The 57,671-nt window shown below is 28.4% G+C and carries 38 protein-coding genes, 1 pseudogene and 1 other annotated feature (1 of these 40 running past the window's edge); of the genes and pseudogenes, 17 read left to right on the forward strand and 22 right to left on the reverse strand.

What is annotated here, in order from left to right; all coding sequences use genetic code 4:
• Nucleotides 1–180 precede the first annotated feature (180 nt).
• The 7 genes from greA to def all read right to left on the reverse strand — a co-directional run bounded on the left by greA (nucleotide 181) and on the right by def (nucleotide 8,816).
• Nucleotides 181–648, reverse strand: a complete 468-nt coding sequence (greA, locus tag JM47_RS02320; RefSeq protein WP_038101888.1) for a transcription elongation factor GreA — start codon at nucleotides 646–648, stop codon at nucleotides 181–183.
• A 147-nt stretch (nucleotides 649–795) separates the two neighbouring features.
• Nucleotides 796–1,518 carry a 5'-methylthioadenosine/S-adenosylhomocysteine nucleosidase gene (gene mtnN / locus JM47_RS02325; RefSeq protein WP_208894812.1) on the reverse strand — a complete coding sequence of 241 codons (723 nt, stop codon included), beginning with the start codon at nucleotides 1,516–1,518 and terminating at the stop codon, nucleotides 796–798.
• Nucleotides 1,519–1,520: 2 nt separating this feature from the next.
• Entirely contained in the window at nucleotides 1,521–2,672 is a 1,152-nt protein-coding gene (yqeK, locus tag JM47_RS02330) for a bis(5'-nucleosyl)-tetraphosphatase (symmetrical) YqeK (RefSeq protein WP_208894813.1), read from the reverse strand.
• Nucleotide 2,673: 1 nt separating this feature from the next.
• Nucleotides 2,674–3,753: a ribosome biogenesis GTPase YqeH gene (yqeH, locus tag JM47_RS02335; RefSeq protein ID WP_208894814.1), complete on the reverse strand. Its 1,080-nt coding sequence runs from the start codon at nucleotides 3,751–3,753 to the stop codon at nucleotides 2,674–2,676.
• Nucleotides 3,743–6,292: a DNA topoisomerase IV subunit A gene (parC, locus tag JM47_RS02340; protein WP_244870372.1), complete on the reverse strand. Its 2,550-nt coding sequence runs from the start codon at nucleotides 6,290–6,292 to the stop codon at nucleotides 3,743–3,745. Before parC ends, yqeH begins: the two co-directional genes overlap by 11 nt.
• Nucleotides 6,292–8,217 carry a DNA topoisomerase IV subunit B gene (gene parE, locus JM47_RS02345; RefSeq protein WP_038101897.1) on the reverse strand — a complete coding sequence of 642 codons (1,926 nt, stop codon included), beginning with the start codon at nucleotides 8,215–8,217 and terminating at the stop codon, nucleotides 6,292–6,294. Before parE ends, parC begins: the two co-directional genes overlap by 1 nt.
• Before the next feature lie 2 nt (nucleotides 8,218–8,219).
• The gene (gene def / locus JM47_RS02350) at nucleotides 8,220–8,816 is read right to left on the reverse strand and encodes a peptide deformylase (protein WP_208894815.1); all 597 of its coding nucleotides are present in this window, start codon (nucleotides 8,814–8,816) and stop codon (nucleotides 8,220–8,222) included.
• Between the two features lie 279 nt (nucleotides 8,817–9,095).
• Here def and JM47_RS02355 point away from each other — a divergent pair, with 279 nt between their 5' ends.
• Nucleotides 9,096–11,450 carry an APC family permease gene (locus JM47_RS02355; RefSeq protein ID WP_208894816.1) on the forward strand — a complete coding sequence of 785 codons (2,355 nt, stop codon included), beginning with the start codon at nucleotides 9,096–9,098 and terminating at the stop codon, nucleotides 11,448–11,450.
• Nucleotides 11,451–11,678: 228 nt separating this feature from the next.
• Here JM47_RS02355 and JM47_RS02360 read toward each other — a convergent pair whose 3' ends face one another.
• Genes JM47_RS02360 through JM47_RS02370 form a run of 3 tightly spaced genes read right to left on the reverse strand, consistent with a single transcriptional unit; the run spans nucleotide 11,679 to nucleotide 15,552 of the window.
• Nucleotides 11,679–12,635, reverse strand: a complete 957-nt coding sequence (locus JM47_RS02360) for a hypothetical protein (protein ID WP_208894817.1) — start codon at nucleotides 12,633–12,635, stop codon at nucleotides 11,679–11,681.
• Between the two features lie 23 nt (nucleotides 12,636–12,658).
• The gene (locus JM47_RS02365) at nucleotides 12,659–13,435 is read right to left on the reverse strand and encodes a hypothetical protein (protein WP_208894818.1); all 777 of its coding nucleotides are present in this window, start codon (nucleotides 13,433–13,435) and stop codon (nucleotides 12,659–12,661) included.
• Nucleotides 13,435–15,552, reverse strand: a complete 2,118-nt coding sequence (locus tag JM47_RS02370) for a Tex-like N-terminal domain-containing protein (RefSeq protein ID WP_208894819.1) — start codon at nucleotides 15,550–15,552, stop codon at nucleotides 13,435–13,437. Before JM47_RS02370 ends, JM47_RS02365 begins: the two co-directional genes overlap by 1 nt.
• A 109-nt stretch (nucleotides 15,553–15,661) precedes the next feature.
• Here JM47_RS02370 and JM47_RS02375 point away from each other — a divergent pair, with 109 nt between their 5' ends.
• Together JM47_RS02375 and JM47_RS02380 are read left to right on the forward strand one after the other, a co-directional pair.
• Nucleotides 15,662–17,953: an MAG2960 family serine endopeptidase lipoprotein gene (locus JM47_RS02375; RefSeq protein ID WP_208894820.1), complete on the forward strand. Its 2,292-nt coding sequence runs from the start codon at nucleotides 15,662–15,664 to the stop codon at nucleotides 17,951–17,953.
• Between the two features lie 173 nt (nucleotides 17,954–18,126).
• Nucleotides 18,127–19,139: pseudogene (locus JM47_RS02380) on the forward strand (IS30 family transposase).
• A gap of 226 nt (nucleotides 19,140–19,365) precedes the next feature.
• Here the strand turns inward: JM47_RS02380 and JM47_RS02385 are convergent.
• Both JM47_RS02385 and JM47_RS02390 read right to left on the reverse strand, forming a co-directional pair.
• Complete coding sequence (locus JM47_RS02385; RefSeq protein WP_208894821.1) at nucleotides 19,366–20,733, reverse strand: putative sodium/potassium/calcium exchanger; 1,368 nt, start codon at nucleotides 20,731–20,733, stop codon at nucleotides 19,366–19,368.
• A gap of 20 nt (nucleotides 20,734–20,753) precedes the next feature.
• Nucleotides 20,754–21,371 (reverse strand): hypothetical protein, encoded by a 618-nt coding sequence (locus JM47_RS02390; RefSeq protein ID WP_208894822.1) that lies wholly within the window; start codon nucleotides 21,369–21,371, stop codon nucleotides 20,754–20,756.
• A gap of 264 nt (nucleotides 21,372–21,635) precedes the next feature.
• Here JM47_RS02390 and JM47_RS04035 point away from each other — a divergent pair, with 264 nt between their 5' ends.
• Entirely contained in the window at nucleotides 21,636–21,785 is a 150-nt protein-coding gene (locus JM47_RS04035; protein WP_408645522.1) for a DUF6088 family protein, read from the forward strand.
• 146 nt (nucleotides 21,786–21,931) lie between these two features.
• Here the strand turns inward: JM47_RS04035 and rpmA are convergent, their stop codons facing one another.
• Genes rpmA through rplU form a run of 3 tightly spaced genes read right to left on the reverse strand, consistent with a single transcriptional unit; the run spans nucleotide 21,932 to nucleotide 22,858 of the window.
• Nucleotides 21,932–22,231, reverse strand: a complete 300-nt coding sequence (gene rpmA / locus JM47_RS02395; protein WP_038102798.1) for a 50S ribosomal protein L27 — start codon at nucleotides 22,229–22,231, stop codon at nucleotides 21,932–21,934.
• A 5-nt stretch (nucleotides 22,232–22,236) separates the two neighbouring features.
• Entirely contained in the window at nucleotides 22,237–22,545 is a 309-nt protein-coding gene (locus JM47_RS02400; protein WP_208894823.1) for a ribosomal-processing cysteine protease Prp, read from the reverse strand.
• Nucleotides 22,546–22,555: 10 nt separating this feature from the next.
• Complete coding sequence (gene rplU, locus JM47_RS02405) at nucleotides 22,556–22,858, reverse strand: 50S ribosomal protein L21 (RefSeq protein WP_038102801.1); 303 nt, start codon at nucleotides 22,856–22,858, stop codon at nucleotides 22,556–22,558.
• 21 nt (nucleotides 22,859–22,879) lie between these two features.
• Nucleotides 22,880–22,954: a sequence feature (ribosomal protein L21 leader region), on the reverse strand.
• 246 nt (nucleotides 22,955–23,200) lie between these two features.
• Here rplU and gmk point away from each other — a divergent pair.
• The 13 genes from gmk (at nucleotide 23,201) to JM47_RS02470 (ending at nucleotide 41,798) form a co-directional block, all read left to right on the forward strand.
• A complete protein-coding gene (gene gmk / locus JM47_RS02410; protein ID WP_038102804.1) occupies nucleotides 23,201–23,773 on the forward strand; it encodes a guanylate kinase in 573 nt (190 codons plus the stop codon).
• Complete coding sequence (gene rlmN / locus JM47_RS02415; RefSeq protein WP_038102807.1) at nucleotides 23,757–24,809, forward strand: 23S rRNA (adenine(2503)-C(2))-methyltransferase RlmN; 1,053 nt, start codon at nucleotides 23,757–23,759, stop codon at nucleotides 24,807–24,809. Before gmk ends, rlmN begins: the two co-directional genes overlap by 17 nt.
• Nucleotides 24,809–25,558, forward strand: a complete 750-nt coding sequence (locus JM47_RS02420) for a PP2C family protein-serine/threonine phosphatase (RefSeq protein ID WP_208894824.1) — start codon at nucleotides 24,809–24,811, stop codon at nucleotides 25,556–25,558. Before rlmN ends, JM47_RS02420 begins: the two co-directional genes overlap by 1 nt.
• Nucleotides 25,559–25,568: 10 nt before the next feature.
• The gene (locus JM47_RS02425) at nucleotides 25,569–26,753 is read left to right on the forward strand and encodes a serine/threonine-protein kinase (RefSeq protein ID WP_038102813.1); all 1,185 of its coding nucleotides are present in this window, start codon (nucleotides 25,569–25,571) and stop codon (nucleotides 26,751–26,753) included.
• A gap of 4 nt (nucleotides 26,754–26,757) precedes the next feature.
• Nucleotides 26,758–27,669 carry a ribosome small subunit-dependent GTPase A gene (rsgA, locus tag JM47_RS02430; protein WP_208894825.1) on the forward strand — a complete coding sequence of 304 codons (912 nt, stop codon included), beginning with the start codon at nucleotides 26,758–26,760 and terminating at the stop codon, nucleotides 27,667–27,669.
• Nucleotides 27,670–27,925: 256 nt separating this feature from the next.
• Nucleotides 27,926–29,488, forward strand: a complete 1,563-nt coding sequence (locus JM47_RS02435) for an ammonium transporter (RefSeq protein WP_038102816.1) — start codon at nucleotides 27,926–27,928, stop codon at nucleotides 29,486–29,488.
• A gap of 20 nt (nucleotides 29,489–29,508) precedes the next feature.
• Nucleotides 29,509–31,077, forward strand: coding sequence for an ammonium transporter (locus JM47_RS02440; RefSeq protein ID WP_208894826.1), 1,569 nt, complete (start codon nucleotides 29,509–29,511; stop codon nucleotides 31,075–31,077).
• A gap of 127 nt (nucleotides 31,078–31,204) precedes the next feature.
• Entirely contained in the window at nucleotides 31,205–32,635 is a 1,431-nt protein-coding gene (locus JM47_RS02445; protein ID WP_208894827.1) for an MSC_0882 family membrane protein, read from the forward strand.
• Between the two features lie 11 nt (nucleotides 32,636–32,646).
• Nucleotides 32,647–34,209, forward strand: a complete 1,563-nt coding sequence (locus JM47_RS02450; protein ID WP_208894828.1) for a formate--tetrahydrofolate ligase — start codon at nucleotides 32,647–32,649, stop codon at nucleotides 34,207–34,209.
• Nucleotides 34,210–34,288: 79 nt separating this feature from the next.
• The gene (locus JM47_RS02455; RefSeq protein ID WP_208894829.1) at nucleotides 34,289–34,936 is read left to right on the forward strand and encodes a hypothetical protein; all 648 of its coding nucleotides are present in this window, start codon (nucleotides 34,289–34,291) and stop codon (nucleotides 34,934–34,936) included.
• A gap of 22 nt (nucleotides 34,937–34,958) precedes the next feature.
• Entirely contained in the window at nucleotides 34,959–35,198 is a 240-nt protein-coding gene (locus JM47_RS02460; RefSeq protein WP_038102822.1) for a 4Fe-4S dicluster-binding protein, read from the forward strand.
• A gap of 739 nt (nucleotides 35,199–35,937) precedes the next feature.
• Nucleotides 35,938–37,098, forward strand: coding sequence for a coiled-coil domain-containing protein (locus JM47_RS02465; RefSeq protein ID WP_208894830.1), 1,161 nt, complete (start codon nucleotides 35,938–35,940; stop codon nucleotides 37,096–37,098).
• Nucleotides 37,099–37,118: 20 nt separating this feature from the next.
• Nucleotides 37,119–41,798, forward strand: coding sequence for a hypothetical protein (locus JM47_RS02470; RefSeq protein WP_280451482.1), 4,680 nt, complete (start codon nucleotides 37,119–37,121; stop codon nucleotides 41,796–41,798).
• Between the two features lie 328 nt (nucleotides 41,799–42,126).
• On the opposite strand, the gene JM47_RS02475 is transcribed toward JM47_RS02470, so the two are convergent.
• From JM47_RS02475 to JM47_RS02505, 7 genes are all read right to left on the reverse strand, one after another.
• Nucleotides 42,127–45,201 (reverse strand): GA module-containing protein, encoded by a 3,075-nt coding sequence (locus tag JM47_RS02475; RefSeq protein ID WP_208894832.1) that lies wholly within the window; start codon nucleotides 45,199–45,201, stop codon nucleotides 42,127–42,129.
• A gap of 110 nt (nucleotides 45,202–45,311) precedes the next feature.
• Nucleotides 45,312–47,771: a coiled-coil domain-containing protein gene (locus tag JM47_RS02480; protein WP_208894833.1), complete on the reverse strand. Its 2,460-nt coding sequence runs from the start codon at nucleotides 47,769–47,771 to the stop codon at nucleotides 45,312–45,314.
• Between the two features lie 783 nt (nucleotides 47,772–48,554).
• Nucleotides 48,555–48,875 (reverse strand): thioredoxin, encoded by a 321-nt coding sequence (gene trxA / locus JM47_RS02485; protein ID WP_038102484.1) that lies wholly within the window; start codon nucleotides 48,873–48,875, stop codon nucleotides 48,555–48,557.
• Nucleotides 48,876–48,884: 9 nt separating this feature from the next.
• Complete coding sequence (gene topA / locus JM47_RS02490; protein WP_208894834.1) at nucleotides 48,885–50,909, reverse strand: type I DNA topoisomerase; 2,025 nt, start codon at nucleotides 50,907–50,909, stop codon at nucleotides 48,885–48,887.
• Nucleotides 50,910–51,059: 150 nt separating this feature from the next.
• Complete coding sequence (locus JM47_RS02495) at nucleotides 51,060–52,718, reverse strand: IS1634 family transposase (RefSeq protein ID WP_208894774.1); 1,659 nt, start codon at nucleotides 52,716–52,718, stop codon at nucleotides 51,060–51,062.
• 216 nt (nucleotides 52,719–52,934) lie between these two features.
• Nucleotides 52,935–54,008, reverse strand: coding sequence for a hypothetical protein (locus JM47_RS02500; RefSeq protein WP_208894835.1), 1,074 nt, complete (start codon nucleotides 54,006–54,008; stop codon nucleotides 52,935–52,937).
• Nucleotides 54,009–54,182: 174 nt separating this feature from the next.
• Nucleotides 54,183–57,671, reverse strand: partial view of an ABC transporter permease gene (locus JM47_RS02505; RefSeq protein ID WP_208894836.1) — the 3' portion only. The gene runs 3,309 nt beyond the window's last position; only the last 3,489 of its 6,798 coding nucleotides appear in the window; its start codon lies beyond the right edge, outside the window — the gene reads right to left on this strand; its stop codon occupies nucleotides 54,183–54,185.

The raw sequence follows: 57,671 nt of genomic DNA on the forward strand, positions 1-57,671 counted from the left end.
AAAAAAAAAAAAAAAAGGACTTTGTAGATAAATGTTCCAGTTTTAACTACTTTTAGGATATATAAAAATTGTTAGCACTTTTCTTAACTACCTAACACCAACAAATCATCTTAGTCATCTCTAAAACAAAAAACAACTAGCCTATTTAAAGCTAGTTGTTCTTCTTTTTTATAATTATCTTTAATCGTTTAAAATTCGAATAATCTTAACTCGATAAGGAGCAACAGCATGAACTGTTACAGTTTCATTAACCTTGCTTCCTAATAAAGCTTTACCAAGTGGAGTTTCATTTGAAACCTTACCTTCAAAAGGATTAGAATCCATTGAACCAACAATTGTAACTACTTCTTTTTTATCACTTCGTAAATTAATGATTTCAACAGATGAACCTAGTGTAATTTGTCCATCAATTCGTTCAATATCTTCAATTAATTCATAGTTTTCTAGAATTGCATCAATTTCTTCTTTACGCTTACTTAGTGCAGCTTGTTCATTTTTAGCAGCATCATAATCAGCATTTTCAGATAAGTCCCCTTGTTCACGAGCATCTTGTAGTTGCTTTGTAATTTCAGGTCATTTAACTTCTAAAATGTCACGTAATTCTTCTTTTAATTCTTTTAATGCTTGACGAGATATTGTATATTTCATTATGCTTCCTTTATTAGTAAACCTTATTTACATTATTTTATTATATCATTTATGATAATAAAAAATAGTGCTTAATTAGTTTAAGATAGTTAACTTTACTATTATTAACTAGATAGATTAGTTATTAGTATGATGATAAATAACTAATTATTTTAGATCTTTAGTAGCTACTAATAGTTTAATAACATCATTAAGATGTTGATTAAACCATTGATCAATTAATGATAGATTCTTTTTAAAAGTATCATTGTTATTAGGATAATAGATTTGATCTGAAATCAATTTAATACTTACTAGATCACACTTAAAGATTTCACATACATGAGCAATTGCTGCTAATTCCATATCAATAGCATCAATCTCTTTTTCTTTTAGTTGATCAATGTTATTAACATTAATAAATTGATCACAAGATCCAACTCTTGCAATCACTGTTTGTTTATCTTGTTCAGCTAATAGCTGAGTTAGTGAGTTAATATAATGATCTTTAATATTAAATAGTTTAGAACGTCTTGGAATCTGGTTTTGTTCATAATTAAAAGCAACTAGATCAACATCTAAGTATTGAGTTTGTTTAACTAGTAATAAATCAAGTGGTTTTAAATTAGGATTAACTGCTCCACAACTTCCAACATTTAAAATTAATTCTACCCCAAAACACTCAGCTACTAAACTACTACAAATAGCTGCATTGACTTTTCCTACATCACAAAAAGCTAATACACAATTTATTTTTTGATCATTTCAATCTAATGTAAATAAATAAAAATCATTGTTTTTTACATTAACAACTTTTTTATTAGTTAGTTTTTTAAAATAGGTTTTGATTTCATCCTTAAGAGCAACTACTATTCCGATATCAAACTTCATCTTTATTTAACCTCTTTATTTTGTAATTGCTCATAGATTTCAATAAAAGCTTGATCAATATTTTCTAAAACTAGATTTCGGTAATGATCGATATTGTATAAATCAATTCCTTCCATACGTGCTGGTTCAAGTTTATCAGCACAATATAATACCTTATCTAATAAACTAATTTCATTAGCATTATTATAATCAAATGGTCTAGTGTGTCTTGCTATTGCATTAATTAACTCTTGGTTTTTAAAATGGTATTTAGTTTGTAGTAAGTGTGCACCATTATTAGCATGTAAAACTCTTCAAGATACAAAATCATTGATTTTAAGTTCTTTTTGATGTTGTTTAAAATAAGCTAATGTTTTAGGTTCAGAACAATTTTTTAAAATATCATGATAAACCCCAGCACTATAAGCTAATCGAGCTTTTGATTGATCATAATGTAACATAATAAAATGAGCATATTCACCAACCCGATAACAGTGCTTAATCCGGTTGATATTTTTAGATTGATCATCTAAATCACTTTCATTAATTAAATATTTCTCAAGTAAATAAATAGCATATAGTCCATTATCATTAATAAAATCAAATACTTCATCAACTAGATGATCTGGTTGGTGGACTTGTTTAATAACTGTTGATGATATATCAACATCAAAATCAATAATAGAATAATTACATTTAAGTTGATCAAGTTTAGATGCAATAGTTTCTTTATCATCCTTATTTCTTAAAAAACATAAAAAAGTAACTTTACAAACAATTGATTCAATGTCTTTTCAATCTTTAAGATTAGCTACTTGATCACTTCCAATAATAAAGTAGTAATCATTATTATTTCCATATGTACTGTAATAATAGTTAATAGTATCAATACTATAAGCTTTACTTACTTGATTAAGTTCATAATCACAAATTTGAATAGGATAAGCTAGATCTTTAATACTAGCTTTGATCATATGAACTCGATCTTCTTTAATACTTAATAATTGTTTTTTCTTAGCTACAAAATCTAGATTATAATCATCTAAGAAAAACTTAGTATTACTTGGAGTAATAATAATTTGATCATAATGATCTAAACTCATTGCTTTTTTAAGGATTGCTAAATGTCCATTATGAAACATATCAAAAGTGCCATGGAACAGTAAGTATTTCATTTTAAATAATCGCAGCAGACGCTAGTTTCACTCCTACTTTTTCATAAACTCTAATTTTGATCTTAGATGCTTTAGCATTGATTACTAATAAACCAAGTCCAGCAATATTAATATTATTCTTTTTGTTTGGATCTAAATTAAATTCATAATCTTTGAAATTAGTACAATCATCTAAATATTGGTATTTAGCTAGATTTGATCGGTTAGCTCAGTTTTTTTCAAAGTTTTCTAATTTTGATCGTCTTATATCAAGTTCATTAGAAAGATATAAAGTAATAGTTGTTCTCTCTCCTTCTAAATACATAATCCCAACAAGTCCTGATACTAAAAGACTTTGCTTAGGTTCTAGTTGATAGTTAACAAATTTACTATCATAACTAACCATTACATACTTATTATCTTTAGGATTAATATAGTTAAGAATGTTTGAAATAAAACTAATCCCAGGTGAATCTAAAATTGTATTCTTATTAATCATTACTTTGTTTAAATGTAATGTAGTGTTTGTAAAACTACTAACAGTTAGTGTTGGATCTTGTTTGTTTAAAGTTAATAAAGCATTAATTAAACTAGATTTACCAACATTTGATTTACCAAAGAAAATGCTTTTTTGTTTATGTTTAGTGGCATTTTCAATTTCATCATAAATTCGTTTTAAACTTGTTTTGTTCTTTGTTGAACAATATAGAATTTCAGAATGTTTAAAACCATGATTAGCTAAAATCGTTTTAACATTAGCATGAATTAAATCAGCATTATATTTTGCTGGTAATAAATCAATTTTATTGATTAAGAAAACAATTTGCTGCTCATAAGCTAATAATTCATCAATAATGGTATGTTCTAAATCTAAGATATCTAATACCATAAAGATTTTAAGATTACTAAAATCAATGTTTTCTATGACTTTAGTAACACTATGATCTAGATCAATATGAGCTAGATTATCGACTTGATTATAATTTTTTAATTTAAAACAACGAGCACAGTATTTAGTATCTTCTAATAGTTTTGGAGTATATCCTAAACTATTAGGATCATTAACTAAATAAGCTCCACACCCAATACATTTACGATACATACTCTTTATCTCCAATCGTACTTAATAGATCAATTGTACTTTCAGTTTCTTCTTCTAAATTAACTATTTCAATTTGTGATGCAACTATAGTTGCTTTATTAATAGCTTTAGAATCAGCTAACTCACTTATAAAATAATCATAACTAACTTGTTTAAGATCATTAAGTTCATTATTATTAATTGGTTTAGTATCAAAACTAGAAGCTTTAGGTTCAACTAATGCAAAAACATTAACTGATCCATCATTTTTAAGTAAATAAAATCCGTTCCCTTTTGTTAATAAAAATGATGCTAAAACTGGTTTGATTTTTTTATTTGATAAAAATAAATTAGATGGGGTTAAAAACCGGTGTGATAGTTTTAGATCATTTAAATTAACTATTTTAAGAGCCCCATCTAAAAATAAAGCTAGATTATGATTACTATGTTCTAGTGCATAAGCACTTATTAAATAATCATTTAATTTTAGCTTACAAGCTTTAATTCCTTTAGCAGTTCGACTTAGTAAACTAACTTCATGACTACTAAAGATCATTCCAAGTCCATTAGATGTAGTTATAAATACTAAGTAGTTTAAATTAGCTTTTAGTAATTGAGCACTTATTAGCTGATCATGATCAGCTAGTTTCATTACACTAATACTTTTAATTGGTTTATTAAGTTCACACTCAGCTAAATTAATCTTTTTAATAATATTATGTTTAGTAGTTAATAAAAGTTGATAACTATTAAAATCAAAGTTTTCATCTGAAATAAAAGCATAGATAACAGATTCATTACCTTCACACTTAACAAAGTTATTTAAGTGTTCTCCAATATCTTTTCATTTTAAAATTGGTAATTTATGTGCAACTATACTGATTAATTTACCAAGTGATGTAACTATATTAATCTTATGGTGTGAATTAATATGATTAATATAAACTAATAAATCATTAGTTTTAATGCCTGCTTCATTATATTTAGAACTTTCAAAAGATTTTTTACGAACTGTTTTAATATAACCTTGAGAAGAGATTGTAATCATTAAATCTTGTTTTTCGATCATATCATCTTCATTGATTTCAATTTTACTTAATTGATCAACTAATAAGGTTTTACGAGCATACCCAAATTCTTTTTTAATGTTTTTAATTAATTCTTTTAAATATTGTTTTCTTATATTAATATCATCAATTCGTGCTTGAATAATTAAAGCATCAGCTACTAGTTGTTCATACTCAGCTTTTAGATCGTTTATATCAGTTTTAGTTAAACGATATAAACGCATCATTACAATTGCTTCTGCTTGATTAATAGTAAAATCAAAAGTAGCTACTAATTTCTCTTTAGCTTCTTGTTTACTAGAAGAGCTTCTAATTAAAGCAATGATTTGATCAATGATATCAATTGCTTTAATTAATGCTAAAACTACTTCTTTTCTTAAATTGATTTTATTTAAGTCATAGATATCAGTTTTATTGATGATATCTAATGAGTGTTTAATTTGAGCATCTAAATATTGATCTAAAGTTAATAAAACTGGTGCTCGATCAACGATTGCTATAAATCTAGTACTATAGTTGATTTGTAATAAAGTTTTTTTGTATAAATAGTTTTTGATGTTTTCTAAATTACTATCTTTTCTTATATCAATAACAACACAAACCCCTTTAGCATCTGATTCATCTCTTACTTCTAAAAGACCAGCTACTTCTTTGTTGTAGATGATTTCATCGATTTGTTTAACAATTTGTGATTTGTTAGTATCATATGGAATTGATGTAATAATTAATTGATCAATTTTAGCTAAATCAGTTTTAGTTGTAATTGATGCTCTGATCACAAATTTCCCTGTACCAGTTTTAGCTGCATTATAACATCCATCTAAACCATGGATCTCTCCCCCTGTTGGAAAATCAGGAGCTGGACAGATTTTGATTAAATCATCAATACTACAATTAGGATGAGAAATCTTATAAACTAAAGCATCACAAACTTCGTTTGGGTTATGGGGTGGAATATTAGTTGTATATCCACTTGCAATTCCAGTTGCTCCATTAATTAATAGATTAGGAAAAATAGATGGTAGAACACTTGGTTCTTTTTCACTATCATCAAAGTTGGGCATAAACTTAACAGTGTTCTTGTCAAGGTTTTGTAACATTAAATTAGCTACTTTTGAAAGACGTGCTTCTGTATAACGCATAGCAGCAGCAGCATCCCCATCAATTGATCCTTTGTTTCCGTGCATATCTAATAAACAAAGGTTGTTTTTTCAATCTTGACTCATTCGCACCATTGCTTCATAGATCGAAGAATCACCATGGGGGTGGTATTTACCAATTACCTCACCCACACTACGAGCAGATTTTTTATATGGTTTATCATAATGGATATTTAGATCATTCATTGCATATAAGATCCGTCGTTGCACTGGTTTAAGTCCATCACGCACATCTGGTAATGCTCGATCTTGGATAATGTATTTTGCATACTTACCATAACTTTCACTAACCACTAAGTCTAGTGGGGTTTTTATTACTCTTTGTTTTTCCATTATGATTTATCCTCTTGTTGTAGCATTTGATCAATAACACTAAAATCAATGTTGTTATTGATTCATTCCCTTCGACTTTCTACATCCTCACCCATTAGTAAACTAATTTGTTTTTCTGCTTGTAAAATATCATCAATATTAACTTGCAATAATAAACGGTTATCTGGATCCATTGTTGTTGTATATAATTGATCCGCATTCATTTCTCCAAGCCCTTTGTATCGTTGGATCTCATAGTTTTTATGATTTGCTTTAAGTTCTTCTAATTGATCATCATCTCAAGCATAATAATGTTGTTTAGTTTGTTTATTAGTTAATTTATATAATGGGGGTAAAGCAATATAGATGTTGCCATTTTCAATTAATGGTCGCATAAAACGATAGAATAAAGTTAATAATAAAACTTGAATGTGACTACCATCAGTATCAGCATCGGTCATAATAATAACCTTATGGTATTTAAGTTTACTTAAATCAAATTCTTTACCAATTCCCGTTCCAAGGCAAGTGAAAATAGAAGCAATTTCTTCGTTTTTAAGTACATCAACAAGTCTTGTTTTTTCAACATTAATCACTTTTCCACGAAGGGGTAAAATTGCTTGGTATTTTTTATTTCGTCCTAATTTAGCAGATCCACCCGCAGAATCCCCTTCAACTAAGAATAGTTCATTTGCTTTTGGATCTTTAGATTGAGCTGGAGTAAGTTTTCCACCCATTCCCCGCTCTTCTTTAATTTTTTTAGTTTTCTTAGTAGCTTCTTTAGCTTGCTTAGCAGCTAATCGAGCATCCCGACTTCTTATTGCTTTATTAACGATTTCAACTGTTTGGTTTTTGTTTTCAACAAACCAAAAACTTAAAGCTTCTTCAGAACATTTTCTTACTGCTTCATAAGCTTCAGGAGTAAATAATTTGTTTTTAGTTTGCCCTTCATAACTAATTAAACTTTCAGGGATTTTAACTGAAACAATAGCTACTAATCCCTCTCTTATATCTTCACCTTCAAGATTTTTCTCTTTTTCTTTTAATAAGTTAAATTTTCGAGCAATATTATTAAGTGCAGCACTTAGTGCATTTTTAAAAGCACTTTCATGGACTCCACCTTCAATCGTTTTAACAGCATTTGCAAATGAAACAATGATTTCATTTTCTTCTTGAGTATATTTAAGAGCTATTTCAACTTCAATTCGTTGATAGTTTTGTTTAAAATAGATAACATCACAAATTGTTTTTTTATCTTTTGTGATGAAGTTAGCAAAATCAACAAGCCCATTTGGATTGTTGAATTCATATGTTTGGTTGTTAATTTTATCTTCAAAAACAATATTAAGTTCTTTAATTAAAAAAGTCGATTCTTGTAAACGATCACGAATCGTTGTTGGTGAGAAATGTAAATTTTTAAAGATTAAAGGATCAGGTAGAAAATGGATTAAAGTTCCTGTTTTTCTTGTATTCCCAATCACTTTTAAACTTTGATCAATTTTTCCCCCATTAATGAATTTAGCTTGATGGATTTGATTGTTACGATATACTTCACAAACTAATCAACTACTTAGTGCATTAACAACAGATGAACCAACCCCATGTAATCCACCTGCACTTTTATAAGTATTCTCATCAAACTTTCCACCAGCATGTAAAATAGTTAATACTGTCTCTACTCCTGATAAATTAGTAGATGGATGTTTTTCAACCGGTATCCCTCTACCATTATCTAGTATACTAACACTATAATCCTTATGTAAGGTTACTACTATATTATTTGCATACCCATTTAATACTTCATCAATTGAGTTATCTAAAATTTCTCATACTAAATGGTGTAGTCCATTACTATTAGTAGAACCAATATACATCCCAGGACGTTTACGAACAGCTTCAAGCCCTTCAAGAACTTTAATATTTGTTGCTTGATAATTATTACTCACAACTAACGTCCAATCTTGATCCAAGCTTTATCACTATATTGTGGATCATCCTTATTGATATGATCATAGTAAACTTTACCATCTAAGTGGTCTAGTTCATGTTGTAAACACATTGCAGCAAAACCACTGAATTCTTCTTCAATTTCTTTTTCTCTAATTAAATCATAAGCTTTAACTCTAACTACACTATGACGTGGTACATTCCCAGCTTTATCTGACTCAACAGATAAGCATCCTTCACCGCAAATAATGTATGCAATCTGTTCTGATTTATAAACAATTTCTGGATTAATTAATAAGTATTGATAAACTTTATCATCATTCTCAAAATGAATATAAGTAGCACGCTTAGATCAGCCAACTTGTGGAGCAGCAATAGCAACTCCTGCTCTGATCTTAAATTTCTTAGCTTTATTAAAAAAACTTGCTTCAATATAGTTAACCATTCGTTTTAAATAATAAATGTCTTCATTACTAAATTCATAAGAATCAATTGGTTTTGCAACTGCTCTAATAACTGGGTTAGTATCCATATAGATTCAAGCTTTATTTGGCTTAGCATTTGGTTTAATTAAGTCTTTAAATTTAACGTTATACATGTGCTTTTCTTTTCTTCATCTATTTTTTAATTAATTGTCTTAGTAAATTATATAAAAGAAATGATTTAAGCAAAATAATAAAGTTATTAAACAAGCTAATTAATTAAAAATTAAAGATTTTTTAATTCGATTTAATAATTATTAAAAAGTTAATGAAAATGAGCTAAAAATTGTTGCTTATTACTTATTAAATAATCAACCTTTTATAAAAGTATCCTTTTTTTGTTTATTTTTTAATAAAAGTGTTCCAGATAGTATAAAATAAAAAAGGTGATTAAATTGATAGATAATAAGAAAGGATTGGCAAAAATCCACAAGAAACTTGCTAAAAATAAAAAAGTTTCTCTGATGGGCTTTGTATTGTTAACTGCATCAGCTATTATTGCGTTCTATACATTCCCATCTTTGTCAACAGCAGGTTGGATTGCAATTATTTTTGCGTTCATCACAGCGATGTGTTGATTTATCCCAATCGGGATTGCAGCTGCAGAGTTGGCAACAATGAAGGGTTGGACCGAGGGTGGTATTTTCACCTGAGTACGAAATTTAATAGGTCCGCGAGCAGGGTTTTTAGTTACATGATTACAGTTTAACGTAACCTTTGGTTTTGTGGCGATGATTTTGTTTGTCCTATCATCATTCTCTTTTGCGTTTGGAGGAGCTGAGGGGTATAACTACATTAACACTCTAAAGCTAGGAACAACGCTTAACCAAGCTTCTTCAATTAACTTATCAACAGATTATCAACCTGGAGCAGTATATGGTATTGCTGTTGTGTTGATTGCTGGGTTAATTGGATTAAGTTTATGAGGGCAAAAACGTTGTCACCAATTAGGACAATTTGCTCTGATTATTGGAATTTTACTTCCATTCGCAGTTGTAGTTGGTTTCTCAATTTATACAGTTGCAACACTTGATAATCCATTGTACTTTATTGGTGAGCGTTTCCAAAAAGAAGCACACCTTGATCCAAGTGCAACCGGAACATCATACGAACTAAATAAGACATTTATGAGTTCAACAGTTATGGCTTCATTTATGGCATTTAGTTTTAGTTTACACGGGGTTGAGGTATCTGCGATTGCAGCTAACCGTATGGAAAACCCATCAAAACTTTACCCACGAGCAATGATGATTGTTGTTATTGCAGCTCTAACTTGCATCGTGATCGGTTCAGTTACAATTTCTATGACTGTGCCTACGCCAACATTATCATTTAATGGTGGTTTAGTGCAAACTGTAATGTTTAACTTAACTGTTGGTGGAATCGATGTTAAGTTACCAAATAATGAAGTTCAACATTACAAAACACTTGCTCATGCATATGAAATGATTGAGCAAAACTATGGAACAGCAGCTGCTAACCAAGTAATGCACCAATTTGTTTATGGTACTCCAATCGGGGGCGAAAACGCAGTTGCAACTCTTGCAACAGCTGATCCATGAGTTAAAGTTGCGGATTTAAATAATCCAAAAATTAACCCATCACAATTCATTAGCGTTGTAAACCATGATACAAATAGAGTAGCAATGCAAGGTCTACAAGCAATTTCATTCTTCATCACACTTGGTGTGTTTGTTGAAGTATCTGTGTGAATGTCAAACCTATCAACAGGTTTAAATTATGCAATGCGTAAATCACACTTCCCAAATTGAGCAACATATAGACTTAAGAATGGTTCACCATTAACTATTGCTTTAATTTGGATTGGATTGTTAAGTGGTATCTTTGCTGTATATATCTTCGGATACACTGGTTTATTCGCTTATAGTGGACGAACTATTACAGACGTTTTATCTAATGAAGTAGCTGAAGATGGTATATTAAAACCAATCGATGATGCTAAATTAAATGAAATTAAAGATAAGTTATTTACATACTACGATCCACACGCTCACCATGGTACACATCCACACACTGATGTCTTCCACCATGACTTTAAGAAGTGAGAAACAGCTCAAATTAATGAATTCTTTAAATTTGTAGAAAACAGAATTGGATTTGAACCTGTAGCTTCAGGTACTCCAGCATCTGTTACAAACGTATCATTCATTTCAAACGTTGTATCTCAAATCTCAATGTATTACATCGGATATAACATTTTCTTAATTGGATACTTATCATATGTATTCAAGTCAAACTACATCCGACGTGAATTCAAGATTAAGCACAAGTGAGTACAAGTAACATTAGCATTATTAGCAATGGGTGTTAACACATTCGCTGTTGTTGCTACATACTTACCAGCTGCTCCTGAATTATACCCAGGTAAAGAAGTATTCTATGTGTTCATTTCAATCGCATTACCAATGTTTATTGGAACACTATTATTAGGATTATTCTTCTACTTAATCAATTACTGATGAAACAAGAAACGTGGAGTTTGCCTTGTTGAACGTCCAAACCACACAAACGTTGATCAAAATGTACTTGATGTGGTTCGAAACTGACACTTATACAAGGATAAAGAAGAGTTCAAGAAATTTGGACGTCACGTTCAATTATTACAAGAAAAAGATATCTTGATTAATAAAACAAAAGACTACAATAAACGTAAACTACTAGCTTCTGAGATGGAATACTTAGCTGTAGAAATTTCTACAAGATTTGCACCAGAACTAGATGACCATTAGAAAACTTAAAAACTAGGATTTTGCCTAGTTTTTAAGTTTTATTTGTAATTCTTGACAAATTTGGTATAATATATGTAGCATAATTATGCTATTTAGTAAGTCAAATTACTAAATTAAAATAATTATAAATTTTGATTAGTTTATAGTTATTTTTACGAAAATTCCTTTTATAAAGAAAAAGCACAGGAGCGTTTGCTTCTGTGCTTTTTCTTTCTGTTAAATTAAATATTATGCTTTTTTAAATCCATCAATTGTTCTTGTATATGTGTGGCTTGCTTTTTCAAGGTTTGAACCAACACTAAGATTAATTGTTAGATCAACTGCATTTGGATTATCTTTATTAATAGTGATTTTATCAATAGTATATTCATAGTTTGTAGCATCGAATTTAAATCATTCTTTGTGTTCAGTTGCTTCTTTTGCTGTATGAGCTTTTTTAAGTTCATCAGAGATAGTTGGAGCAACATGGTATTGCGTATTTGTAGCTATTGATAAATTATTAGTTTTAGCTTTCTTTTGATCAACAGTTAATAGATTGTTGATTTTTTTAGTGTATGTTACACTTGCTAGCTGATCATTAACGCCCTTAGTAATTTTCATAGTAACTATTACTGAATTAGGATTAGAAGTATCTTTAGTTATATTTACTAAACTATAATTTAATTCTTTATTATCGTTTTGAACTCTAATCTTATCACTACTTAATTTTAAAGCATCATCAACTGTTAAATCTTCTACTTTAGTATTAACTAGTTCTATGTCTTTAAATAATGTTGTTTGGTTTTTAGGATCGTTTAAATAAGTTTGATTTGCTTTTTGGATTCTATCATCTTTAGCATCTTTAAAACCACCATAGATCTTAGTATATGTTCTAGTATGTTCACTATTACTTACTTCTAGTTTAACGATTACACTATTTTCATTTTTAGGATCAACAGTAGCTGATTTGATTGTATATGTTAAATCTTGATGGGTTGGAAGATTAACATATTGATTAATGTTTTTAATAAAATCAGCTGCTAGAATTCTGTTTAATTGAACTTTTTCTTTTAAGGTTGGAATTTGTTCATATTTACTTAATTGATCATAGTTTAAATGACAAGCAGCTAATAAACTAGTTAAACCAAAGGTTGTTATTAAACTAGTGCTAATTAGAATTTGTTTATGTAACTTTTTTAATTTCATATTTCTAGCCTTATCTTAAGTTCTTAATTTCTATTATTTTTATTTAGTTTAATAACAACTGATTTGTTATAAATTACTTTACTTTCATTCTCTCCCTTAGAAACTTCTAAGTTAAAAATTAAAGTATCAGGGTCGTTTTGATTAAAGTCTTCGTATTTAATAATATCAACTAATTTAATATTAATTCCACTATAAGCTGGATTGTTTTTATGTAAATAGTCTGGATCATCTTTACTAAAAGTTATTAACTGATCCCCTTTAGCTTTCATTTGATCAATTGTTAGATCTTTATATTCAGGTTTGATTTTGATTCCTAAAAAATTATGTTTTTCTTTTTCGTTTAATTCAAGTGCTTTCATTAAACTTTCATTATTAGCTTTTTTAGCTTCAAAAATATCTTTTTGAGCAGAAGTTAAATAAGGTCCATGATATGTAACATATTCATATTTAAGTTTGTATTCAGCTAGTTCAATAACATAATTGATCTCTAAGTGTAAACCATTTTTATTAATCTTAGTAATCTTATAAACAGCTTCTGGTTTTTGATCATTTAAGCTAACGAAATTAGATGTTCCATCACTATTAATAGTAATTAATCCAGCAGCTTCATCAGCTGTCATTTCGTTTGGTTTAAATATTTCATTATTATAAACTAATGATGGTTTAAAGAACTCTTTAGTATAGTTTTCTGGAGCGGTTTTATTACAAGCAACAGCAATTAAACTAATTGCTGATCCAACAATAGGAACAATTATTAAACTACTATATTTTTTAAATTTATTGTTTTTAATTAATTTCATTATTCAACCAGCCCTAGTTTAATTTGTTCTTTTTGCTTATTAATTTCTAAAATAACTACATTTAAATGTTTGTTGATTTTAATATCTTGATTTTTGAATTGTGATTGGTGTAATAGTGCTGTGTTTTTAACACCAATATCAACAAATGCTCCAAATTGGGTTAAGTTTCTAACAACTCCAATTATTTCCATTCCTACACTTAAATCATCAAAACTTATCACTTTATTTCTTAATAAAGGAAAATCATATTGATCACGTATATCAAGTAATGGATTCTTTAAGTTATTAATAATTAATTCTAAAGTATAAACATCTGTATTAAGATCATTTGCAATCTTATTAGGATCTAAATTATTTAATAAATCAAGATTATTAACTACTTGTTCATAAGGTTTGTTTAAATAAGTTAATAATTGATTAGCTAAATTATAAGATTCAGGGTGTACACTAGTTTTATCTAATCAATTATCTGAACAATTAACTCTTAAAAATCCCGAAGCTAGTTCAAATACTTTATCTGAAATAAATTTAATTGATTTTAATTCAGCTCGACTTTTAATTTGTTTATTCTCAGCTACATAATCAAAGATTGATTGTGCACTTCTTTTATTTAAACCAGAGATTCTACTTAATAAAGGAACTGATGCAGTATTTACATCAACACCAATTTGGTTAACACAATAAGCAACACTAAAATCTACTTTTTCAGTTAATGTTTTTTGGTTAATATCATGTTGATATTGACCAACCCCAATTGATTTAGGATCAATTTTAATTAATTCAGCTAATGGATCGATTACTCTTCGAGCAATACTAATTGCTGATCTTCTTTCAACTGGTAGTTTAGGGAATTCAGCTGCAGCTATTTCAGAAGCTGAATAAATCGATGCTCCATCTTCAGATACTACACAATAGTTAACATCTAAATTGTGTTTATTAATTACATTACTAACAAAAACACAACTCTCATTTGCTGCTGTTCCATTTCCAATTGCAATTATATTTACATTATATTTTTTAATTAGATCAACTAAAATTTGCTCTGCTTGATCTGTTTTGTTTTGGGGTGGATGTGGATAGATAATATTTGTTGTTAATAATTCATTATTTTCTTTTACTACAGCTAATTTACACCCATGAGCATACCCTGGATCAAACCCTAAAACTGTTTTGTTTTTAATTGGTTGTTGTAATAATAATTGTTGTAAATTAGATGCAAAAATATTAGCTGATTTAATATGTGCATTTTGAACTAATTCTGTATGAACAGCATTTGTAACTGAAGGAACTAATAGCCTTTCAAACCCATCAATCACTGCTCTTTTTATATATTCATAACTATCTGATTCAACTTTTTTAGTGTATTTATTAATTGCAAAATCAATAATAAATGGTTTGCTAAATTCATATTTAACACTAATAACTTTTTGATCAACAGCTCGATCAATTGCCATTATTTGATAAGCTTCTAAATATTGAACTGGTTTATTAAAAGCATAATAAATTTCATAATTTTTATTAGGATCTAAATCTAATTTATTTGCTTTTGTAATTAGTTTCCCATATTTAATGATCGATGTGTATACCATATCTCTGATCTTTAAATCATTAGCTAATTTTTCAGCAATAATATCACAAGCACCATTAATTGCATCTTCAACTGTTAATACAGTTTCACATAAATATTTAACTGCTTCTTTTTGAACTATTATATCTTTTCTGTTTTTAAGAATAGTTTCAGCAAATGGTAATAAATTATTAGCAATTGCAACTGAAGCTCTTGTTTTTTTATTAGTTGCATAAGGATGATAAATGTTTTCAAGCTCAATTAATTTACTACACTCTTCTATTGCCCTTTTAAGATCTTCAGTTAATACTTGTTTTTGTTCTAAATTAGCTAAGATTGCTTCTTTACGCTTATTAAGCTTAACTAAGTAGTTATATTCATCAGCAATCTTAGCAATTGCAAACTCATCCATATTTTTAGTTAAATGTTTACGATATCGTGCAATAAAAGCAATTGTATTATCATCAGCTAATAAGTCTAAAACATTACTAACTGCTTCTTGATCTAAATTTAGCTTATTAGCTAAAACACTAATTAAATTATTTTCCATCATAAATTCCTTATAGATAACCTTTAAATTATAAATATATTTATGAAATTAACATAACCTTATTGTTTTATTATATATAATAATATATTAAGCTAATTGTGTCTAGTATATGAAAAAGAAGATTTTAAGAAATAGTAAATTTTTATCATTAGGTTTATTAACAATAACAACAAGCACTTTAGTGCTATCTAGTTGTTATTCTTTTAATTCATATATAAATAGTCAAAAAAGAGATGCTAATCTAACTATTACATATAGTAATGTAGATAAAGAACAAACAAATAACAGAATACCATCAAGTATTAGTAAACAAGAATTTAAGAAATTCTTTATTTTAGGTTATAGTATTAAAGATAAGAATGATAAATCAAATAGAAGAGTAACTAATGGACCTGTTCATTTAATTGATCAAAGTGATTATGAAATAGTTGAGTTGATTCCAGATGATAAGTATGGTAAGCTTGAAGCTAAGATACGGATCAAACAGTTCAATGGCATTTTTAATGTTGTAATTCAATACAATTTATTAAATCAACAAACAGTTAACTTAAATCAAAAACTTAAAAACAAAACAGAAGCAACCTATACATTAGAGCAAGCAAGAACGCTTGCACTTAATGATCCTGATGCTTATATTAGAAACAATAAATATTATCAAGAACTAAAAGCTCATGCTATTAACTATTTTAACTCTAATCAAGTTAATCAGTATTGATCACAAACTTATACTAATCGAATTGGATATGGATCTGATTTAGCTCAATCTAATAATCAAAGAGTTAATGATTTTAATAAAGTAGCTTATGATGAACAAAATGTTTTTCATATCCAAAATCCTAAGATTTTAGATAAAGAAATTAAAACAGTTAAAGAATATGTCCCTAAGGGTTCAAATAATACATATTGAATTGATCGAGCATTAATTCATGAATTAATTAAAATTAATCCTTATGGATATTTACCAACAGCTTTTGCTCAATTTATTAATACTATTAAAAAAGAAGAATATTATAAATTTATAAATATTACAAATGATAAGAAAACAATCATTAATAATAGTAAAGATAAACTAAATGAAATTGAAATAGTAGAAATTTTATACAGAATGACTGATCGCCATGGTGAATTAGAATTCATCATTAAAATCAAAGACTTAAAAACAAATCAATTTGTACATTTAAGTGAAGAATTTAATACTACTAATTCAAGCTTAAAACGAAATGAAGACTATTGAAAATTCATTTATGATCGATCAATCTCAATCAATTTCTTATCAACTAAAGATGGGAAAGAAGCTCATATTAATTCAGGAACTGGATGAATTGTAGATCGAATCAAAGATGATTCAATTGATCCTGATTATGTTAAAGTACTTGTTGCTACTAATTTACATGTTCTATCATTTAGTAATTTTACAAAAACTAAAAAAGAAGATGAAAGAACAAGATGGTTTAGTAAAGAAGAGTATGAACAATATTTAAAAAAGAATAAGTACCAATTAGTATCTGATACTTATTTAGATAAAGAACGATATAAATATGTTCTATGATCAACAGCCGCTTATAAACCAGATATTTCTAATTTTTATAGTTCTTTAGCTGGAGTAAGTTCAGCAAGTCTTGCTAAAGTTTATAATCTTAATCAAGACACTTGATTAGATCGAACTTGATTTATTCCAAGTATTCAAGCAAATGGAGTAATATCAAACGATAATTTAGCAACCTATATTAAAACTAAAAACGGAATTAAAACATTAGCTAATGGGACAATGGATTTAATAATCGTTCCGATGCTTCTTAAAAAAGAAGATATTAAGAAACGATTACCTGCTTATTATGATGTACTTGATACTAAGAATGAAGCTGATTGATATATTGGTTTAGGAAATAATAAAGCTTATCTTCCTCAACTTCAAACCTTTAGAGCTGGATATCCAGGAGATCATCGATTTAGTTCAAATGCTTTAACTTTCTTTATGGGTTCAAAAGCTTATGGTGGATTAGTCCAAGGGTTTGATCGAGAAATCACAAGTGAAACAATCATTGATTATTTAGGTGTAAAGAAGATCAATAATAAAGATGGTGTAGCTGATTTAAATAATACTTATTTACATAAAATGTTTAATGTTGGAAGTCGATTAATTAGTTCTGAAGAAATTGGGCAATTAGGAGCAGGTTCTAGTGGTTCATTAGTAATTGATGCCCGATTTAATCCGATTGGAATTCACTTTGCTTCATTACTATCAAAAAGTTATGGAACTGAAAATAATACACAAATTGCTAATTTATTTGTAGCTCAATCTCCTGATTTAATAGGTGATGTTAACTTAGGTGTTGCTTTAAGAAATAAGCTAAAAAAGGATCGAATTTATACATATAAAATCAATCCTAAAACTGAATAAGATTAAAAAATAAACTAATTTATTAAGGGATAGATAAACAAAAAACCACTTCAAGGGGGAGTGGTTGCTCGATTGCAAGATCAACTGCAACATTATTAAAGTAAAATTTAATGATGGCAGTTGATCTTTTTTCTACTAAATAAAAAATAAAGACTTTAAAAGATAATTTACATATGATTCCGAGCAAAAACAAATATAAACATCTCACAATTGAAGACAGAATTGCTATATCTAATTATTTAAATATTGGTTTTTCATAAGAAGAATAGCTACTTTATTGAACAAAAACCCATCAACAATCAGCAGAGAATTAAAAAGAAATTTGAGTCAAAAAGCAAAGTATATACCTTACTATGCTCAATCAAAGGCTTTAAGAAGACATAAACACAAGTATATGTTCAAATTCGTATTTAATGAATTTAACGAATTTACCAAATTATTTAAAAAGAAATTTGATAAAAAGTTCTTCGGCGTAAAGGCAACTTATAATTTTTTATCAACAAACTTTGATATTAAAATGCCTTATTTAAAAACGGTCTTCAATTGAATTAAAACTGGAAAATGAGCAATTTCTAAGATGGATACCCTAAGAAGAAGATATAAAAAGGGCGGGAAACGGTTTGCAAATGTTGTAAATCGCCTTGTTTCATCTAGTGTAAAATATGTTTTCCCAATATGAACACACCCAAAATACATTGATTTACGCGAAGAATATGGACATTGAGAAATTGATTTAGTTATTGGTAAAAGAGCTACTGGATATAACAATGTTCTTACCTTTACAGAACGAAAATCTAGGGTTGGATTTGCTGTTTTAGTCCCAAGTAAAAACTCTATGAAGATCAACTCAATAATTAGAAAATTGGTTATTGATAAAAACCTAGTTGTTAAAACAATAACTGTTGATAACGGAGTTGAATTTGAAAAAATTGGACTTTTAGGGAAATGATTAGATATCAAAATATATAAAGCTGAACCGTACGCTTCATTCCAAAGAGGATCAAATGAAAACTGAAACTCTTTAATAAGAAGAGAATACAAAAAAGGGTTTGACTTTAACGAAATAAACCAAGACATTCTTGACGAAATAACTGAAAAAATAAACAATATGCCAAGAGAAATATTGGGTTGAAAATCAGCGAACGATCTATTTAGAAATCTAAACAATCACGCTTCAATTAATTAAATATAATTATTAATTTGTTTCTATCAACCATACACTTCTTTTTGTAAAAGAGTATTTTTTGTCTTGCCAATCTATTAATTTTGTACAAAAAATAATCAAATTTATCCAAAAATGACACTTTTTCTATTCAAGTATGTAGAATAAAAGTAAGCCCAAGTGCGATGTTGCAATTGAACTTACTTTCGAGGAACCACTTCAAAGGGGAGTGGTTTTTTTGTGTTGTTGATTATTGGAATTCTACTGGTTCTTTAAGCAAGTTAGTTTTATTAGGGTCGTTTTCTAATCAAATTCTTGTCACTATATATGTTCTACCATCTGCTACAAGTGGTTGAAATGGTGTAGTTAGAAAAGTAACATTATTGCCACTTCTTCCTCTTTCAATAGCTGGTGTTTGCCCACCTTTTGTATAGTCTTCATAATAGTTAATAGTATCTTTAACTTCTACTCTGTATCCGAAATATTGGTTTTTGATTTTGTCAAATGTAGTAGTATCAGTTGTTAGTTGGAAGTATAAATAACCCTTGTATTTTGGATCTCTAATTACCTTAAGATTAGTTAACTTGCCAGAAGTTGTTGCTGCTATTTGTTTTGCTTCTGTTTCTTTTGCTTCTTTATTTTTTGCATTTTTAGCATTTGCTTTTTCTAGAACTTTTTCTAGCTCAGCAGCCATAGAAACATCAGTAATTGCTTCTAATTCCTTATTGAATCCATCTTTTTCATCTTGGGGTAAATAACCAAGTTTTTTAATGTCTTCCTTTATTTTATTCTTTTTAGCATCAAATTCATCTTTTTGCTTTTTAGCTGCATCTTCTTCCATTTTTTTCTTATCTTCAGCTTGTGAACCTATTTCAGATTCTGTTTGATCAGTTTGTTTGCTAGTACCATCAGCCATTCCGCCATTACCCGGTTCAGAATCACTTTGATCTTTTCTTGTACCACCAGTTTGAGGATCTGATTCTGAATTCATCTGATTGTCTTTTCCATCTTTTTTCTTAGTTTCATCTGCTTGTTGATCAGTTTCGCCGTTTTTTCCTGCACTTGAACCATCTTGGTCTTTTTCATTAGATTCTTTAGGAGCAACTTCGGTTGAACCAGGTGTTTCTGTACTACCTGGTGTAGTTGTTTTTCCATCAGTTTTTTCAGTCTCAGGGCTAGTAACAGAACCTAGAATTGGTTTATTTCCATCAGTTTTTCCTTCACCTTTTGAATTAGTGTCGCCACCTAAATTATTAGGATTTTCAGGTTGAGTTTGATTATTTGGATTAGTTGTCTTAGGATCTTCTTGTTTAGTTCCTGATTCTGGATTATTTGCTCCTGGGTTTGTATTAGTTGAGCCTGTTGATGGATTAGTTGTATTGTTTTTAGAACCTTGTTTACTCGGGTTTGTAGTGCTACCACTTCCGGGATTAGCATTTGTTGTTCCACCACTATTTGAACCTTGACCAGTTGGAGTTGTTGTATTACCACTTCCTGGGTTTGTAGATTGAGTTCCACCTGATTGAGATGGGTTTTGAGTACCTTGAGAAGGTTTGCTTGGTTTTGCCTTTGTTGGTGCACAAGCTGCAACTACTCCAATAACACTAACCCCTGCCATAATAGCACCAACTGCTAGAGTTAATGCTGTTGTTTATCCGATTCTCCAGATCCAGCATTTTCACCTGGTTTCTTATTGTCCCCTGAACCAGAACCTTCTTTTGGTTGCTCGTTTTTACCAGTTTCAGTAGTACCTTCTCCAGATCCTACTTTTGGTTTGTCAGGAGTTTCAGTGCCTTGACCATCCTTAGGTTTTTCAGTAGTGCCACCATTAGTACCTGGTTGATCATCTTGCATTTTTTTATCTTCTTGTTTAGTAGTATCCTTACCAGTGTTAGATGATCCTGCTCCATCTTTAGGTGAAGTTTCAGGATTTGTATTAGTTGAGCCTGTTGATGGATTAGTTGTGTTGTTTTCAGAACCTTGTTTACTTGGGCTTGTAGTGCTACCACTTCCTGGGTTAGTATTTGTTGTTCCACCACTGTTTGAACCTTGACCAGTTGGAGTTGTAGTACTTCCACTTCCTGGGTTCGTAGATTGAGAACCGCCAGATTGAGATGGGTTTTGAGTACCTTGAGAAGGTTTATTTGGTTTCGCCTTTGTTGGTGCACAAGCTGCAACTACTCCAATAACACTAACCCCTGCCATAATAGCACCAACTGATAATGCCAGTGCTTTTTTATTTTTGAATTTACTCATATATTAATAAATCCTTTGATAGTTAAAATTATGTTGAAAATTCCTTTTTAAAAGTTTTGGTTTGAGAAATATAGAGCAATTCTAAATTCAATTTTTCGTGCTGCAAAAAAAAAAAAAAAAAGGACTTTCTAGGCAAATGTTCCGGTTCAAGGTGTTTTATAATAGGACTTTTTTTTGTTGCTTTTTGAGCTTATTTGTTTGTGCGGTGGTTTTTTTAAAACAAAATAAATTAACTATATAAAGTGCATATGTTTAAATAAGAAAATCACATTTAAACATACAACTAATACAAACATAACATCTTATTCAAAAGAATTATCTATTCTAATACAAGTAATAAAACCTATTGGTAAGAATAAAACAAAAGATCATGATATTGAGAAACTAGCTAATTTACTAAAAACATCAAAGTAGATATTATAAAAAAACCCTTGAAATCACCACTTCAGATTCAACAAATCTCATAAAAAATCCAAAAGCTAAACTATGAATAAATTATTAAGAGAATAAAAAACACCTAGGAAACTAATCCTAAGTGTTCTGCTTTTGTATTAAGAAAATTAAATTTCTTCTTTTGGTAACACACTAACTTTAGTTTTGTTACCCATGAACTTAGTGTATTTTACAACACCTTCAGTTAATGCGAATAATGTGTGGTCTTTTCCTTGACCTACATTATGACCTGGGTAAATCTTGTTACCTCTTTGACGATAAATAATTTGTCCAGCTTTAGTTGGTTGTCCGTCTCCTAATTTAGCACCTAAGTATTTAGGATTTGAGTCACGACCGTTTTTAGATGATCCTACCCCTTTTTTAGAAGCAAAGATCTGTAAATCAGTTAATCATAAAAGTTTGTTCATATCTTTTAATGCTCTTTTCTATAAAATTCATTAATAGTTTCTAAATCCAAATATGAACCATAATTAGCTACCATTGCTAATAGCTGAGTTCTTATTTGTTCAATATAAGCTTGTTGTTTTAAATCAGTTTCTAAAACAGATATAAAGCAATTACCATCTTTAATTTGGATTTTAGTAGTTGTTTGATCAAATCAATTTAAAGCACCAATTACAATAGCACTTACTCCGGCACAAACAATGTCTGTCCCATAAGCACTAAAATTAGCATGCCCATTTAGTATTAAAGCGTTTTTATAAGCTTTGATTTTGATCATAAGAAACTAACTATTTAACGTTAATAGCATCGATAACTAACTGTGTGTAAGGTTGTCTGTGACCTTGACGTTTCATGTGGTGTTTTTTAGATTTGAATTTAATGATGTGGATTTTACGTTGTTTGCCATTTTTAACAACAGAAGCTTCAATAGATGCTCCTTTAACAAAAGGAGTTCCAATTTTACCTTCTACCATAATCACTTCATCAAATTTAATTTTTGCACCAACTTCTAAATCTAGTTTTTCAACATAGATTTTTTCACCTTGCTGAACTTTATATTGCTTTCCGCCAGTTTGGAAAATCGCAAACATATAATGTTCTCCTTAGTTTATTTATCAACTTAGACTCACCAATAAGGTATGCAAATTGCATTTTAAAAAACCTGTTTTGAGTGGTTGAAGCTGCATACTAGGTCTTATTTAATACACAGCTTTAATATTTTAACATATTCAGCCCTGTTTTTAAGCATTAAAAATTAACTAACTTTTTAGCTTTATTTATACTTCAATCTTAAGGATAAATAATAACACTAACAAATAATTGAGTACATTTAATAATATTAATAATAATTAAAAATTTTAAATTGATTATAATATAAAGATATTAAGCAAAATGCTTGAATTTACGCAATATCAATAGTATATAAGGGAATTATGAAAAAAGGAAAATTAATTGTTTTTAGTGGACCAAGTGGTGTTGGTAAACACACCATCCTATCACAAGTTATTAACAATCAAGAATTAAATCTAGCTTATAGTGTTTCAATGACTACAAGAAAAATGCGTTCTAATGAAGAAAACGGAGTTCATTATTTCTTTGTTAGTGAAGATGAATTTCAAAAAGCAATTGAAAACAATGAACTAATCGAATGAGCTGAATTTGTTAATAATAAGTATGGAACACCAAGAGCTTATGTTGAACAGTTAAGAAACCAAGGTAAAAATGTTATTTTAGAAATCGAAGTTGTTGGTGCTTTACAAGTAATTCAATCTTATAAAGATGATGGGTTAGTTTCAATTTTCTTATTACCACCAAGTTTAGATGAACTTAAAAACCGATTAGTTAACCGGAACACTGAATCAGAAAGCATCATACAAGAACGATTAGCTAAAGCAAGTAATGAAATAGATGTTAAAGACCATTACCAATACCAAATCATTAATGATGATCCAAAACAAGCTGCAAACGAATTAATTGAGGTAATTAAGCATGCTATCAGCCAATAAACCACTTCTGTTTTATGATTATACATTAGAACAACTTGAAGCAATTGTAATTGAAAACAATCTAAAACCTTATTTAGCTAAACAAATCTATGAATGAATCTACAAGCACCGTACTTTAGACTTTGATAAGATGTCAAATCTATCTAAACAAAACAAAGAATGATTACAAACTAACTTTAGTTTTGATTTACATAAAACTGTTATTAAACAAGTTAGTGAAGATGGAACAATCAAATTCTTATTTGAATTAGCTGATGGAAATAAAATAGAAACCGTTTTAATGAAATTTGAATATGGTTATTCTGTTTGTGTAACAACCCAAGTTGGTTGTAATATGGGATGTAGCTTCTGTGCTTCAGGAATTTTAAAAAAGAAACGAAATCTAAGTTCAGGAGAAATTGTTCTTCAAGTCTATCAAGCTCAAAAGTATTTAGATGAGTATAGTTTAGGACGAGTTGGTAATATTGTTGTGATGGGAATTGGCGAACCCTTTGATAACATCCCTAATGTTTCTAACTTCATTAATATTGTTAACAATCCCTTTGGTTTAGAAATTGGTAAAAGAAAAATTACTGTTTCAACTTGTGGACTTGTTCACAAGTTTGCTGAATGAACTCAACTCCAACCCCAAGTTGGCTTAGCAATTAGTTTACATGCTCCAAACGATCAAATTAGAAGCTCTATTATGCCAATTAATAAAGCTTTTAATATTGAAAAATTATTAGCTGCAGCTAAAGAATATACTAAAATTACTAATAATAAGATCACATTTGAATACATTATGATTGATGGAATTAATGATCAAGATGAACATGCTTATGAATTAGTTAACTTATTAAAAGGGATGTTATGCTATGTTAATTTAATTCCTTATAATCCAGTAAGTGAAAATGGTTATAAAAGAAGTAAAAATGTAGATCGGTTCTTTAATATTTTGATCCAAAACAACATTCGTGCAACAACTAGACAAGAAAAAGGGTCTGACATTGATGCTGCTTGTGGTCAACTACGAGCAAAAGAACAGGGAGTACTTTAATGCAATTAGGTTTTATTACAGACATTGGAAACACAAGGAAACATAATGATGATTGCTCTAATGCAATCATTAATGAATATTCACAACACTTATTAATTGTTTGTGATGGACTTGGTGGTTATCAAGGAGGAGCTGCTGCTTCTCATATTGTTATGAACTGTATAACAAATGCATTTTTAACAACTGACTTTTCTGAATTTGATTTAAATCAAATCAGAAAATGATTCATTTTAAATATCCGTAATGCTCAGAAGCAAATTGATAATGTTGTTTTAATTCAAAAAGATTCTTATAATATGGGAACAACGATTGTAGCTAGTATTATTGTTAACAATCATGCTTTTATTTTAAACATTGGTGATTCAAGAGCTTATCTTTTAGATCATTCTAATGTTAAACAACTAACAGTTGATAATAACTTATTAGAAACTCTAAGAGCAAGAAAAGCAAGTGCAGAGGTTTATGATAAATATCAAAAACACCTTTATTCATTAACTCAATTTGTTGGAAGAACAAGTAACATCTCACTAAGTTATGATCTTTATGAACTAGAATTATTACCTAATCAAATCCTGTTCTTATCTTCAGATGGTTTTCATTTTCACTATAACTTAGAATTATTATATGATCAACTAATTAAAGCAAATGCATCTGTTGATCAAAATACTTTTTTAAACACCATTATTAAAGAAGCAATTAATAATGGTAGTAATGATAACTTATCATTTGCTTTTTTAATTAATAACTAGGGTTTAGTTTATGGATGTTTTTGCTATTAATGAATTTATACAAAATAACAAATTCCAAATTCTAGCTAAAATTGGTCAGGGTGGGTATTCAGTTGTTTATAAAGCTAACCAATATAACCCTGATAATAATGAATTTATCAGAGTCGTTGCAATTAAAGTCATTTTTGTTAAAAACCAAAAAGAAGCTGATTTAGTATATGATGAGCTTCGTATTTCTAATCTAATTAAAAATGCTGATCCAAGTTCTAAAAAGCACATTGTAGATTATTATGAATACTTTGAACTTGGTTCTTTTGAAACCAATGATAAAGCTATTTGTATGGTCATTGAATACTTAAATGGTATTACTTTAAGAGACTTCTTAAATCAAAACAAAAGTATTAGTTATATTAAAGCAATTGAATTCATTAAACAAATTGCTCATGGTATTATGCTTTTTCATGAAAGTGAACCTAGTGTTATTCACCGTGATCTTAAACCAGAAAACTGTATGATTGATTTGCAAACAGAGACCATTAAAATCTTTGACTATGGCATCTCTAGTGTTTATTATGATCAAATGAAAATAACAACCATTGATCATGATATTAAATGTACAGTCCCATATGCTCCACCTACTATTCTTAATCTTTATAAAGAACTTACTAAAAGAAAGAAAAACAACTCTAGTTTCACATATAAAGATCAATTGTTTAAGGATGTTTATAATAAACATTATGATTTACACTCACTTGGAGTAATGTTATATGAACTAATCACTAACCAATATCCATTCTTTAAGTTTGTTGATGAGAAAAGTAGTGATGAAGCTAAGATGAGAGCTTGATATAACTATGACTATAAACCATTAAGTTTATCAAACCCTACGATCCCAATTGGAATCGATAACATATTAATTCGTTGCTTTGCTTGAAAAAATGATGATCGATGTTTACAATATGTTAATGTTAAACAATTTCTAGCTGATCTAGAACTAGTTAAAGCAAATGATCTGATCATTAATCAAGAACTAATTAAACCATTTAATAAGATGGTGTTTGAAAGTGCTGATGAAATTAAATTACATTCAATTAAAAATGAACACTATCCTTGGTATTTAAAGAAATGAGTAGTTTTGTTAACTGTAATTAGTTTAAGTGCTTTAGCTTTAATTTTATTAATTGTGATCATACTAAAAGCAGTAGGAAGGATATAAAGTAATGAAAGCTAAAATAGTTAGTAATATTGCTAATCAGTTCTCTGCTTATATTTATGATCTAAACCAAGAACTAAAAGTAGTTCCAAAAGGTATCTTTTTACATGATAGTCACATCTTAAAACCAATGGTTGGAGATGATGTAATCTTAGAGCAAATTGATGATCAATATGTAATAGTAGAATTAGAAGAACGATATAATCAACTAGTTCGTCCTAAAGTTGCTAATGTTGATATTATGCTAGTTGTAGTATCAATTGTTGAACCTAGTTTAAATACACTAGCTTTAAATAAATACTTAGCTTTTTATGAAGCTAGAAATATTAAAAATGTATATATTGCTTTTAGTAAGTATGATCTAGTTGAAGATAAAACTTGAATCAATAACATTATTAATGATTATAGAAAAGATAATTACACTGTCTTTAATTTAAGTGATCAAAATGATTTTAATCAACTTAAAAGCTTAATTAAAGATCATACTGTCTGTTTAGCTGGGAACAGTGGGGTTGGTAAAACAACTTTGATTAATCGCTTAGATCCAAGTTTAGATCGTAAAACCCAACAAATCTCTAAGTTTTTAAACCGGGGAAAACATACAACAACATCAACTAAATTGATCCGGTTTGCAGATGGGTTTTTAGTTGATACACCAGGGTTTGGTAGTTTAGAAGTCAACTTATCATTACAACAAATGGCAACCGCTTATAATGATTTTGCTAATGTTGCTAAAAATTGTAAATTCTCAAACTGTTTACATATTAACGAACCTGCTTGTGCTATTAAAAAAGCGGTTGCTAAAAACCTAATTAGTTATTGAAGATATCATGACTATTTAAAGATCCAAAACCAAAACACTAAAGAACAAAATCTTAAAGATCAAATTGCTCACTTATTATCATTCCATAAACAATAATTAATAAGCTCTTATTAGTTTATAACTAAAAAGGGATTATTTTTTTATTATCTCCACTTTTAGTTTAAAAAATTATTAGTTGTTTAAATATTAAAATTAAAGATAAATCTTTTTGGATTTTGGTAGTTTTTTTATTTGTTTTAACCTTTTTATTGTATTTAGTTATATAATTTTTTTATATTTATGCAATCGTGCTTATTTTTTTCGTGTTGTGTGAATATAAAAAAATAACTATTTTAATGAGGTGAAATTTGCTATGGGAATTTCAAATTGGGGAGTAGATAAAGATATCTACTTCAGCCAACATACCCTTACATGAGTTAGTGCAAATGCAACTGCAACTGAACTAAGTAGTGTTGGGTATAATCCAACAAGCACATTACTTGTTTCATTAGCAATTGCCTTTGTCCTTTTAATGACACCAGGTTTAGCCTTATTCTACGGGGGATTAGTCCGTCGAAAATCAACACTTACAATTATTAACCAATGTGTTGTTTCTTTAGCGGTCACTACAATGATTTGAATCTTTGGTGGATTCTCGCTTGCATTTGGTCCTTCTGTTGGTAAGGGTATTATTGGTGATATTTCTACTTACTTTGCATTCAGAAACCTTTTATTTAATGGTGCTGATGGATCAGGAGTAGCAGGATGATCAGGTCCTGTGGGCATTGTCTTTGCTAACTTTACAAATGGGGTTCCATTAATTTTATTCTTCGCTTATCAATTAGCGTTTGCAATTATTACTCCACCATTAATGGTAGGAGCATTTGCAGATAGAATGAAATTCAAAAACTACATTGTCTTCCTTGTGTTATGACAATACTTAATTTACATTCCGTTTGCACACTGAATTTGAGGTCAAGGATTCCTTGCAGCTATTGGGGTTATTGACTTTGCGGGTGGTATTGTAATCCACACAACTGCAGGATTTGGAGCTTTAGCTGCTTCATTTGTGCTAGGAAAACGTGTTCTTCTTAAAAATGATAAGAGCCGTCCAAACAACATTCCAATGACTATTTTAGGAGCAACTCTTCTATTCTTTGGATGATTTGGATTTAATGTGGGTGGATCAGGATTTGCAGGTAATGATGCTGCAGTTTGAACTATAGCCACATCTTCATGAGTAAGTACAATTATTGCACTTGCAATTGGTATGGTTGGTTGAGCGATTTGTGAAACAATCTTCAACAAAAACCACAAACCAACATCTGTTGGACTTGTAACTGGAGCAATTGCTGGATTAGCAACAATTACACCAGCTGCAGGATATGTACCAATCTGAGCATCAGTTCCAATTGGTATTATGGCTGTTATTGTATGTTTCACATGTGCTAAATTAATGCACCACTTCCATTTCGATGATACGCTTGAAGTTTGAGCAGTTCACGGTATGGGTGGGGTAACTGGTTCTATTTTAATTGGTGCGTTCGCATCATTTGATGTAAACCCTGGTATTCAATTAGGTGCATTATCAATTAATCCAGACCCTGTTGCTTCAGGAATATATCTCCAAGGTGAAGAAGCAATCGGTACATTGTTTGGATTACAAGTAGGAGCAACTGCTTTAGCTGCTGCTTATGCGTTTGCATTCACTTGTTTAATTGTGTTCATCACAAAACCACGTTTAAGTGCAACACAACAATTAGGTCACGTTGATGAATTATTACACGGTGAAGAAGCATATGGTCTTGAAATTGCATTACCTTCTTGTGCACAAGCAGAAGAATGTGAAGCAGCCGATAAATCATGACACCAAGCTACAGGTACTAAAGCTAAAAAAGCAGTAAATGTACAACAAGAAAATAATCACGAACATTAAACTAAAGAGGGGTGATAACAGTGTCAACTTGAGGTGTTAATCAAGATATTTACTTTTCAACACATGAATTATCGTTTGTTGATCTAAAAGCCACAGGAACAACTCTAGAAGCTGTTGGATTTAATCCAACGAACACACTGTTAGCAGCACTTGCCATTGCATTTGTTTTATTAATGACTCCAGGGCTTGCCTTATTTTATGGAGGGTTAGTAAGACGAAAATCAACACTTACAATTATTAACCAATGTGTTATTTCTTTAGGAGTAACAACTTTAATTTGAATTTTTGGTGGATTCTCACTTGCGTTTGGTCCATCAGTTGGAAAAGGTATAATTGGTGACATTTCTACTTACTTTGCATTTAGAAACTTATTATTCGATGGATCAGTTGCTGATGCAAATGGAGTTCATGGATGAGCTGGAAATGTTGGGCTAGTGTTCTCTAACTTTAGTGGGGGCGTGCCTTTAATTCTATTCTTTGCATACCAATTAGCGTTTGCAATTATTACACCACCTTTAATGGTTGGAGCATTCGCTGATCGTATGAAATTTAGAAACTATATTGTCTACCTTGTATTATGACAATACTTTATTTACATTCCATTCGCACACTGAATTTGAGGTCAAGGATTCCTTGCAGCTGCTGGGGTTTTAGATTTCGCTGGTGGGATTGTAATTCATACAACAGCAGGATTTGGAGCTTTAGCAACTTCATTCGTGCTTGGTAAACGTGTGATTTTAAAGAGCGATAAAAACCGTTCAAACAACATTCCAATGGTTGTTGTTGGAGCAACATTACTATTCTTTGGTTGATTTGGATTCAATGTTGGTGGTTCAGCATTTACTTCAAATGAAATCGAAACCTTACCTGGTGTAAAAGAAAAAGTATCTTACTTCTTATCTGTTGCACCAACATCATGAATTAATACAATTATTGCTTTAGCAATCGGTATGGTTGGTTGAGCAATTTGTGAAACAATCTTTAACAAAAACCACAAACCAACATCAGTTGGACTTGTAACTGGAGCAATTGCTGGATTAGCAACAATTACACCAGCTGCAGGATATATTCCAATTTGAGCATCTGTTCCTGTTGGTGTGGCCGCGGTTCTAGTTTGCTTCTCATGTGCTAAATTAATGCACCACTTCCACTTTGATGACTCACTTGAAGTTTGAGCAGTTCACGGTATGGGTGGGGTAACTGGTTCAATCTTAATTGGTGCGTTCGCATCTGTTAATGTTCTACCATCTATTTCATATGCTGCTAGTGGATACTTATTTGGAATCCAAGTCGGTGCAACTGCACTTGCAGCAGCTTATGCGTTTGTACTAACAATAATTATTGTCTTTATTACAAGACCACGATTAAGTGCAACTGAACAATTATCACACATTGATATCATTAACCATAATGAAGATGCATATGGTTTAGCTAATGTTTATCCTTGTGAATGTGAAGCAATTGCAGCAGAAGCTAAAGATTATAAATCATGACACCGTCACACAGGAACTACTAAAGTTAAATTAGATAAGAATGCATGCACTCTTTCATCTAATCAAGTAGTTAGTGAAGATAGTAATAAAGCTTAAAAAAGATAAGCATAAATAACAAAATAAAGAGTTTTAAAGTAGGGAATTAAATTCCTTACTTTTTTTATTATTTTGTAAGCTATTAAATTTTTATATAATTATTAAATAATAAGATAGGGGTGGTTTGATGTCACGTGATAGAGATTGAAACAATCAAAACAATAACCAAACCAATAATACAACTAATAATAATCAATCTAAATTCAACCGTAGAGTTTTAAATACTGAAGAATTTATTGCTGATTTTAATGATGTAGATAATCAAACAGCTTTTGTAATAAGAAATGATAATCAATTAGTTCAACAACAAAATCCTAATCCAGTAGTTAATCAAACTAACCAACAACTAGGTTCATTTAACAACCAACAAGCAATAGTTAATCAAAATTATGCTTTAAATCAAAATGAACCAGTTTTAATGGCTCAAAATCAATTAAATCAGATGCCAATGCAAGCTCAGATGCAAGCACAAAACCAACCCCAGCCCCAACCTTATATTCAACAACCACCAATTGTTCAACAACAACAAATATACCAACAACCTAACAATCAAAACCCTTATTATCAACAACCTGTATATGTTCAGCAACCATATATGCAGCCAATGGTTCAACCAGTATACCAACAACCAGTTTTTGCAGCAAATTATGGATTAGCTGATTATCAAAGTTATCAACATGGTGTTCAAACAAGAAGTTTTATTCCACGAAATCTTAACGATTTTATTTATCAACCATTAGATGAACAAGAAAAGATTGAAATCGATTCTTCATCTCAAATCCAAACCGTTTATCAAACTTTAGATAAAACTAAAATGCCAGATTTCTATAAAAAAGAAATCGGTTCAATGCGTAATAAAGTTTTATTTTGAACCTTATTACTTTTAGTAGCTGTTGCTTTAATTTCTTGATTAGCTTATGAAGTAGTTGTAAATAGTTTAAGTGCTTGAATCTTTTTACCAACACTAGTTTATACTGTTGTTATTATTTTCTTTTTAGCAATTGCATCTAGCAACTTAATCAACTTTAAAAAAGAGTATGAATACCAGAACAATAAATTTGATCGAAGTAAAGCAACCAACTTTATTGTTAATATCTATCGAAAATTAATTGTTGCTCACATTAACATTAACTGAGTAGCAGCATATGTTTATTTAACATCTGCTTTCTGTATAGCTGGAGTTTTCGTTGTTGCTTATTTTATGAATCTATATTTAAATGCAGCAGAGAACTCACACTTTGGTAGTTTAGTAGTTTTAAATATTAAAGATCCTAATTATATGAATAAAAATCCAATGTATGCTGTTATTGGATTAGGAACAATTATAGCTACAACATTTTTAATTCATTTATGAGTTATTTTCCAAGCACACAACCGATTAAATCGGATTCATAGTTTTTATCAAAATGAAATCATTTCAGGGGATGAAATCATTGCTTTAAAGAAACAAGCAAATCGTAGGGGTTTTGTAATCTTTTTAGTATTATCAATTATCCTTGGATTAATCTTTTATTTGATGTATCTTATTTTAAAAAGAAAAGTAAATATCAAGAAGTAAAGTAGGTAAATATGAAAATTATTGAACAAGTCATTAAACAACATAATTTATCAATAGATGAATATGATTTATATGGAAGTGAAATTGCTAAAATCAAAAAAGCAAAAACTTATAATCCAAATACTAAATTAATCGTAATAACAGCTATGAACCCAACTCCAGCTGGTGAGGGAAAAACAACAACTAGTATTGGTTTAGTTGATGCACTAAATAAGCATGGACTTAAAACAGTTGGGGCATTACGTGAACCTTCACTTGGTCCTGTGTTTGGAATGAAAGGAACAGGTTCAGGGGGTGGATTATCTTATTTACAACCATTTGATAAGATCAACCTTCACTTTAGTGGGGATTTACATGCTATTGCTTGTGCTAATAACTTAATTGTTGCTGTTATTGAAAATGAAATTTATTTTAATTCAAAACTAAATATTAACCCAGAAAAAATCTTTATTAAACGTTGTTTAGATATTAATGATCGATGCTTAAGAGAAATTAACTATCAAATTAAAAACCACCACATCAAAACTGGTTTTAATATTACTGCAGCTTCAGATTTAATGGCTTTGTTTTGTTTATGTAATGATCATGATGATTTTAAAAACCGAATTGCTAAAATGATTGTTGCTTTAGATTATGATAATAATCCAATTACTATTGAACAATTAGAAATTACTGATGCAATCATGACTATTTTAGATGATGCACTATATCCTAATTTAGTAAGAACTAAAGAAGATAATCCAGTACTTGTTCATGGTGGACCTTTTGCTAATATTGCACATGGGTGTAATAGTGTTATAGCTACTAAAACAGCAATGGGATTAGCTGATTGTGTAGTAACTGAATGTGGATTTGGATCTGATTTAGGATTAGAAAAGTTTATGAACATTAAAGCAGCTTCATTTGATTTAGAAGTTGATTTAATAGGAATTGTAATCAGTTTAAGATCAATCAAATACCATGCTAATGCAGATAATCCAAATGAAGCTGATCAAATTAAATTAGGATTCTCTAATTCACTTAGACACTTTGAACACTTAAAACAATACCAAATTCCTTTTATTGCTTATATTAATGTTCATTCACAAGATAGTGAAGAAGAATTAGTTTATTTAGAATCATTACTAGATCAATATCAAATCAATCATGCTCGTAGTTATGCTTACTCTTATGGAAGTTCAAAAAGTGAAGAAATAGCTACTAAAACAAAACAGTTATTAACTACTAATAAATTTAAGTTTAAGCCAATCTATGATTTAGAAGATGATATCTTAACAAAAATAAACAAAGTAATTAAAAAAGTTTATTTAGCTGATTCATATGAATTATCAGCTTTAGCTAAAGAACAGTTAGCTAATTTAAAAACAGATCAAATGTATTTATGCATGGCTAAAACACCATATTCTTTATCTGCAGATCCTAACTTATTAAATGCTCCAGTTAACTTTACAATCAAAATCGAAAGCTTTGAAGTTAATTATGCTGCTAATATGATAATAGCAATTACAACAACTATTTATCGAATCCCTGGTTTAAACAAAGTTCCTGCTGCTAAGAATTTTGTTATGAAATAAACTATTTAGATATTAATTTTAAATACTTTAAATAAAATAGCTTTAATCTATCTAATTAATTATTAAAAAGGAACTAATAATGAAACTAAAACATAAATGATTAATTACAATAGGTTCTATTGGTTTTATATCTATTATTGGTTTTAGTACATTAGCTAGTTGTAGTATAAATACTAATCGAATAAGTCTAATCAACAAAACCAACTTTGAGCAAGCTAGTTTAGCTTATGAGCTTGTTGATTGACATCAAGATTTTAATGTTGCTTTTAATAATTTAATAGTAGAGAATAAATCTACATATTCTTCTTTTAGTAAACAAAAAGGATCTAATGTAATTAATAATCAATGAGCTGATGAAAATGTTTCATTAATTACTAATGAATCTGATTTTAATAGGTTCTTTAATATTAAAAATAATAAATATGCTTTAGATTTAAAGAATAAATTAAGTAATATTGATTTCAATAACCAATCATTATTAATTATTAAAAATATATCAACTATCTTTTCTAAAGCAGCATTATATGATTTATCAGGTTATTTTATTAATGATTTTTCAATCATTAATAACCAAATACAATTAAATCTAAGAGAATATTATAAAAACAAATACTTTGGAACTAAAACAAATCAAATAGTACAAAGGTCTTATTATTTAGTAGTTAATAAGAATCTAATTAATAAGGATATATTAAACCAACAAATAGTTTATAAGATCATTAAATAATATTAATTTAAGGAGAATAGTTATGGGTTCAACTAAAACAATTGCAATTGTTAATCGAGACATCTGTATTGGTTGTCAATCATGTGAAGCAGTTTGTCCAGTTGATGCAATTCATGTTGATGCAGATAATAAAGCATGAGCTGATGAAAAGTGCATCTCTTGTGGAGCTTGTTGTTTAGTTTGCCCTGTTGCTTGTATTGAAATTGGTTCAATGGAAGAGTGGTACGAAAACAAAAAGAAGTTCTTTGATGAGAAGAATTAATATTAGGTTTATCAAACAAAAAAGGAGTTGGCTTTAATACCAGCTCCTTTTTGATATATAAATTAATTTAATAGTTATTAAAGTAAACAAATTATTGTCTTTTTAACTTCATAAAGTATTTTAACTTTAGGACAAAACTATAAACATTATATGTTTAAGCATAGCTTAAATACTAAATTGAAAGTTGTAAAATAACAAAATTTGGAACATCTTTTATATTCAACTTTTTTTTTTTTTTTTTAGAAGAGCTTATTTTTTAAACTTTTACAATTTAGATGGAGGAAGATGTATAAACAAAATTGATTAAATCAATGCTACTGATTGGATCATATTAAATACATCAAATAAAAATATCATTAATTACTAGTAATTACTAATTAACTCTTTTAAAAATAAGCCTATTAATTTATATAATCCCAAACCTTAAATAACAAATAACAAAGTGAACAATTTGTTATTCTTTTTTAAGCGAACAAATAAACTATACAATAGCTAAGAATGGCAGTTTCTAGCATTTGTTTGTGTTTATATGTGATAGGTCGGGATTAAATATTATAGAAAATCAAGCTGGTTGAAATATAAAATAATAAAAGTGAATTAATTTTATTTAAATGTTCCGTCATTATTACAAATTGCTTAATTTATAAAAGAAGTTTAAATGAGTAACTATTAGTAAATCAACATTATTGTTTTAGTGTACATCACAACACTAAAACTTAATTAGATATGAGGTTATATCATGAAGAAATTTCCTACAAGCAAAATACTTAAGGGAACATTAATTGTAGCTGCATTAAATGTTGTAATCCTGCCTGCTGTTTTAGTTTCACCATCAATTACATTAAGTGCTTTTGAAATTGAACAAATCCTTTTAGCTTTAAACAATGAGAATAACAAAGTAGTTTCTCATATCAATAAACTTGAAAGCAACAAGGATTCTGTTGATACTTTAGAAAGTAGTATTTTACAAACAGCTAATATCACTGATCAGGCTAATCAAGTGCTTTTGAAATATAACAGAGAAGATATTAAAAGCCATCTTAAAATCAAAGCAGTAAGAGATCAACTAGAAAGCAAAATCAACCAACTTAAAACTAAGAACGAAGCATTTAAACCAATTCTAGAACAAAACAAGCTGTTCTTAAACACAGTTGTACAGAATGCACAATTAACTGTTAAAAAAGCCGAAGATAAAGCTAAGAAAACATTAAGCATAGACTTACCAGGACTTAATGAAGCAAAACTAGAATTAGAAAATGCACTTAAAGAAGTTGATAAAGCAAAAGAATTAGCTAAGAGTTCAAAAGAACATACAGACAAACTTGTTGTTCTTGCTAAAAGGGTTCAAGAAGCAACAGAGAAAGTTAACAATCTTATTGTTGAACTAAATATCATTTCTCAAGACAACGATAAATTAAATACTAAATACCAACAAGAGCTTGATCGGCTTATTAATTTACTAACTTCAAAAATTGATGAAGCTAAAAACAATGATCTTGATTTAGTACAAATTAACAACTTAGTAGAACAACTAAAAGAAACAAATACTCAAGCTAATAGAGCAAACGAAATCATTAGTCAAGATTCAAAATCTAACCAACAAACAAAAGCTAAAAAAGATCAATTAGCTGATTTAGTTAAAACATCAGAACAAACAATCATTGCATTAAACTCAAAAGCACAACAAATCAAAAAAGACTTTGATGATCAACTAGATAACTTATCTAAAACAATTAATACAGCAACAAACAACATTCAAGCAGCTAATAACTTAGGTGCAGTAAATATTGAATTTTCTAATGCACAAAACAGAATCTCTTCTGATATTAAAGCCCTAAAAGAAAAAATCCAAAAAGTTAAATATGATGAAGTATTAAAAACAGCTCAGCTAATGATCTAGAAACAAAAGATCAACAAAACTTAGCTAATGCACTAACAAAAGCTAAATCTTTAGTTTCTAACTATCTAAAAGAAGCTGATCAATTGACTAATGAACAAAGAAGTAGTTTTGAAAGTGAAATCAACCAAGCTACTACAGCTGAACAATTAGAAAACATCCAAAAAGCAATTGAGCTAACTAATTTAAAAGAAAAAACTAAGAAAGAAATTAACAAATTAGAGTTAATTTCAAAACAGCAAAAAGATCAACTAAATCAATCAGTTGACCAACAACAAAATGATCAAGGAATCAAACAAATTCTTGATTCAGTTAATGAACTAAATAAACAAAAAGAAAGTGTTAAAGAAGCAATTAACCAATTAAACAATGCTTCTGATCAATTAGTTAAAAAGTATAATGATCAACTTGTAGAAGCTGATAGTTCTGAAAAAGTTCAAAAACTATTAGCTGATCTAAAAGATTTAGATACTTATAAAGTAGAAAAGAAAAACGAAATTGATGGTTTAAATTCATTATCTGAAACTGATAAACAAAACTTATACGAAGAACTAAAATCTGCTGAAACTAAAGAAGCTGTTGATAATGTAGTTCAAAAAGCTAAGAATTTAGATCAAAGTAAAAAGGATGGTCTAAGTACTCTAGCATCATTATCAGATTTAAGTGAAGATGATCAAAAACGATTTAGATCATTAATAAATAAATCTACAACTAGTGAAGAAGCAAATAAAGCTTTAGAAAATGCCAAAGCACTTAATGAAGCTAAAAAATCAGCTAAAGCAAGTTTAGAAGCTTTAACTAACTTATCAACTCAACACAAAGAAGAATTAAAACAAAACATTATTAATTCAGTATCAATTGAAGCAGTAAGCAAAATTAAAGAAGAAGCTATTAAACTTGAAAACGAAAAGAAATCTCTAATTGAAGAAGTTAATAAATTAGAACATTTTGAATCTACTCAAAAAGAACAATTTGTAAAACAAATTAAAGATAAGAAAAATATTCAAGAAGCAAATGAATTAACTTCAACCCTAAAAGAAGTTGAAAAAACTAAAAAAGAAGTTAAGTTATTAATTAATGATTCAAACAGCAAGGTATCAGGACAAGACAAGCAATCTCTCAACGAGGAATTAACAAAAGCAACTACTAAAGAAGAAGTTGCTAAAGTTAAAGAAAAACTAGAATTAGCTAAGAAAAAACTTGATGCAGTCCAAGCTATTAATGATTTAACAGATGCTAATCAAGATAAGAAAAACGAATTTATTAAACAAATTGAACAAGCTGAAGATAGTGATGAAGTCGAATCTATTCTTGCAACAGCGAGAAATGATTTTGTTAGTGCTTCTAAATTCAAAGCAAAATCTGAAATCCATAAACTTAACTACCTTAGTCAAAAAGAACAAGATGAATTCATTAAAACATTAGATGATTTAACTCTTGAAAACAAACAAAGTTTTGATGATAAGCTAAGAGAACTTACTGAAAAGAATAAAGAAAAAGAAGATTTATATAAGAGTCTCGAATCTAAAAAAGATTTATTCTCACCAGCTTTACAGCAAAAGATTAAAGAACAACTAATTAATGAAGATCAAAAAGATAAGTATACTTTATTAGCTGATAAATATGATGCTCTAGCGAAAACTAAAGAACAAATTAAACAAAAAATTGAAGGCTTAGAATCTACAGGTGATAAGAATAAACAAGACTTAATTGCTAAGCTTACTGAAAAAGAAGACGAGCCATCTGCAAAAGCACTAGAAACAGAAGCTGTTGAGCTAGATAATCTCAAGAAAGAATTAATGTCTTCTGTTGACACATTAAAGAACATTGAAGATAATGAAAGACAATCTATAAAAACTCAAATAAAAGATGCACCAACAAAAGATCAAGCACAAAAATTACACGATAATCTAAAACTTAAATCACAAAAAGAACAAGCTAAAAATGATGTCGCTGGTTTAAGTGATATTGACAGTAAAAAAGAAAATTATAAAAATCAAATTGATTTAGCAGAAAATGATGAAGAAATACAGAGAATTCTAAATAGAGCTAAAAATGAAAGTCAGCTAAATAAAGCTAAATCAAATGCTAAAACACAAATTGAAAAATTAACTTTAATTTCACCTGAACATAAACAAAGACTATTAAATGAAATTGCTTCAAAAAACGATTCTAATGAAGTAAATAAAACATTAACTTTAGCTAATGAGTTAGAAGAGTTCAAAAAAGAAAATTCATTTCAAAAACTTAACCTAACTGAAATTGCAAAAGAACAAAATGCTAATACTAAATATAATGAACTAATTCTAAACAAAACTACTAAATCAGAAGTTCAAAATTTAGCAAATGAATACAAATCTAGAGAGAGTGAAATTGTTAAAGCAAATCAAGCTATTGATAAATTAACAAATATGTCACAAACTGTTAGAACTGCTCTTAAAGAAAAAGTTAAATCTGCACAAAAAGATCAAATTAATAACATTGTTAATGAAGCAAAGCAACTTGATGCTCAAAATGCGAAAAATATTACTGATTTAAATAAATTACAACTTTTAAACCAACAATATAGAACAAATAAAACTGATGAAATCAAAAACCAAACTACAATCGCTACATCAAACAGTATATTAAAAGAAGCACAAGAACTAAATAAAACTAAACAAGCAGCTAAAAATGAAATAGATTCTAATAATTTATTAAGTACTAAACAACAAAGTGATTTAAATAATAGATTATTAGAAGCAAATGGAAATACAGCTATTAATGCTATTAAACAAGAAAATAATAAAATTAAAGCATACAAACAACAAGCTAGTACTAAAGTAAATAACAACAAAGATTATTTAACAAGATCTGAAATTGATAATGTTACTGGTGCAATTAAAAATGCAAATGATGAGAATGGAACAAATAGAAAAGCCGAAGAATCTAAGACATTAAACGATGCTAAGAAAAAGTATGCACAACAAATAAATGGATTAGATTTATTAACTTCTCAAACAAAATCAGAAGCTGTTTCATATATTAAGACTAATAATGGTCAAGATCCAGCTAAACAAAAATATGATCAACTCAAACAAAAGAATGATTCAAAAAATAGCCACTTGCAATTAATTAAATCAACTAGTGAGATAACCGCTGCTGGTAAAAGAAGTTTAGAACAAGAATTGAGAAGTAGTGATAATGATCAGGTTATCAATAATATCCCACAAAAAGTAAATTCTTGAAAAGAAGAATCATTAAAAAATTCAAAAATAACAACCGCATCAAAAACTTCATTAACAAAAATGAAGGAATTGGCTACAAATAATACTCAAATGTGACAAGATTTAGAAAATCTACAAAATCTTATTAAATCAAATACTAAACAAGACAGCGACTCTTTAGAAAATTTAAAAACAAAGAATCAAAATCTAAACAACCAAATTAATTCTCATATTACTAAGTTTAATAAAAATGTAAACAGTTTGATTGATGAAGCTAAAACTAAAGCAGAAAAACCTGATAATTTAGAAAGCAAAGAAGAATTAACCAAGATTAAAGAAAAATTAGAAGCTGATATCTCAAAATATAATGAAATCAAACAATCAATTAGTGAAGCATTTGGTCGTGAGATTGATAAGAACGGTTATGATAATGCAATTGCTAAATATGAGCAAACAAAATCATGAATTGAACAAAAAATAGAATTAGCTACTAAATATTCTAATTTAAAAGGCAATGTACAAGGTAGCTCACTAAGTCAAAAAGATAAAGAAAAATATGAAAACAACATTAAAAACAATGTTAAAAATAAAGATCTTGGAACTAGTGATTTCAGTGCTTTAGAAACAAAAATAAACGAAGCAATTAAAAATAGAGAAGATATAGTAAACAAATATACTCTTGCAAAAAATGAATTAAAAAAATATGTTGATAAGCTTTCTGATACTAGTGCAATTACTAAATATACACAACTAAATTCTTCTCATCAATCAATATCTCAAAATTACAATGTATTATTAGAACGAGTTAGTGATAAATTTAATTCAGATATGGGTGATGATGAAATTAAAAATCTAACTCATGAGTTCACTGAATATTATGAAACTCTTAGCTATTATGATGTTGTTTTCCAATCAGTTAAAAACTATATATCAACACGTAGCAGTAATGATGAAACAACAGATAAAGGTTGAACGAAATATTACACTTTAATGAAACCTGTTATAGATAGATTGGCAACTAAGGGTTCAACTAAAAATTTAGAATTCATAGTAGGTCAAAAAGCTCTTTTAGCTAATGCTGAAGATGAAGTAAAGAAAGAAATATTCAAATTTGAAGTGCTACGTCTTATAGGTAGTGGAAAATGAAGTAAGGGTGGTAATTCTGGAACTATTGCTTTTGCATATTTTGATAAAGATTCTAAGAAACCAGTTCTTAATAAAGAACATTACAGCTCAAAATTTCCAAACTTTAGAGTTGAATTTTTAACTAGTGGAATTGAAGAGGATTGAACTAGAAGCCGTTATTCTTGAACCGGAAGAGTCAAATTCCATAGCGGAGATAATAATGACATTGTTTTATCTTTAAAGGATGAACACAAATTCCTTGCAATACCAGTTAAAACAAGATATGATCAAAAAACTGATAAAAAAACAGCACACAGCACTAACCCTGATAGGGGAAGATGATTTAACGAGAATGACTTTGCAAATAATTAGATATTCTTAATGGAATATTTTTCTAGATCTTAAGACAATAAATTACACAACTACTATTAGTTGTGTTTTTTTATAGTATTAATACTTTCGTGATGTAATCAATAAAACTTATCAAACAGTTTGTTGTTTTACTAGCCTTTTAATTAAATATATATAAAATATAAATTCCATTTTGCAATACAACATAAAATAACTATATTTTAGATATCAAAAAACCGTCTAAACTAAAGTATAATCCTTCTGGTTTAAAACGGTTTTTAAGTTATATTTCTTGATTATTTTTATTAATTTTTTTTGGGCTGAATAAGCTTTTAATTATAAAGATAAATTATTTAACTTTTTGACCTTTAAATTCAGTTAAAACTAAATCCTCTTCAGTAAATCAATTCTTTTTATCATTATCAACTTTATATGCTCAAGGATCAAGTCTTCTATCATATTTTGTTGATGATGGCATTTTATTAATTACAAATCAAGTGTGTTGTTTATATCTCTTACTTTGAAGTCGATATACCATCTTATCATCGTCTGAACTGTGGAAATAAATTTCGTGAGTTCATATATCATGTCCACCAGTATAACCATTTGTTACATCACTAATATTGAAGTTAATATGCATATTTGGGTATGTAGTTTCATATCCTTTGTTTTCAACAAATTTTATTTGAGCTTTGCTTTTTGCAGAAGGATTTTCAACATATGCATTTGAGATAGTGAAATTAACATGTGAGTTATAGCTAACTTGTCCTGGTTGTGATCATCTACCATTACCAATGAATTCTACAATTTGCTTTTTGAATACTAACTTTTTAACATCATCAAAAGCAGAATTTAATGTAGTTTCCATAGTTTGTTTATAGTAACCATAATCCTTGATACCATCTTTTGATAATTCTAATCTAACATTTTGTGTTGATTTTTCATATTGGTCTCAAGCATCTGTTTGAATTTGTTCTGTTCCAGAGTGTTTAATAATATAATTCTTTACTTCTGTGAACTTTGTTGCATAAATTTCTAAACCATCATTTAATTTAGTTACTTCACTTGTCAATTGTGGTAGTGTACCTTCGTTGACACTATCATCGTATCTACTTTTTATTGTAGTCATTATATTGTTGTATTTTTGAACTATTGACTGGTGTGATGCATTAATTTGTCTATTCTTACTAATAGCATCAATATCTTTTAAAACATCCATTGTTTTATTAAGATCAAATTCTGCATCTGCAAAAGCGTCGAGTAAACGTTTTTGTTCATTTATTGCATTATTGATATCATTTTGAACACCATCTAATTCAGACATTTGGACATCAGGGTTTCTTGCTACTTTAAGTAATCTACTTTCTAATCATTCTTTTTCTCTTTCAGCTAATTTGCTTGATAAAAGTGTTTTATTTATTGTTTGATATTTATCTACTAGTTGAATTTTTTGGTTTAGTTTCGCTAAAACTTGAGTTGATTTAGCAATTACATTATCATAACCATTTTGATCAAAACTTTGATCAAAATTACTACTAATAGATTGTTTTATAGATTTATACTTCTCAATATCAGCTTCCAACTTGTTTTTAGTGTTGGTTAATTCATCATTATTAATTGTATTTAATGGTTTTGAAGCGTTTGTATTAGTATTATCTACTTTAGTACTCATACTTTGATTGAATTTAATAATACGTTCTCTTAATCCATCCTTAAGAGCTTTATTTTTAACTTTTAAAGCATCAAGCGTGTCTTCTTCATTTTTAGTATTTTGTGAAATAAAATTATTTAATGATTGTAAACTTTGTGATGAATTTGCTTGATTACTTGCAGCAAGTTCTTGTATCTTAGCTTTTGAGCTATTAAGAGATGATGTTATATCACTATTTATTTTAGCTTCATTTCTTCACATCACAACATCTTCTAAGATTCTATTAAGCTCATGATCTTCATCAGTTGCTCTTAATTGTGAATCTAGAATTTCTCTACCTTTTCTAGTAATTTCACTTGTTGTTGTAATTAAAGTTAGACGCTCTTTCTTTATATCTTCTTTTTCTTTAAGCTTGTCATATTTTTCTTTATAAGAGCTTTGGTTGTCATTGTTTTTTAAACCAGATATTGCGTCTGTTTTTGTTTTTTGTGTTAATAAACTAAACTGATTTATTTTATCTGCATATTCTTTTTTAGAATTATTAAAATCAACAGCTTCTTTCAATTTAGCATTTGAAGCTTGCGTTGTAGCTTGATTTTTAATTTCTTTAGCTTTGTTAGTTTTATAAGTATCGTTTAGATATTGTAGACCGTTTAAAGTAGTGATATTTCTATAGTTGTTTGTATCAAGTGTTTTTGCTTCATTGATAATATCATTGATTTTATTAGTTTGAGCTTCTCTAATTTTAGTCTTGAAGCTGTTTTTAACTTCTGTAGATAAATTATTATGTTGATCTATCTTTTGATTAGCCTTAACAATTTCGTTTTCTTTAGCTTTGTAATCATTAACTAATCTAGTTACAGCTACCTTAGTGTCTGCATTTAATAATTCTTGTTCATATTTTGCTTTTTCATTAGTATTTTTAGATAAATTTGTTAATTTTAATTTATCAAATGAATTTTGAGCTTTTAATTCACTTAATTGTTTTGCTCAGTTAAGTGTTTCATTAACTTTATCAACAGTTTCTCTAGAATCGATTTCATTCTTTAATCTTTGTTTGTGTTCATTTGAAATTAAATTTAAATTTTGAATTTGATTCTTAGCAGTTTCTTTTTCTTTGTTTAAATTACTTCGATTCTTAGCTCTGTTTACAATTGCTGATATTTTGCTTTCATTTGAAGCTGATTCGATTTCATTTAAATATCCTTGCTTTCTATTATTGATATTGTTTAAAGAATTTACTTGATTTTTAGCATCAGCTTTTTGAGATTTAAGTTTTAAATCATCATGTAATTTTTGAGCCTGATCTTTAGTAATCGCTTCTTTAATTCGATCTTTAGTAGTTGTTTTTTCAGATTGATCAATATTTTGTAATTGTTGAACAGAATCAGTTAAATTCTTCTTGAAAGTATTTAATTGGTTTGCTTCTGTTTCTATTGCTCTAGAAGTAGAAGCATTCTCTTGGTTGATTAACTTTTTAGTAAGACTTTCTTTATCTTTAGCCCCTAGTCATTCTAATGAGTTGATTTTTTGTTTAATCTGTTCTTTAGTGCTTGCTAGTTCAGTATATTGTTGTGCTAATGCATCATATTTAGTCTTCTCATCTTCGTTTACTAATTGCTGTTTAATCTTTTGTTGTAATGTTGGTGAGAATAATTCTTTTTTAGATTCAAGACCTTTGTGTAAGTTTTCCTTCTCCTTGTTTTTATTAGTTAACTCTTTAACTTTATTTTCATAAGTATCTTTATTTTGAACGTTTAGATTATCTAACAATTTAATAAACTGATCTTTTTCTTTTTTACTAATGAATTTTAATTTATTAACTTCTGATCTTGCTTTTGCTTTAGCAACAGCGACAACATCATCTCTAGCTGTTGCAAGAATTAAATCAACTTGATCGCTATCCTGTGCATCTTTAATTTGTTGAATAAATTGTTGTTTTTAGCTTCATCAATATTAGAAACAGCATTAATCTTATCAATAGCATCAATCTTCTTCTTAGCCAATTCTAGTTTTTCTTTAACTTTAGCTACTTCTTCTTTAGTAGTTGCTTTTGTTAATTCTGTTTTAAGAGCTTGTTTGTCTTTATCTTCTACTCTGTTATTAGGTTCGTCGATTAATTGTTTTAGTTCTTCTTTAGATCGGTCTATTTCTTTTAGAGTATTAACAAGTTCTTTTAATTCATTTAGATCTTTACTATTTTTGATTTGTTCTTTGAATTTATTTTTTTGTTCTGACTCAAAATCATTTAACTTATTAACATTATCAATTAATAATTTCTTCTCATTGTTTAGCTTAGTAGTTTCTTCTTTAATTCTATTAACAGCTTCAAGAGATACTGAACCAGCAACATTTTGTTTTAATTCTTCTTTGTGTTCATCAGATAAATTATCTAGTGTAGTTAAGTTTTCTTTAGTTGCTTTCTTAGCTTCATTAAGTGCTTTAGCATCTTCTAATGTTTTATTTGTATCTTCATTAGTAGTTGCTTTATTTATTGATGATTTGAATCTATTCTTATCTTCTTCGCTTAAATCATTTAATGAACTAAGTGAATTTAAAGCATTCTTTTTACTTTCATTTAAACTCTTAGCTTTTTGAACTATACTATCAACAGCTTCTTTAGTTTCAGCTGATTTAAGTTCATTATATAAACTCTCTTTATCTGCTTCAGATAATGAATCTAAGGTTTCAATTTCATCCTTTTTAGTTTGTTTATATGAATCTAATTCTTTGATATCTGCTAATAGTTTTTGAACTTTTTCAGAACTATCAGCTTCTACAAGTTGATCATTATACTTTTTAACTAATTGCTCAGAAGCGTTGTTTAATTGGTTAATTGGTTCTTTAACACTTTCTTTTTGTTTATTTAGTTCATTAACTGAATCAAGAATTTGTTCAATACCTTGATCATTTTGTTGCTGGTCAACTGATTGGTTTAGTTGATCTTTTTGCTGTTTTGAAATTAACTCTAATTTGTTAATCTCTTTCTTAGTTTTTTCTTTTAAATTAGTTAGCTCAATTGCTTTTTGGATGTTTTCTAATTGTTCAGCTGTAGTAGCTTTATTAATATCACTTTCAAAACTACTTCTTTGTTCATTAGTTAATTGATCAGCTTCTTTTAGATAATTAGAAACTAAAGATTTAGCTTTTGTTAGTGCATTAGCTAAGTTTTGTTGATCTTTTGCTTCTAGATCATCAGCTGTTTTTAATACTTCATCATATTTAACTTTTTGGATTTTTTCTTTTAGGGCTTTAATATCAGAAGAGATTCTGTTTTGTGCATTAGAAAATTCAATATTTACTGCACCTAAGTTATTAGCTGCTTGAATGTTGTTTGTTGCTGTATTAATTGTTTTAGATAAGTTATCTAGTTGATCATCAAAGTCTTTTTTGATTTGTTGTGCTTTTGAGTTTAATGCAATGATTGTTTGTTCTGATGTTTTAACTAAATCAGCTAATTGATCTTTTTTAGCTTTTGTTTGTTGGTTAGATTTTGAATCTTGACTAATGATTTCGTTTGCTCTATTAGCTTGAGTATTTGTTTCTTTTAGTTGTTCTACTAAGTTGTTAATTTGTACTAAATCAAGATCATTGTTTTTAGCTTCATCAATTTTTGAAGTTAGTAAATTAATAAGCCGATCAAGCTCTTGTTGGTATTTAGTATTTAATTTATCGTTGTCTTGAGAAATGATATTTAGTTCAACAATAAGATTGTTAACTTTCTCTGTTGCTTCTTGAACCCTTTTAGCAAGAACAACAAGTTTGTCTGTATGTTCTTTTGAACTCTTAGCTAATTCTTTTGCTTTATCAACTTCTTTAAGTGCATTTTCTAATTCTAGTTTTGCTTCATTAAGTCCTGGTAAGTCTATGCTTAATGTTTTCTTAGCTTTATCTTCGGCTTTTTTAACAGTTAATTGTGCATTCTGTACAACTGTGTTTAAGAACAGCTTGTTTTGTTCTAGAATTGGTTTAAATGCTTCGTTCTTAGTTTTAAGTTGGTTGATTTTGCTTTCTAGTTGATCTCTTACTGCTTTGATTTTAAGATGGCTTTTAATATCTTCTCTGTTATATTTCAAAAGCACTTGATTAGCCTGATCAGTGATATTAGCTGTTTGTAAAATACTACTTTCTAAAGTATCAACAGAATCCTTGTTGCTTTCAAGTTTATTGATATGAGAAACTACTTTGTTATTCTCATTGTTTAAAGCTAAAAGGATTTGTTCAATTTCAAAAGCACTTAATGTAATTGATGGTGAAACTAAAACAGCAGGCAGGATTACAACATTTAATGCAGCTACAATTAATGTTCCCTTAAGTATTTTGCTTGTAGGAAATTTCTTCATGATATAACCTCATATCTAATTAAGTTTTAGTGTTGTGATGTACACTAAAACAATAATGTTGATTTACTAATAGTTACTCATTTAAACTTCTTTTATAAATTAAGCAATTTATTATAATAATGGAACATTTAAATAAAATTAATTAACTTTTTTGATTTTATATTTTTAGTTGATTGATTTTCTATAATATTTAATCCACCTAATGAATATAAACATAAACAAAAGCTAAAAACTACCATTCTTAGTTTCTGTCTTGTCTATATGTTCGCTTAAAAAAGAATAACAAATTGTTCACTTTATTATTTGTAATTTAAGGCTTGGGATTATATAAATTAATAGGCTTATTTTTAAAAGAGTTAGTTAGTAATTACTAGTAATTATTGATATATTTATTTGATGTATTTACTATGATTCAATCAGTAGCATTGATTTAATCAATTTTGTTTATACATCTTCCTCCGTATCAATTATAAAAGTTTGCAAAAAATAAGCTGCCTTCAAAAAAAAAAAAAAAAAGGAATATAAAAAATGTTCCTAATTTTGTTGTTTTTGCGTCTTTAAATATGTAGGTTAATTGAGCTGTCTAACTATGTTAGACTTCTTAAGTTTAATAAATTACTAAGACATTATACTAATCCTAACTAATTTATATATGCTTGTTGTTAAGTAAATTAATATTTTATTTTAAATATCAAAATATAAAAACCATTAAAAAGACAAAAAATAAATAGTGCTAAAGTTGTGTCTTTTGCACTATTTATTTAATTAGTTTATTGAACTTAATTATTTAAGAGATCTTAATTTAGCTACTAAAGTTGCTTCATCAAGAAAACCAACTGATTTATCTTTTTGTTCATTGTTTAAGAAGTAGAATAAAGCAGGAATTGATTTAACACTAAATTCAGATGCTAAATCAGGGTTTTGGTCAACATTAATTTTAGCAATAGCAAATTCATCGCCATGTTTTTCTTCAATCTTGTCTAAAACAGGTAATAACATCTTACATGGTGGACATCAATCAGCATAGAAATCAACTAGAACTGGAGTTGTTGATTGACTTAATAATTCTTCTAGTTCAGCTTTGTTTGTAATTTTTTTAAGCATTTAATTCACCTATTGTGTTTCTTTTTTATTTGATTTATTAGTTGTTTTGATGTAATTACAATTAGGATAACCTGAACAACCAATAAATAGTTTATTTTTTCTATTTTTTCGTTTAATTAAATTATTACTACATTCTGGGCATTTTTCGTCAAGAATTTCTTTTTCATCAAGTGATTCAACAAATCGGCACTTTGGAAAGTTCGAGCAAGCAATGAAACTAACGTTTCGTTTTGAAAATTTAATTTGTAGATCACCACTACATTGTGGGCAAACTCGATCTGGAACTGTTTCATATGGTTTCTTTTCAATTTCAGTGTATGCTTTTTGAACATCTCTTAAAAAACCAGGAATAAACTCTTTAACTGGTTCTTTTCATTCCATTTCACCATTAGCAATTAAATCAAGTTTATCTTCCATTTGTGATGTAAACTCTGCTGAGATAATTTGTGGGAATGATTCTTGTAATTTTTTAATGATTTCAATTCCGTGTTGAGTTGGAATTAACTTACCATTATCCTTATTAATATAACCACGCTTAGTTCCAATTGTTGCCATTGAAGCATATGTTGATGGTCGCCCAACACCAGCATTTTTAAGAGCAGCAATTAATGTTGCTTCAGTGTAATAAGGAGGTGGTAAAGTTTCTTTTTGAACTAAATTAATTTGTTTTTTCTTAAATTTATCTCCCACTTTAATAACAGGTGGTAAGAATGAATATAGTTCTAATTGTTTACTATAAAAATCTAGAATTCAATACCCTTTTGAAATAACAGTCTTATAACTTGTATAGAACTTATATTCATTATTAATAAATCTGATAATTTGTTTATGAAATTTTGGTGGATTCATTAAAGCTGATAAGGTTCTTGTTCAAATTAAATTATAAAGTTTAAAGACATCAGCTGACACTAAGGGTTTAATCATGTTTGGTGTTGTATGCACATCAATTGGTCTAATTGCTTCATGGGCATCTTGCACATTTGCTGTTTTCTTTGATGATTTAATACCATTTAAGTTAATGTATTCATTACCAAATGTTTCAGTAATGAAGTCGTGAGCGCTAACTATAAAATCATCACTTAAACGTTCGCTATCTGTACGTGGATATGAAATTAAAGTAAGATGTTCTTCACCAATTTGAATCCCTTCAAACATTTGTTGAGCAACACTTGTTGTTTTAGCTGAACTTCAATTTAAATAATTTGAAGCCATTTGTAATAGTTTATCTGTTGTTAAAGGGATCTGTTGATCACCACTTGTTGTTTTTGGTTCATCAACTTTATAAACCTCAAACCAATCACCTAAATTATCAATTACATACTGAGCATCTTCTTTATTTAAAAACCTGATATCACTATCACTGCTTTCAGATTGTTTATAAAGTGGTACTTGGTATGGTAGTTTACGTAAAGAAACAAAAATATTGTTTTGAATTGTCCCTTCAACTTGGTATCATTCTTCTTTAACAAAACGTTGTCGTTCAAGCTCTCTTTGTACTACAAACAATAAAGCAATTGACTGGACTCGACCTGCTGATTGTCCCCGTAAATTTCTTTGCACTAAACTTGATAGTCGATAACCAATAACACGATCAAAAATTCTTCGAGCAAATTGTGAACCAACTAAGTTAATATCAATATCATGTTGATCATCAATTGCTTTTTGAATCGCTTTTTTTGTAATCTCATTAAAAGTAATTCGTTGCACACGTTCTTTTTCTTGATCTGGTAAAATATCATAAACGTGTCAACTAATTGCTTCTCCTTCCCGATCAGGGTCGGTTGCTAAGAAAATTTTATCTGCTTTCTTAGCAAGATTAATAATATCATTGATTACTTCTTGTTTAGAAAATTTACTGTTTGGTTGTTTAATTACTTCTCAACGGAGATCATATGTTTGTGGGTCATATCCGCCCCTTTTAGCAAGTTCACGGATGTGTCCTCCAGTTGCAGCAATTACATAATCATCTCCAACATAAGATTGGATTGATTTAATTTTATTTGGTGACTCGACAACAATTAAGTCCTTACGCATATTTACTCCGCTTTATATCTTCAAGCTTCATCTTTTTAATTTGTATATAGTATTATAAAATTATTTAACAAAATAATAAAAATTTATTTGATTTAATTGACATTATTTTTCCTGTGTTTCCCACTTGTAGATTTTAAAAAAATAATGCCGTTAAATCATCCCTTTTTTGGATGCTCAAGCTAACACTTTTTCATAGATAATCCAGCTGGATTTTGTGCCTTTGTTAACAAAATCAATTTCTTGAACAACCATATTATTAACAATCTCTTTAATTGATTTAACATCATTTACGATTTCAACTAATTTTTGTTCTGTAATTTTTTCTAATCCCTGAGCAACTAATTCATCATTCATTCAATGTAGTATAAATCTTAAGAAAACAAGAGACACAAAACATAAACACAAATATCCTAAAATGTGTTCGTATTTAGATAGGTAAATCGGTCTTAATTCAAGTGTACTTTTTAAAGTTCTAAAGTTCGATTCGATTTTTCATTGTTTAGTATAAATTTCCATTATTTCTAGAATTGATAAATCGAATCGGTTTGTTATATAAACGAAAAAACCATCGTATTTTTCATCTTCTAAAATCTTTTCTTGATCAAGAATATAATAAGTCGTTTTGTCTACAGCCTTGTAGTATCTGCACTTCTTAGCTCCCATTAGTTTTTCTTGTGTAACAACACCTTTTTTGTCCATTTTCTTAGTGAAGTTGTTGATTAAAACTTCTCGATCATGTCGGTCTTTTCTAGCTCTTTCTTCGCTATGAACAACCACTAATCTTTTAGTTGATGCAGCATCTTGACTATCACCATTTGCTGGTTTCAAATCAATAATTTTGTATTTTAAATTATCATTCAATTGAGTATAATCGTCAGAATTCGTAATAGCATTTTTGATTTCTTTTTTAGTTGCTTTTAATCGATAAGCAAACACATAATTTCAACCGTTAGATTCTAAGAATCTAATATTTTCAGCATTATTCATACCCTTATCACCAACTATTGTGATGTTTTTAATTTCGTAAATACTAGCTAATTCTTCTAAAAACGGAATGAATGTTTTTTGGTCTGGTGTGTTTCCTGGGAAACATTTATAGTGAATTGGAATTCCATTTTCATCAGTTGCCATTGCGATTACAATTTGGTCTTCTTTGGTTTTTCCATCCTTTGAATAACCAGGCATTTTTAATCCTGTTCTAGTGAAACTTTCAAAATATGCTGTGGTTGAATCAAACCACATTACACTAATGTTTCTTTCGTATTTTTCGCTAATTTTGTCGTTTAAATTTTTAAGCAATATATGTGAATTTTTTGCAAGATACTCAAGAGATCGATAATATGAATTTTTAGAGAAAACATCTTGTTCTTCTTTTTCAATCGATTTCATTGTACCAAGTATACTTTTAGGTCCTTTGATTCGGTGTGAAAGCAATTGAATCAATATTGTTCTTAAGGTACTAGACTTTGTTTTTGAGCACCCTTTTAAAAGATCAAAATGATCAAATAATGTCTCAAATAATGAAAACATTTTATATTCTTCTTTAACTTCATTTTTAGCCGTTTCATTTGAATCTAAAACAGATTTTACTTCTTGTTTAGTTTTATCATCAAACGTCATAAATGGAAAATCTTGAGCGTTTATTTCTTCATCTCAATCATATTCATCACTAAACATCATCAGTTCGTCAACCGAACTAATTACAATTTTTGTTTCCGACTTTTTAGTATTGGGACCAGTTAAAATAGCAGGTGAACTTTTCACTTTTTTAGTTGTAGTTTTTTTAGAAGTTTTGTTGTCTGTTTTCATATTTTTACTCGTTTTGATATCTTAATTCTTGCATCTTTGTAATTATTATAAACTTTTATATTTTTATAAAAATATAAAAGCAAAATAAAGCATTTTAACTCTTTTTGTACCAAAAGAGAAAAACCCAGCAATAATTTTGAAAAAATCTTGCTCATTACATTCTTTTATAAGTCTTATTTTTATATATAAATATATAAAAGAAAAATAAAAAAACCCTTAACTCGTCATTAAGTTAAGGGTGTAATTGAACAAGTGGGAAACACAGGGAGAAACTAATTGGTGAATTAAGTTAACAAATTGTTTATATTGAGAGAAGAATGTAACTAAATAAGCAACTGTAGTAGATTTGTTTGCTAACATTTCAATATTTTTGTATTTTTTAACAACAGTTCTGAAATGCTCATTGTATTTCTGAGCTATCTCTTTTAGTTTTTGTTTATCATTTAATTTTTCAATTGTTAAATCTGATAATTTATTCAAAGCGAATTCTTGTTGTGTTAACATAAAGAAAACACTTCTTGCTCTTTTTGTTCGTTCTTCATCAGCACTTGAAGATGGGTTTGGTGCTGGTGCTGGTGCTGGTGCAGGTGATGAAACAGGAGATGTTGCTTGATCAGCTGGTGGTGCTGGTTGATCAGCTTGAACTTCATCACCTTGAGTTTTACCACCTTGAACTTTATCACCTTTAGCTTTATTAGCTTTTGAATCAGGATCAGGACTTCATCAGTTTTCTTGTTCAGGAACTTCCCCATCTTCCTTGTAATCAGGATTTACAGATTTAAGTGCATCAGTGTTTTCTTTTTGGATTTTTTCTCAATCTTCTTTTAGTGTCTTGATTTTTGATAGCTCATCAGCCATATCAGCTAAAGATTCTTTCTTATCGATTTTAGCTTTAACTTTTTCTAATATAGCTAATCTCTCACTTAGGAATGTTAAACCATATTCTTTAACTTCAGGATCAACTGTTTTCTCATCAGCTAATACATATGAAGAATAATTACTTATTACAAATTCTTTAGCTTCTTTGTATTCTTTTAGCTCTTTTGATTCAGTTTGTTTAGTGTCTTGAATTTGTTCTTTGTTTACTTGATTGTCTTTGATTACTGGTTGATCTTGAGTTGTTTTTGTTGTTGAAACTTCTTTATTTGTTTCAACTTTTTGATTTTGAGTTGGTGTTGTCTTTTTAGCTATAGTTGGTGCACATGAAGCAACTATAGTAGTTAAGCTAATACCAGCTAAAACTGCTCCAACACTTAATATTAAGCCCTTTTTACTTTTAAATTTACTCATATAAATAACTTTCTTGTCATTAATAGTATATTTAAAATTCCTTTCATAAAAAGTCTACGACATAAGTACACTTTTATTATAACTATTTAGCTACATAAAATGTATATAAAAAAAGCAAACAAGAAATAAACTCTTATTTGCTTTTTCTTTATTAGTTATAAATATTAAATTTAATTATGTTCTTGTTTCATTTAAGGCTTGGGTTAGATTTAGTTTTGTAGTCTTGTAATATGTATTTAATCAAGCAAGAATTAATACTAAACCAACAAAGCCAAAACTGATTACAAAGATTCATCAAGGAATAACTGGTAATAGGACAATATTTAATGCACTAAACACAGCTCATTTATATAAATAAATAATTCCAAATGAAAGTGGTGTTGCTACTATTACATTTAATAATCAAACAATTGGATAAACAAACATGAAGTTGTTTACATTCTTCATATCTCTCATTCCTAAGATCTTCATCACAGCAATCAAGCGTTGTGATTCATTTGCTAATGTTGAAGCAATTAAAACAATAATAATCACTAAGCTTGGTAGGATTGAAAGAATAATAATTAATAATAATGAGAATGAAGTTCTATCAATTGTATTAGCAAAGATTAAATTTTTGATGTTAGCATCAACATCTTTAAACGAAGCTAAGTTAGCTTCAGATCCATAGATTCTTATGATCTTATTTAATAAAGCGGCATAGTTTTGTAAATTAAACCCTGGTCAAGTTTTAATTGTTGGATCAAAACTACCATTTAAGATTGAATTAATTTTATCTCAACTAATTAAGAAGATTCAGTCTGCAGTTCCTGCTAATGAGTTTGGATCAGCTAAATTGATTCTTGGTCAAGTTAATAAAGCAGGAGATAAACCTGATGGAGCATAGAATGAAATTAAATTATCAAAGAATAATGGTTTATCTTCTTTAGTAAAGAACCCATTAAACATTCGTTCTTCAATAATCTTAAAACCATTCTCAAACTGTTTTCTTTTAGCATACTCATAAAAGCCTAATAACTTATTAGCTATTTTTTGATTAATAACCATTTGTTGGTTAACTAATGAATAGCTAATTCCGACAACTTTAAACTTAGCACTATAAGTTTTTGATTGGTCATTAAACTCATTAGTTAATCGTTGCATATGATTTGTTATATCTAAATCAAATACATCATTAACTTTTAGATTGTAGCGTTGAGCTACAACTTGATTAATGATTACATTATATGTGCCATCACTATTAATATCTTCATCTTTAATTAAATCAATTAAGTTTTCTTTATCTTTATTAATTAAATAAATTTGTTGATAAGGATTAATAGTATTAGGACTATTTTTGTTTTTATTATAATCAATTCCAATTAATTTAACATTACTGTTAGCAAACTTCTTAGTGTTTGAAATAATACCAGATACATATGTGTAAGGTTGTTGGATTTTATCATCATCAATATTAACAACCTTAAGTCCTAATTTATATTGGTTTCTAATGGTTTTATCATTAGTGTAGATTTGTGTAATTAATCGCACAAATTGAGGAGAGAACTCGGCTGCTCCTTGTCTTGTAACAACCCCAGGTAAGGTATTAATTTCTCATCGATCATTTTTCTTAACAAAAAAGTTGTTTGGATCATCTAAGCTCTTAGGAGCTTTTCCATCTTTTGTTCATAATGAAATTTGTCTAATAATACCATCATTATTAAAAGTTGGTACATCATATAATTTATCAACTTTTTTATTATCTATGATTTCGTACCCAAAAGTTTTAAAAGCTTCATCTAATAATTTAGCTTCGTTAAGTTCAGCTTTAGCAATCGCAATTGATGGTAAGAAGTTCTTAGCAAAAATTCAAGGGTTAAATTGTAATTTCTTATCTGATACAGTAACATCAATATTTCCATCTAAAGATGATTTAGAAATAATCTTACCATCAAAGAAATTAACATTGTTCATAATTTCAGGTTGGGTTGAAATTGATGGGTAGTAAATATTAGCTAATAAATCACCATACTCTGGGTTTGCTGTTCCAAAGTTCTTAATTACACGCATTGCATTATTATATTGTAATGTTGAATAAGGTAATGAACTCTTAGTTGTTTTATCAATCACACTAAGATCATCTAAATAAATGTTATATTCACTATTTAGTAAATAAACTTCTTCAACTTTATAAGTATAGTTCGGTGTTAAACTATTGTAATCAATAATTAATGTAGAACTATCTTCTAGATGTCCATATAAATAAATCGTATTAACTCTTGGTTTGTTATTAACTATTCTTGTTTGTTTAATAACTGCTTTAAGCGGTCTGTTTTTAGTTAAATAATCAAAACTCATTAGTTGTTGATTATTTTTATTCTTATTAGCATACTTAGTATTATCTAAGATGCTAATACTATTATTAAACTCATTACTATTAGAATCATAAATAATTGTTTTATTACTATCATTTAAAGCTAAGCGTTTAATGAAATAAACAACAGCTTGATCTGCATTATTATAAATAATTGGCAAATTATTTAAATCAAAACTAACAAAACCAAAACTATCAACTTGTGAAGTTATTGTTTTTTCTTCAATTCCATTAAAGCCATAAACTAAATTAACTTGTTGATTAAAGTATTTAGGATCTTTTAAATTAAAGTAAACAATTAGATCTCTACTGTATAAGTTATAAACAAATGAACCATTTTTATTGTTATTAAATACTTTAGTATGGATGTTTATTTGATCAGCTTTAAGAATAGTGTTTGAACTATTGTTGATTGAAACTATTTCTCAATCAGCTTCACTTTTTGGAAGTGAAGATAAATCAAAATAAACAATTTGATCATCAACTGATGCTTTGATTTGATGAATCTGATCTTTACTTTGATAAATAGCTACTAGTTGATCAAGATTAGCAAAATCTTGTTTATTAAATACTAAATATTGTTTTTTGTTTTTAAACAAGAATTGGCCTTTATTTTTTAAATCAATGATCTTAAGATCATTAGCTATTTGGTTCTTATTAATAATCTTAATTAATTGATTATTTTTTTGTTTTCAATAAATAGCACTAAATTCATAAATATCTTTATCTAATAAATTAGGATTAAAGTTGATATTACCATTTTGATCAATAATTGAATTTATTGAAACAAGTTCTTTTTTAGAATTTAAATATTGAATAATTACAGGTTCATTAGCTAATGATCTAAGTTTTAATTTAATATTAACATCATTAATGATTTTAGGGAATGGAGAGAATTCATTTCTTGCTCCTAGGTTTTTAAATTGACTAATGTAATAAAAACCACCTTGTTCAGTTGGTGAGTATAAATCCACAGCATATTTATACTCACGCAACTCATTAGTTATATTAGCTGATTTAGTAAAGGTGTCTTTGGTTGTAGCTATGATTGAAGCAATAATGGAGAATGAAGATGCAATGATTAATAAAATTAGCATCCGCATAAAGTTAGCAATCACATAAGTTGCTCGAAGTACAGAAATTGCTCCAAACTTAATAAAGATTGACTTAATAGCTAAAACAGCTTTATTAATCTTAAATCCAGCATCCCCACGCATTGTATTATATGGTGATTTAGCAAGCATTCTAAAAATGATTAAGAACGAGATTAATCCTAGTGTAATCGTCATCGCTATTGGAATTGCAAAGAT

The sequence above is a fragment of the Ureaplasma diversum genome (assembly GCF_000941095.1).
Taxonomy (GTDB): Bacteria; Bacillota_I; Bacilli_A; order Mycoplasmatales; family Mycoplasmoidaceae; genus Ureaplasma; species Ureaplasma diversum.